The sequence below is a fragment of the Chryseobacterium sp. ZHDP1 genome, assembly GCF_018603435.1.
Taxonomy (GTDB): domain Bacteria; phylum Bacteroidota; class Bacteroidia; order Flavobacteriales; family Weeksellaceae; genus Chryseobacterium; species Chryseobacterium indicum.
The window spans coordinates 3,344,950-3,402,620 of sequence record NZ_CP075682.1 but is presented as its reverse complement, the minus strand read 5'-3'; the positions used below and the strand labels follow the sequence as shown (position 1 = coordinate 3,402,620).

Annotated in this window: 58 protein-coding genes and 1 pseudogene (2 of these 59 only partly in view); 38 read left to right on the top strand and 21 right to left on the bottom strand. The window is 35.3% G+C overall.

The window, feature by feature from the left end:
- The 4 genes in view from KKI44_RS15530 to KKI44_RS15515 are tightly spaced (at most 22 nt apart) and all read right to left on the bottom strand, a layout consistent with a single transcriptional unit that may run on beyond the window.
- A protein-coding gene (locus KKI44_RS15530) for an LptF/LptG family permease (RefSeq protein WP_214588198.1) crosses the window boundary here: on the bottom strand, positions 1-169 show its 5' portion. Its footprint begins 944 nt before the window's first position; only the first 169 of its 1,113 coding nucleotides appear in the window; it begins with the start codon at positions 167-169; the stop codon falls past the left edge of the window.
- Positions 170-191: 22 nt separating this feature from the next.
- Complete coding sequence (gene tgt / locus KKI44_RS15525; RefSeq protein ID WP_214588197.1) at positions 192-1,325, bottom strand: tRNA guanosine(34) transglycosylase Tgt; 1,134 nt, start codon at positions 1,323-1,325, stop codon at positions 192-194.
- A gap of 6 nt (positions 1,326-1,331) precedes the next feature.
- A complete protein-coding gene (locus tag KKI44_RS15520; protein ID WP_214588196.1) occupies positions 1,332-1,709 on the bottom strand; it encodes a DUF4296 domain-containing protein in 378 nt (125 codons plus the stop codon).
- Positions 1,706-2,422 carry a polyprenol monophosphomannose synthase gene (locus KKI44_RS15515; RefSeq protein WP_214588195.1) on the bottom strand — a complete coding sequence of 239 codons (717 nt, stop codon included), beginning with the start codon at positions 2,420-2,422 and terminating at the stop codon, positions 1,706-1,708. Before KKI44_RS15515 ends, KKI44_RS15520 begins: the two co-directional genes overlap by 4 nt.
- Positions 2,423-2,596: 174 nt before the next feature.
- On the opposite strand from KKI44_RS15515, the gene KKI44_RS15510 reads away from it, so the two are divergent.
- The 15 genes from KKI44_RS15510 to fabF all read left to right on the top strand — a co-directional run bounded on the left by KKI44_RS15510 (position 2,597) and on the right by fabF (position 18,092).
- Entirely contained in the window at positions 2,597-3,166 is a 570-nt protein-coding gene (locus KKI44_RS15510) for a DUF4271 domain-containing protein (RefSeq protein ID WP_250902078.1), read from the top strand.
- A 12-nt stretch (positions 3,167-3,178) separates the two neighbouring features.
- Positions 3,179-3,919, top strand: a complete 741-nt coding sequence (locus KKI44_RS15505; RefSeq protein WP_108411599.1) for a uroporphyrinogen-III synthase — start codon at positions 3,179-3,181, stop codon at positions 3,917-3,919.
- A gap of 88 nt (positions 3,920-4,007) precedes the next feature.
- A complete protein-coding gene (locus KKI44_RS15500; protein WP_214588193.1) occupies positions 4,008-6,053 on the top strand; it encodes a S9 family peptidase in 2,046 nt (681 codons plus the stop codon).
- Positions 6,054-6,110: 57 nt separating this feature from the next.
- A complete protein-coding gene (locus KKI44_RS15495) occupies positions 6,111-6,452 on the top strand; it encodes a hypothetical protein (protein WP_214588192.1) in 342 nt (113 codons plus the stop codon).
- A gap of 207 nt (positions 6,453-6,659) precedes the next feature.
- On the top strand, positions 6,660-8,207 hold the full coding sequence (locus tag KKI44_RS15490; RefSeq protein ID WP_214588191.1) for a sensor histidine kinase: 1,548 nt from the start codon (positions 6,660-6,662) through the stop codon (positions 8,205-8,207).
- Positions 8,208-8,293: 86 nt separating this feature from the next.
- Complete coding sequence (locus tag KKI44_RS15485) at positions 8,294-8,980, top strand: response regulator transcription factor (RefSeq protein WP_027380477.1); 687 nt, start codon at positions 8,294-8,296, stop codon at positions 8,978-8,980.
- A gap of 68 nt (positions 8,981-9,048) precedes the next feature.
- Entirely contained in the window at positions 9,049-9,696 is a 648-nt protein-coding gene (locus KKI44_RS15480) for a hypothetical protein (RefSeq protein WP_214588190.1), read from the top strand.
- Between the two features lie 5 nt (positions 9,697-9,701).
- The gene (locus KKI44_RS15475) at positions 9,702-10,370 is read left to right on the top strand and encodes a hypothetical protein (RefSeq protein WP_214588189.1); all 669 of its coding nucleotides are present in this window, start codon (positions 9,702-9,704) and stop codon (positions 10,368-10,370) included.
- Positions 10,371-10,430: 60 nt separating this feature from the next.
- Positions 10,431-10,802 (top strand): hypothetical protein, encoded by a 372-nt coding sequence (locus KKI44_RS15470; protein WP_214588188.1) that lies wholly within the window; start codon positions 10,431-10,433, stop codon positions 10,800-10,802.
- A gap of 108 nt (positions 10,803-10,910) precedes the next feature.
- Positions 10,911-13,589 (top strand): TonB-dependent receptor domain-containing protein, encoded by a 2,679-nt coding sequence (locus KKI44_RS15465; RefSeq protein ID WP_214588187.1) that lies wholly within the window; start codon positions 10,911-10,913, stop codon positions 13,587-13,589.
- Between the two features lie 323 nt (positions 13,590-13,912).
- A complete protein-coding gene (locus KKI44_RS15460) occupies positions 13,913-14,779 on the top strand; it encodes a helix-turn-helix domain-containing protein (protein ID WP_214588186.1) in 867 nt (288 codons plus the stop codon).
- 79 nt (positions 14,780-14,858) lie between these two features.
- Complete coding sequence (locus KKI44_RS15455) at positions 14,859-15,278, top strand: OsmC family protein (protein ID WP_076391534.1); 420 nt, start codon at positions 14,859-14,861, stop codon at positions 15,276-15,278.
- 535 nt (positions 15,279-15,813) lie between these two features.
- Positions 15,814-16,419: a TetR/AcrR family transcriptional regulator gene (locus tag KKI44_RS15450; RefSeq protein ID WP_214588185.1), complete on the top strand. Its 606-nt coding sequence runs from the start codon at positions 15,814-15,816 to the stop codon at positions 16,417-16,419.
- A gap of 5 nt (positions 16,420-16,424) precedes the next feature.
- Positions 16,425-16,850: a PaaI family thioesterase gene (locus KKI44_RS15445; protein WP_214588184.1), complete on the top strand. Its 426-nt coding sequence runs from the start codon at positions 16,425-16,427 to the stop codon at positions 16,848-16,850.
- Positions 16,851-18,092 (top strand): beta-ketoacyl-ACP synthase II, encoded by a 1,242-nt coding sequence (fabF, locus tag KKI44_RS15440; RefSeq protein WP_214588183.1) that lies wholly within the window; start codon positions 16,851-16,853, stop codon positions 18,090-18,092.
- A 171-nt stretch (positions 18,093-18,263) separates the two neighbouring features.
- Here fabF and KKI44_RS15435 read toward each other — a convergent pair whose 3' ends face one another.
- Complete coding sequence (locus KKI44_RS15435; RefSeq protein ID WP_214588182.1) at positions 18,264-19,022, bottom strand: murein L,D-transpeptidase catalytic domain family protein; 759 nt, start codon at positions 19,020-19,022, stop codon at positions 18,264-18,266.
- Between the two features lie 137 nt (positions 19,023-19,159).
- Positions 19,160-19,603 carry a peptide-methionine (R)-S-oxide reductase MsrB gene (gene msrB / locus KKI44_RS15430; protein ID WP_214588181.1) on the bottom strand — a complete coding sequence of 148 codons (444 nt, stop codon included), beginning with the start codon at positions 19,601-19,603 and terminating at the stop codon, positions 19,160-19,162.
- Positions 19,604-19,744: 141 nt separating this feature from the next.
- Between msrB and KKI44_RS15425 the strand changes: the two genes are divergently transcribed.
- Positions 19,745-20,989, top strand: a complete 1,245-nt coding sequence (locus KKI44_RS15425) for a DUF445 domain-containing protein (RefSeq protein WP_214588180.1) — start codon at positions 19,745-19,747, stop codon at positions 20,987-20,989.
- Between the two features lie 57 nt (positions 20,990-21,046).
- On the opposite strand, the gene KKI44_RS15420 is transcribed toward KKI44_RS15425, so the two are convergent.
- Positions 21,047-22,084, bottom strand: coding sequence for a quinone-dependent dihydroorotate dehydrogenase (locus KKI44_RS15420; protein ID WP_214588179.1), 1,038 nt, complete (start codon positions 22,082-22,084; stop codon positions 21,047-21,049).
- A 319-nt stretch (positions 22,085-22,403) separates the two neighbouring features.
- Positions 22,404-23,099, bottom strand: coding sequence for a pseudouridine synthase (locus KKI44_RS15415; protein ID WP_214588178.1), 696 nt, complete (start codon positions 23,097-23,099; stop codon positions 22,404-22,406).
- Positions 23,100-23,266: 167 nt separating this feature from the next.
- Here KKI44_RS15415 and KKI44_RS15410 point away from each other — a divergent pair, with 167 nt between their 5' ends.
- The 3 genes from KKI44_RS15410 (at position 23,267) to KKI44_RS15400 (ending at position 27,191) form a co-directional block, all read left to right on the top strand.
- Positions 23,267-23,779: a hypothetical protein gene (locus tag KKI44_RS15410; protein WP_214588177.1), complete on the top strand. Its 513-nt coding sequence runs from the start codon at positions 23,267-23,269 to the stop codon at positions 23,777-23,779.
- A gap of 268 nt (positions 23,780-24,047) precedes the next feature.
- Complete coding sequence (locus tag KKI44_RS15405) at positions 24,048-25,589, top strand: glycine--tRNA ligase (RefSeq protein ID WP_214588176.1); 1,542 nt, start codon at positions 24,048-24,050, stop codon at positions 25,587-25,589.
- An 84-nt stretch (positions 25,590-25,673) separates the two neighbouring features.
- Entirely contained in the window at positions 25,674-27,191 is a 1,518-nt protein-coding gene (locus KKI44_RS15400) for a hypothetical protein (RefSeq protein ID WP_214588175.1), read from the top strand.
- A 45-nt stretch (positions 27,192-27,236) separates the two neighbouring features.
- Here KKI44_RS15400 and KKI44_RS15395 read toward each other — a convergent pair whose 3' ends face one another.
- Positions 27,237-28,535, bottom strand: a complete 1,299-nt coding sequence (locus KKI44_RS15395) for a M48 family metalloprotease (RefSeq protein ID WP_214588174.1) — start codon at positions 28,533-28,535, stop codon at positions 27,237-27,239.
- A gap of 83 nt (positions 28,536-28,618) precedes the next feature.
- Between KKI44_RS15395 and KKI44_RS15390 the strand changes: the two genes are divergently transcribed.
- Positions 28,619-29,752: a serine hydrolase domain-containing protein gene (locus tag KKI44_RS15390; RefSeq protein ID WP_214588173.1), complete on the top strand. Its 1,134-nt coding sequence runs from the start codon at positions 28,619-28,621 to the stop codon at positions 29,750-29,752.
- Positions 29,753-29,756: 4 nt separating this feature from the next.
- Complete coding sequence (locus KKI44_RS15385; RefSeq protein WP_214588172.1) at positions 29,757-30,368, top strand: YdeI/OmpD-associated family protein; 612 nt, start codon at positions 29,757-29,759, stop codon at positions 30,366-30,368.
- An 8-nt stretch (positions 30,369-30,376) separates the two neighbouring features.
- Here the strand turns inward: KKI44_RS15385 and KKI44_RS15380 are convergent, their stop codons facing one another.
- The 7 genes and pseudogenes from KKI44_RS15380 to dinB form a co-directional block, all read right to left on the bottom strand.
- A complete protein-coding gene (locus KKI44_RS15380; protein ID WP_250902077.1) occupies positions 30,377-31,210 on the bottom strand; it encodes a DUF4113 domain-containing protein in 834 nt (277 codons plus the stop codon).
- Between the two features lie 51 nt (positions 31,211-31,261).
- Positions 31,262-31,306: pseudogene (locus tag KKI44_RS22725) on the bottom strand (hypothetical protein); the annotation flags it as partial.
- 173 nt (positions 31,307-31,479) lie between these two features.
- On the bottom strand, positions 31,480-32,496 hold the full coding sequence (locus KKI44_RS15375) for a site-specific integrase (protein WP_250902076.1): 1,017 nt from the start codon (positions 32,494-32,496) through the stop codon (positions 31,480-31,482).
- 2 nt (positions 32,497-32,498) lie between these two features.
- Complete coding sequence (locus KKI44_RS15370; RefSeq protein WP_214588171.1) at positions 32,499-33,509, bottom strand: tyrosine-type recombinase/integrase; 1,011 nt, start codon at positions 33,507-33,509, stop codon at positions 32,499-32,501.
- The gene (locus tag KKI44_RS15365) at positions 33,497-34,747 is read right to left on the bottom strand and encodes a site-specific integrase (RefSeq protein ID WP_214588170.1); all 1,251 of its coding nucleotides are present in this window, start codon (positions 34,745-34,747) and stop codon (positions 33,497-33,499) included. The genes KKI44_RS15370 and KKI44_RS15365 overlap by 13 nt, the downstream gene beginning before the upstream one ends.
- Before the next feature lie 836 nt (positions 34,748-35,583).
- Positions 35,584-38,634, bottom strand: coding sequence for a DNA polymerase III subunit alpha (locus KKI44_RS15360; RefSeq protein WP_214588169.1), 3,051 nt, complete (start codon positions 38,632-38,634; stop codon positions 35,584-35,586).
- 13 nt (positions 38,635-38,647) lie between these two features.
- Complete coding sequence (dinB, locus tag KKI44_RS15355) at positions 38,648-39,802, bottom strand: DNA polymerase IV (protein WP_214588168.1); 1,155 nt, start codon at positions 39,800-39,802, stop codon at positions 38,648-38,650.
- A gap of 61 nt (positions 39,803-39,863) precedes the next feature.
- Here dinB and KKI44_RS15350 point away from each other — a divergent pair, with 61 nt between their 5' ends.
- The 9 genes from KKI44_RS15350 to KKI44_RS15310 all read left to right on the top strand — a co-directional run bounded on the left by KKI44_RS15350 (position 39,864) and on the right by KKI44_RS15310 (position 46,266).
- On the top strand, positions 39,864-40,637 hold the full coding sequence (locus KKI44_RS15350; RefSeq protein ID WP_214588167.1) for an XRE family transcriptional regulator: 774 nt from the start codon (positions 39,864-39,866) through the stop codon (positions 40,635-40,637).
- A gap of 139 nt (positions 40,638-40,776) precedes the next feature.
- Positions 40,777-41,382 (top strand): recombinase family protein, encoded by a 606-nt coding sequence (locus KKI44_RS15345; protein ID WP_214588166.1) that lies wholly within the window; start codon positions 40,777-40,779, stop codon positions 41,380-41,382.
- Positions 41,383-41,840: 458 nt separating this feature from the next.
- Positions 41,841-42,203, top strand: coding sequence for a hypothetical protein (locus tag KKI44_RS15340; RefSeq protein WP_214588165.1), 363 nt, complete (start codon positions 41,841-41,843; stop codon positions 42,201-42,203).
- 195 nt (positions 42,204-42,398) lie between these two features.
- Positions 42,399-42,671 (top strand): hypothetical protein, encoded by a 273-nt coding sequence (locus tag KKI44_RS15335; protein ID WP_214588164.1) that lies wholly within the window; start codon positions 42,399-42,401, stop codon positions 42,669-42,671.
- Between the two features lie 372 nt (positions 42,672-43,043).
- Complete coding sequence (locus tag KKI44_RS15330) at positions 43,044-43,655, top strand: hypothetical protein (RefSeq protein WP_214588163.1); 612 nt, start codon at positions 43,044-43,046, stop codon at positions 43,653-43,655.
- Between the two features lie 255 nt (positions 43,656-43,910).
- On the top strand, positions 43,911-44,522 hold the full coding sequence (locus tag KKI44_RS15325) for a hypothetical protein (protein WP_214588163.1): 612 nt from the start codon (positions 43,911-43,913) through the stop codon (positions 44,520-44,522).
- A 255-nt stretch (positions 44,523-44,777) separates the two neighbouring features.
- Positions 44,778-45,389 (top strand): hypothetical protein, encoded by a 612-nt coding sequence (locus KKI44_RS15320; protein WP_214588163.1) that lies wholly within the window; start codon positions 44,778-44,780, stop codon positions 45,387-45,389.
- Positions 45,390-45,753: 364 nt separating this feature from the next.
- Positions 45,754-46,038, top strand: coding sequence for a hypothetical protein (locus KKI44_RS15315; RefSeq protein ID WP_214588162.1), 285 nt, complete (start codon positions 45,754-45,756; stop codon positions 46,036-46,038).
- A gap of 21 nt (positions 46,039-46,059) precedes the next feature.
- Positions 46,060-46,266, top strand: coding sequence for a hypothetical protein (locus KKI44_RS15310; RefSeq protein ID WP_214588161.1), 207 nt, complete (start codon positions 46,060-46,062; stop codon positions 46,264-46,266).
- Between the two features lie 1,313 nt (positions 46,267-47,579).
- Here KKI44_RS15310 and KKI44_RS15305 read toward each other — a convergent pair.
- Positions 47,580-48,293 (bottom strand): XRE family transcriptional regulator, encoded by a 714-nt coding sequence (locus KKI44_RS15305; RefSeq protein WP_250902075.1) that lies wholly within the window; start codon positions 48,291-48,293, stop codon positions 47,580-47,582.
- 79 nt (positions 48,294-48,372) lie between these two features.
- On the opposite strand from KKI44_RS15305, the gene KKI44_RS15300 reads away from it, so the two are divergent.
- The 7 genes from KKI44_RS15300 to KKI44_RS15270 are packed head-to-tail and all read left to right on the top strand — an operon-like array spanning position 48,373 to position 53,404.
- Positions 48,373-48,567, top strand: coding sequence for a hypothetical protein (locus KKI44_RS15300; RefSeq protein ID WP_108410298.1), 195 nt, complete (start codon positions 48,373-48,375; stop codon positions 48,565-48,567).
- 33 nt (positions 48,568-48,600) lie between these two features.
- Positions 48,601-50,652, top strand: a complete 2,052-nt coding sequence (locus KKI44_RS15295) for a hypothetical protein (RefSeq protein ID WP_214588160.1) — start codon at positions 48,601-48,603, stop codon at positions 50,650-50,652.
- A gap of 21 nt (positions 50,653-50,673) precedes the next feature.
- Positions 50,674-51,597, top strand: coding sequence for a hypothetical protein (locus tag KKI44_RS15290; protein WP_214588159.1), 924 nt, complete (start codon positions 50,674-50,676; stop codon positions 51,595-51,597).
- A complete protein-coding gene (locus KKI44_RS15285; RefSeq protein ID WP_108410301.1) occupies positions 51,597-52,211 on the top strand; it encodes an ATP-binding protein in 615 nt (204 codons plus the stop codon). The genes KKI44_RS15290 and KKI44_RS15285 overlap by 1 nt, the downstream gene beginning before the upstream one ends.
- A gap of 13 nt (positions 52,212-52,224) precedes the next feature.
- Positions 52,225-52,524, top strand: a complete 300-nt coding sequence (locus KKI44_RS15280; RefSeq protein WP_108410302.1) for a hypothetical protein — start codon at positions 52,225-52,227, stop codon at positions 52,522-52,524.
- Between the two features lie 3 nt (positions 52,525-52,527).
- Positions 52,528-52,725, top strand: a complete 198-nt coding sequence (locus KKI44_RS15275) for a hypothetical protein (RefSeq protein WP_214588158.1) — start codon at positions 52,528-52,530, stop codon at positions 52,723-52,725.
- 19 nt (positions 52,726-52,744) lie between these two features.
- Positions 52,745-53,404 (top strand): DUF3164 family protein, encoded by a 660-nt coding sequence (locus tag KKI44_RS15270; RefSeq protein WP_076396786.1) that lies wholly within the window; start codon positions 52,745-52,747, stop codon positions 53,402-53,404.
- A 149-nt stretch (positions 53,405-53,553) separates the two neighbouring features.
- Here the strand turns inward: KKI44_RS15270 and KKI44_RS15265 are convergent, their stop codons facing one another.
- A complete protein-coding gene (locus KKI44_RS15265) occupies positions 53,554-53,715 on the bottom strand; it encodes a hypothetical protein (RefSeq protein ID WP_214588157.1) in 162 nt (53 codons plus the stop codon).
- Positions 53,716-53,884: 169 nt separating this feature from the next.
- On the opposite strand from KKI44_RS15265, the gene KKI44_RS15260 reads away from it, so the two are divergent.
- Positions 53,885-54,094, top strand: coding sequence for a hypothetical protein (locus tag KKI44_RS15260; protein ID WP_076396776.1), 210 nt, complete (start codon positions 53,885-53,887; stop codon positions 54,092-54,094).
- Between the two features lie 167 nt (positions 54,095-54,261).
- On the opposite strand, the gene KKI44_RS15255 is transcribed toward KKI44_RS15260, so the two are convergent.
- The 3 genes in view from KKI44_RS15255 to KKI44_RS15245 are tightly spaced (at most 57 nt apart) and all read right to left on the bottom strand, a layout consistent with a single transcriptional unit that may run on beyond the window.
- On the bottom strand, positions 54,262-54,645 hold the full coding sequence (locus KKI44_RS15255; protein ID WP_214588156.1) for a DUF2750 domain-containing protein: 384 nt from the start codon (positions 54,643-54,645) through the stop codon (positions 54,262-54,264).
- Positions 54,646-54,702: 57 nt separating this feature from the next.
- Positions 54,703-55,284, bottom strand: a complete 582-nt coding sequence (locus KKI44_RS15250; RefSeq protein WP_214588155.1) for an SMI1/KNR4 family protein — start codon at positions 55,282-55,284, stop codon at positions 54,703-54,705.
- A 2-nt stretch (positions 55,285-55,286) separates the two neighbouring features.
- A protein-coding gene (locus KKI44_RS15245) for a DUF6443 domain-containing protein (protein ID WP_214588154.1) crosses the window boundary here: on the bottom strand, positions 55,287-57,671 show its 3' portion. 1,254 nt of this gene lie beyond the right edge of the window; only the last 2,385 of its 3,639 coding nucleotides appear in the window; its start codon lies beyond the right edge, outside the window — the gene reads right to left on this strand; it ends in the stop codon at positions 55,287-55,289.

Here is a 57,671-nt window from a genome sequence, read left to right as displayed (position 1 = left end):
TCAGAAAGTACGTAACATTAAGTTTTGGATCCAGCGCCGTTGCATTTTCAATTCTTGGAATTTTCTGCTGTACGTCGATCACCAAAACAACAATAGACAGCAATATCAGCATGAAACTGAATGTTCCAAGGTATTTTCTAACGATATATCGGTCTATTATTTTAAGCATTTTACTGCGTTTTTATTTTTAATTATAATCTCTGACGAAGAATTGGAACTACAGAGTTTTTCCACTGGTAGAAATCTCCTGCTATAATATGTTCCCTTGCCACTTTTACCAAATCCAGATAAAAAGCTAAATTATGAATGGAAGCAATTTGTTTTGCCAGATATTCTTTAGAAACAAACAAATGTCTTACATACGCTTTAGAATATTCTCTGTCTACGAAACTTGTTCCAAATTCATCAAGAGGCGAAAAATCTTTCTTCCACTTCTCGTTTTTCATATTCATTACGCCTTTCCATGTGAAAAGCATTGCGTTTCTGGCATTTCTTGTCGGCATTACACAATCCATCATATCAATACCTAGACCGATGGATTCCAGAATATTCCACGGAGTTCCCACTCCCATTAAATATCTCGGTTTTTCTTTTGGCAGAATATCGGTAACCTCATCAGTAATTCTGTACATTTCCTCTTCAGGTTCGCCTACCGAAAGACCACCGATTGCATTTCCTTCAGCTCCGGCTTCCGCAATGACTTCTGCGGAAATTTTTCTTAAATCGGAAAAAGTAGATCCCTGAACAATAGGGAAAAGTCTTTGCTTGTGACCGTACAATTCAGGATTGTTTTCCGTCCATTCAATACATCTTTTTAACCAACGGTGTGTAAGTTCCATGGATGTTTTTGCCTGATTGTATTCGCATGGATACGCCACACATTCATCAAAAGCCATAAAAATATCGGCCCCGATCTGTCTCTGGATCTCCATGGATTTTTCGGGAGAAAACATATGATAACTTCCGTCGATATGAGATTTGAATCGGGCTCCTTCTTCAGACATTTTTCTGCTGCTTGCCAGTGAAAACACCTGAAAACCTCCCGAATCCGTAAGAATCGGCAGATCCCAGTTCATGAATTTATGCAAACCTCCTGCTTCCTGCATGACTTCCATCCCCGGACGAAGGTATAAATGATAAGTATTTCCCAGAATAATCTGAGCTTTGATATCTTCTTTTAATTCTCTCTGGTGAACTGTTTTTACACTTGCAACCGTTCCTACAGGCATAAAAATAGGCGTCTGAATCTTACCGTGATCTGTGGTAAGTTCTCCCGCTCTTGCCTTTCCCTCAGAGGTTTTTTCTATATTAAAAAACTTTTGCATCTTAAATTATCTCGATAAAGCAGGAGGATTCTGAAGATTTCCTGATTTATTTTTTTTATCCTTTACATACTGATCCGCTTTGGGATCTTTCTTTAATACTATTTTCTGGGCATCATCTGCAATACCGCTCATCTCTTCCTTCACCACATAATATTTGAAGCTTTCCACAAAATCCTGAGATTTTACATTATGTGTTTTCAGGATATATCTTGTTCCTGCCTCCAGATTCGTGTTGGGATACATGAAAGTTGCCTGATCGTTAATGGAAAGATCAGCCAGAATTTCTGCCATCTGATCTTTCGGGATCAGATTTTTAGGCTTATCGATGTAGTCTCCGCATGAAAACAGACACATCAGAACGAAAATGAAGATCAGTTTTTTCATAATCTGTTGATGATGGATTTCCATTTTAAATTTAAAACTCCAAAAACCGCTTCATGAATGATCCCGCCATTCATTTTGCTTTCTCCCAGAATTCTGTTGGTAAAAATAATAGGAACTTCTACAATTTTAGATCCTTTTTTAAAAGCTCTGAATTTCATTTCGATCTGAAATCCATATCCTTTTAATTTTACGTTATCCAAACCGATTTCTTCCAGAACCTTTCTTGAAAAACAGACAAAGCCTGCCGTAGTATCATGAATCGGAAGTCCCAAAACAAAACGAACATATTTTGAAGCAAAATAAGACAGTAAAACTCTTCCCATAGGCCAGTTTACCACATTTACTCCTTTGGAATAACGGGAACCGATTGCCATGTCTGCTTTTAAACAGGCTTCATAAAGCTTAGGCAGATCATTCGGGTTGTGCGAAAAATCGGCATCCATTTCAAAAATATAATCATATTTATTTTCGATCGCCCATTTAAAACCATGAATGTATGCTTTTCCCAAACCATCTTTCACCTTTCGTACCGACAGATGAAGATAATGAGGATAATTCTTCTGCAACTCCTTCACCAAGTCCGCTGTTCCATCAGGAGACGAGTCATCCACTACCAAAATATGAAAGTCATCTTCCAATGCAAAAACTGCGGAAATAATATTTTCAATATTTTCCTTTTCGTTGTAAGTCGGAATTATGACCAGTTTTTTCATTTCAGTTTGCAAAGATAGTTTATTTAACCTTTTTATTTTATACAAAATAATCTATAATTTTGCAAAAAAATTCCGTTGCCTTTATCACAAACATTTATAAATCATGTAAGAATACCTGAACATAACGATTGGGTAATCTTTATATTGTTGGGCTGTATCTTTTTATACCTTTTTATGATGAACGTCGTAGAAAGAGAAGCCAACCTGAAAGATTTTCTGCTTCAAAAATATTTTGATGCCAGTAACAACCTTCCGAGCTGGGTAATCACTTCCTGCGTTATTACACTCACGCTTTCGGTTTTAATTTCCCAGTATATTCCCGTAGTTCCAAAATATGTTGCCGATCTTCAGATTTTGGGGTATCAGCTTAATAAATTTGGCTTTTGTTTAATTGCGATCATATTTTTTTATGCAATAAAATCAACTTTAGGATTTTTATTTTTCCAAAGCATTGGCGACGGAAAGAAATGGACTGTTTTTTATTTTACCTCTACAAAATTTTATTTTGTCCTGTCTTTTTTGTTAATAATTTTATGTGTAACCCACTATTATTTCCCGATCGACAGAAATAAAATGTTTTTATATTACATTTTCTTTTTCTCTTTTGTATTCATTTTCAAGGTGTTTTTCTATTTATTTCACAAGAACAACATCTTACCTGAGAAATGGTATTATAAATTTTTGTATATTTGCACGCTCCAAATCGCACCCATTTTGTTGCTTTGGAAACTATTGTTTTTTTAATAACTGTCAATGATGAGAATAAAGTCTATATTGGTTTCTCAACCAGCGCCAAGTGAGTCGTCTCCGTACCTGGAAATTGCAAAGAAGGAAAAGATAAAGATTGATTTCCGCCCTTTCATCCACGTCGAAGGAGTTGACAATAAAGAGCTTAGAACACAAAAGATCGATCTTACGCAATATACCGGAATTATTTTCACGAGTAAAAACGCGATCGACCATTACTTCAGATTAGCTGAAGAGCTTCGTTTTTCGGTTCCTGATACGATGAGATACATCTGTCAGTCCGAAGCCATTGCGAATTATCTTCAAAAGCATATTGTGTACAGAAAAAGAAAGATCAGCTTCGGGGAAAAGAATTTCTCGGATCTTCTTCCGCTGTTTAAAAAATTCCCGAGCGAAAAATATCTTTTGCCATCATCAGATGTTTTAAGTCCGGATATTACCAAAACAATGGAAGCTTCTAATGTAGACTGGAAAAGAGCAATCATGTACAGAACAGTTTGCAGCGATCTTACAGACATCAATGTAAAGGATTATGATATGCTGATTTTCTTCAGTCCGCAGGGAATTAAATCTCTACAGCAGAATTTTCCGGATTTCAAACAGGAAGAAACAAAAATCGGCGTTTTCGGTGCAACTACTTCAGCAGCTGCAGAAGAAGCAGGGCTAACAGTAGATTTAATGGCTCCTACAAAGGAAACTCCGTCCATGACTATGGCATTGGAAAAGTATATTAAAGCATTACATAAATAAGTTTTTAATATAAAATATAAAGCAACCGTCTTTTCTTACCGGAAAGATGGTTTTTTTTTAACTAAATTTGAACAAGAATTAATATTGAATGGAAGCTCCAAAGGCAAAAAAAATAGAAAAAATACTTGAAACACACGGTGATAAAAGGTTAGATCCCTATTTCTGGCTCAACGAAAGAGAAAATCCTGAAGTGATACAATATCTTGAAGAGGAAAATGCATATGCAGATTTCATCATGAAAGATACAGAGTCTTTTCAGGAAGAACTTTTTGAGGAAATGAAAGCCCGTTATAAAAAAGACGACGAGTCTTTACCTTATTTCTTTAACGAATACTGGTATATCGTTCGTTATGAAGAGGGAAAAGAATATCCTATTTTCTGCAGAAAATACCAAAGTCTCGAAAACGAAGAAGAAATTATTCTGGATGTAAATATTTTGGCAGAAGGCGAAAATTATTTTGAGGTCGGAAGTGTTGCTGTTTCTCCAAACAACCAATTGGCATCATTTTCAACAGATAATGTGAGCCGAAGAATTTACACCATTAAATTCAAAAATTTACAGACTGGCGAAACACTTCCTGATGAAATTGAAAACACCACAGGAAAAGCAGTCTGGGCAAATGATAACGAGCATATTTTCTACATCAGAAAAGATGAAAGTTTAAGAGCTTTTCAGGTGTACAGACACAAGCTGGGAACAGATTCTTCGGATGACGTTCTGATTTTCCATGAAAAAGATGATACATTCGACGTAAATGTTTTCAAAACCAAATCTCTGGAATATATTTTCATTGCCAGTTCGAGTACCATTTCGGATGAGCACAGATTTATTCCTTCGGATGATGTTTTCGCAGACTGGACGATTATTCAGCCCAGAATAGATGATCTGGAATATTCGGTTGAACATTACGAAGATGAATTCTACATCATTACCAACGCAGACGAGGCTTTCAACTTTAAAATTGTAAAGACAAAGATCAATAACTGCGGAATAGAAAACTGGGTAGATGTAATTCCTCACCGTCCGGAAGTTTTACTGGAAGGTTTTGAGATCTTTAAAAACTATCTGGTTCTCGAAGAAAGAGAAGAAGGTCTTTTACAAATCAAGATTATTGACGAAAAAACGCAGGAATCGCATTATCTGCCATTTTCAGATCCTACCTATACTGCTTACATCGGAGTAAATCTGGAATTTGATACGGAAGTTCTCCGCTACGGCTACACTTCTCTTACACAGCCAAGTTCCACTTACGAATATAATATGAAGGAAAAAACCACAAAGCTTCTGAAACAGCAGGAAGTTTTGGGTGGAAAATTCTTTGCCGAAAATTATATTTCTGAGAGAATCTGGGCAGATTCCAGAGACGGAAAAGCGAAAGTTCCCATTTCTCTGGTTTACCATAAAGATACCCCAAAATCTGCGGATACGCCTTTACTTTTATATGGTTATGGAAGTTACGGACACACTGTTGATGCAAGTTTTTCGAATGTAAGGCTTTCTATTTTAGACAGAGGTTTTATTTATGCAATTGCCCACATCCGGGGTGGAGAATACCTGGGAAGAGAATGGTATGAAGACGGAAAAATGCTGTTTAAGAAAAATACATTTTTCGATTTTATTGATGCCGGAAAATTCTTAATTAAAGAAAATTATACTTCCTCAAAACATTTGTACGCGATGGGCGGAAGCGCAGGAGGATTACTGGTGGGAGCGGTAATGAATTACGAACCTTCTCTCTTCAACGGAATTGTAGCACAAGTTCCTTTTGTGGACGTTGTAACGACTATGCTGGACGAAACCATCCCTTTAACAACCGGAGAATACGACGAATGGGGAAATCCGAATGATGAAGAATATTATCATTACATGAAGGAATATTCGCCGTATGATAACGTGGAAGCTAAAGATTACCCAAATCTATTAATTACCACAGGATTACACGATTCTCAGGTACAATACTGGGAACCTGCAAAATGGACCGCAAAACTGAGAGAACTGAAAACGGATAACAATATCCTGATTTTCAAAACAGACATGAGCGCAGGGCACGGCGGAGCGAGCGGAAGATTTGAATCTTTGAAAGAAGATGCTTTGGAATATGCTTTCCTGATGAAACTGGAAGGTAAAATATAGGGATTATGTTTATTTTCCCGAAAAAACAGAATAAACAATAAAAAGAATTGATATATAATGAACGAAGCGGAATTATGGCAAAAAATAGAGCAATTCTTTATTGAAAATTTCGATACAGAAAAAAATGCTCCGATAGAAACCTACCTTTTTCTGATCGGACTTCAGGAACTGGGAAGCGGACAGCAAAAATACACAAAAGACGATAAGGTAAATCTAATCCACATTGCAGTGTGCAGATTACTGGAACCTTTCGGATATTATAAATTTTCGCATTACGATGACGACGGATATCCGCATTTTGATAAGCTGGAAGATCTTCCGGAACTGAAACCGAACGAACAGCAGCTTTTAATGAAAAAAGCAATTATTCAGTATTTTCAGGATGAAGAAATACTTTAGAAATAAAAAAAGGAGAGTAAATTTTTACTTTCCTTTTTATTTTATACACGGTGTTTATTATAACAAAAATTAAAAATTTATAAAAAAACGTTAAATAACGCCTTTTTAAGAAAAATTACACAATTTATTGGCGCGTTTTTTGTTTATCAAGTCATAAAATAATTAATTTTAACACTCATTATTTCAAAAACGATTAAAATAAAGTAAATGAATAATAAGTTCATCCCAATAATTTCTGTGTTTATGACGATCTCTTTGATTGTATTCGTTACACTCCAGTTTTATTGGCTGAAAAATTATTACGGAGCACTGGAACAGGAGTTTTCCAATAAAGTGTATTCCGCACTGGAAAGTACTTCCAAAAACATGGAAGAAATTGAAGTAGACAAATATTTAAATATAGATAATAAGGATTTCAGAAACAATATTTTAGCAAACAGCGATCAGCCTACTTTAACCACGATTCAGCAGGTAGAAGATTCCGGAACGCAGAGACAGATTATTTACTCTAAAAATATTATCGAAAAAAGTCAGCTTCCGATTTCCAAACAGGGAGATTCAATCAAGCTTACAAAATTGTATTCTGACGAAGCCGCCTATAAAATAAAAAGAGACACCACGAAACGCGAAATCCTTACCGCAGATATTAATCAGGATCTGGAAAACGGAGATTATGCGATGAAGGAATATGCAAAGATTATTGGAAATAATTTACCGATTAGTAAAAGAGTTGACGCTAAAATTTTAGATTCTGTTATTTCCAAAGAATTAAAAATCAGAGGGATCAGCGCAAAATTCGGTTATGGAATTATTGATAAAAACAATAACCTAACTAAGGTTTTTAATAAAGATTATAAAGAAAAGAAAGACAACAATACATATAGTTATCCACTTTTTACAGACCAAAAAGAAAGGACGCTGTACAGTCTTGCTCTTGTTTTTCCGAAGAAAGATTATTCTCTTGCAATGAACAACTGGCCGATGCTTTTGGGAACATTTCTTTCGCTGCTTACCATTTTGGGAATTTATATTATTTCCATTAATTATATGATGAGACAGAAAAAACTGGCAGAAGTAAAGACAGATTTCATCAACAATATGTCTCACGAGTTCAAAACTCCTCTGGCAACGATTTCTGTAGCAACAGACTCTTTGGCGAATGATAAGATTGCAACCAATCCGGAAAAGGTAAAATACTATTCGGAACTGATTAAACAGGAAAATCTGAGGATGAAAAAGCAGGTGGAAAATGTTCTGAATATGTCTAAACTTGAGCGTAATGAGGTGAAATTATTCCTGAAGGAAACCAACGTAAGAGAACTGATCAGAAGAACGGCAGAATCTTTCAGCCTTATTGTAAAGCAGAGAAACGGTACGCTGAGAGAGGAATTTAATGCAACGAATTATAATTTTAAAATTGATGAATTCCACATCTCGAATATGCTGGTAAACCTTTTGGACAATGCCAACAAATATTCGCCGGAAACGCCGGAAATCTCTATTAAAACAAGAAATGAAGGTCATTTTTATGTAATAGAAGTTTCAGACAAAGGAATGGGGATGGAAACCCAGAATAAAACGAAAATTTTCGAAAAATTCTTCAGGGAAGAAACCGGAAATATTCATAATGTAAAAGGACAGGGTTTAGGATTGTCTTATGTAAAAAAGATTGTGGAACTCCATAAAGGACAGATTATTGTAGATTCCCAAAAAGGAAAAGGAAGCACATTTACAATAAAGCTTCCGATGGCATAGATAAAATTTTTATCCAATAAACAAATATTAGAAAAGAGGAGAATGACTTGTTCATTCAAAATTATTAACGATTAATAGTTACAACTATGAGCAACAGAATATTATTAGTAGAAGACGACCAGAGTTTTGGGGCAGTGCTGAAGGATTATTTAACGATAAATAACTTCGAAGTTACTCTTGCTACAGACGGAGAACAGGGGTTGAAAGAATTTACGGAAAACGAATTTGATATCTGTATTTTCGACGTGATGATGCCTAAAAAAGACGGTTTTTCATTAGCAGAAGACGTAAAAAAAATAGATAAAAATACACCGATCATTTTCTTAACTGCAAGAAATATGAGAGAAGACATCTTGAAAGGATATCAGTTGGGAGCAGATGATTACATCACAAAACCATTTGATACCGAGCTTCTTTTATATAAAATTAAAGCAATTCTTCAGAGAAGTTCCACCTTAGAAAATGAAGAGCAGGAACAGTTCAAGATCAGCAATATTTTCTTTGATTCTATGCTGAGACAACTGAGAGTTGGTGACAACGAATACAAGCTTTCTCCAAAAGAAAATGAACTATTGAAGCTTCTTTGCATCCATAGAAACGATTTCATGCCGAGAGACTTAGCACTGAGAAAGATCTGGAAAAAAGAAAACTATTTTACGGCAAGAAGTATGGACGTTTATATTGCTAAGCTTCGTAAGCTTCTGAAAGACGACGAAGGACTGGAAATCATCAACGTACACGGAGAAGGATTCAGGCTATTAGTTAAGAATTAATTCTAAAAAACGACTATTATTATAAAATTAGCAAAGCATTTAAAAATGTTTTGCTAATTTTGTTTTATATGAAAACTACATTGTTGGGCATACTTGCCATTTCTATATTTACTGTATCGTGTAAAAAGGATGAGAGAGCGACTTATATCAAAGAAGAAGCCGGAGTTCAACAGCCTGCTGTAGCTGTTAATCAGACTCCTAAAGCTTCTATTCTTGATCAGGCGGGAATTAAAACAACAACAGGATCGGGAACGTCCACCGTTACTTCTCCGGGAATGAATCCACCACACGGTCAACCCGGTCATAGATGCGATATTCCGGTAGGACAGCCATTAAATTCTGCTCCTGCACAACCTCAACAGGGAACTCAGAATGTTGCGGTAAATGCTCCGCAGGGACAGACCATTCAGATTGATCCGAATTCTTTACAACCCGGAAAATTTGCCGTAAACCAAAGCGGAAAAGCAAAAGCCGTTAAAACTCCGAAAGGGATGAATCCGCCTCACGGAGAACCAGGACACCGATGCGACATTCCGATAGGACAGCCTTTAAACAGTAAACCTGCTCCAATTCAACAGCCTGTACAGCAGAATATGGCACAAAACACTCCGACTCCGGCTCCGACACCTGCTCCAACAGGTCCGAAACCGGCGGTAAATCCTCCGCATGGAGAGCCTTGGCATGACTGTGCGAAGAAAGTTGGAGAAGCCCTGTAAGAATTATGCTTATTTACGACGTCAGCCAGAACATAGGTGAAACTATTCATGAAGATTTTCTGATGGATAGTCTTAATCGATGCATTAAGCCACATCATCATAACTTTTTTGGTCTTGAATATCATGTCTCCGTAACATTGCGGGACAAGACGTTTCTTCCCTGTGTGACTTTAAGACATCTGGGAAAAGCGATACAATTACAGTTTGAAAGACTGCACAAAACATATTATTCAGGAGTAACTAACACAAACCAATTACCTCAGGATTACGTTCAAAAAGGGATTATTGAAGGCTTGATAGTTCAAGACAATACAGTTTCTCTGTCAGATATTGAGAAGATCGAAAAGTGTAAATATTCTTTTCCCGAAGAATTTCAGAAAAAATTCAGTTTTTACCCCACCCATTACTTTCTTGCTCAATTTGGTGACGGAAGTTTTGAAAATTTTCGTGGCTCCGAAACAGGATTCTATGAGGTTCCCGCTAACAGAGATTTGGAAGATATTGTAGAAATATTTAATTCAACTTTAATACTCGAAAATGGAAATATTATTGAATTAAAAAAATATATGGATTGGAAAAAAAACGAGAAAGAGTTTAAAAGAATTCATTTGGGAAACCTTTTTTCGCCTGCTATTTTGGAGGATATGAAGAAAAAGATTTTGAAGATAAATTAGCCAAAATCCGAATTAATTTTAGAGAATAACCATCATCATTAACATTTTTCCTACCTTTGTATGGTGAAATTTATTCAGTTTATATTCGTTATCTTTTGTCTGGGAATCTTTCTGATTCCTAAAGATAATTTCTATGCACAGAATATGCAGGAAAACTGTTGCAAAAAAGATTCTGAAATGAGCTGCTGTAAAAAAGATCATTCTCAAAATTCCAAAAACAATCATCACGAAAAAGAGCAGAAATCAAATTGTAACGACGATTGCTGTTCAACGTGTTTAGCCTGTTATACTTTTATAGAAACTCCTTTTTCAAAGAGTTTACAGTTAGAATATTCGTATTACAAATCGAATAAAAATTCACAGTTCGAATATTCTGATCCTTATCTTTCAAGCCGTTTAAAAGAAATCTGGCAGCCCCCGAAAATAGCTTAATTCAAAGCGAAATACAATATCAGTTTACCAGCATAACAATGATTGCTTGTGTTATCTGATTATTACATGGCTATATTCAAGCTTCAGTTAATTTAAATTTTAAACAAAATGAAATTATATATTTCCAGGATTATTCTTGGTGTATTCTTATTATCCATACAATTTATTTTTGCCCAGAATCTTTCAAAAAACCAGTTCAAAGTAAAAGGAAACTGTGAAATGTGCAAAGAAAGAATCGAAAATACCGCTAAGAAAGCAGGCGCAAAAAAAGCAATCTATTCAATTGATTTACAGGCATTAACCATTGAAACAGACAACAATGCTTCTTCTGATGAAATCTTAAAAAAAATCGCCGAAGCAGGTCATGACAATGAAAAATTCAAAGCCTCTGCTGAAACGTATGAAGATCTTCCGGAATGCTGTCATTACACCAGAGATTTACAGCCACAAACCATTGAAAATCATGCTAAAAAAGAAAATGAGTTTTATGTGAAAGGCAATTGTGAATCCTGCAAAGCAAGAATTGAAAAAGCCGCAAAAGATGCAGGAGCAGATTCCGCAGAATGGGATGCCGAAAGACAAATTGTAACGCTGAATTTTGATTCGAATAAAACATCATCAGACAAAATTTTGAAGAAAATTGCGGAAGTTGGGCATGATAACGAGAAGTATAAATCCAGCGACAACACGTATAAAAATCTGCCTTCATGCTGTCTTTACGATAGAGAAATTCCTTTTGGAGAAGCAAATCCGAAAGTTCATGCGGAAGAAGGAAATCCTTCTGCTCACAGTGATCACGCTGATCATAATGCAGCCATTGAAAATCACGGCAGTCATGAAAAAAATATTGAAGGCATTACGGTAAACGGATCAAAAGCAGCAACGTCTTTAAACAAAAAAGAAGCAGGACTTATTTTTAATATTGATAAAAAAGAACTCCTGAAAGCAGCCTGCTGTAACCTTTCTGAAAGTTTTGAAACCAATGCAACGGTTGATGTTTCATTCAGCAATGCCGTTACAGGAACAAAGCAACTGAAAATGTTAGGTTTAGATCAAAAATATACGAGCTTAACAAAAGAATTACTGCCCGAAATCCGAGGATTGGCTTCCGCTTACGGGCTGAGTTTCATTCCCGGAAGATGGATTGAAAGCATTCAGCTTACCAAAGGCGGAAGTACCGTTACGAATGGTTATGAAAGCATTACAGGACAAATAAATACAGAACTTCTGAAGAATGCCGAAAAGCCGGAAACTTCACTGAATTTATTTTCAGATTTTAACGGAAGAGCAGAAGCCAATATCACCAGTGTTTCGCCCATAAATGAAAAATGGTCACAGACATTTTTACTGCACGGAAACGGAACTTTCGGAGATACAGATATGAATGATGACGGATTTCTGGACAGACCGAAAGGAACGCAGTTAAATGCAGCTTATTTACTGAATTACAATGATCTGCAAAAGTCAGGTTTCGGTTCACATTTTGGAATTAATTTCATCAAAGACGAAAGAACTTCGGGACAGACCGGATTCGATAAAAAAATGCCACAGGAAAAACAATCGCTGTACGGAGTCGGAATTGACATCTCCAGATTTCAGGTTTGGAATAAAACAGGGTATGTTTTTAAAGGAAAACCTTACCAGAGTCTTGGCTGGATGAACCAGTACACTTTTCATCAGCAGGACAGCTTTTTCGGACTGAGAAATTACTCCGGAAAACAGCAGACGTACTATTCCAATTTAATTTTTGAAAGTATCTTGGGAAATACCAATCATAAATACAAAGCCGGAGCAAGCTTCATGTATGATGGATATGACGAAAACTATTTAACCTCAGCCATCAAAAGAAACGAGATTGTTCCGGGAGCTTTTGCGGAATATACTTTAACAGGTTTAAAATACACTTTGGTTGCCGGAGCAAGAGTAGATTTCCATAATCTTGCCGGAACGCAGTTCACGCCGAGACTGAATTTTAAATATGATTTTACACCACAGACGATTTTGAGACTTTCCGTAGGAAGAGGTTTCAGAACGGCAAACATTTTTGCCGAAAGTCAGCAGTATTTCGCATCTAACCGATCCATTCAGGTTTTACAGAACGGAGGAAATATTTATGGTTTAAGACCTGAAATTGCATGGAATTACGGAGCGAGTTTACAGCAGGAATTTAAACTTTTCGGAAGAAAATCTACTGTGGTAGCGGATTTTTTCAGAACGGATTTTCAGGATCAGGTGATGGTGGATCTGGACCGGTCTCCTCAACAATTAACTTTCTATAATCTTGAGGGAAAGTCTTTTGCCAATTCTTTCCAGACTCAGTGGGATTTCGTTCCTTTCAGAAATTTTGAAGTGAGACTGGCTTACAAATATTACGATGTTCAGGCAGATTATCTGGATGGAAGACGTGAAGTTCCTTTCATGGCGAAACACAGAGGTTTTGTGAATCTTGCCTACTCTACCAACAAAAACAGCAAAGGTGGATTCTGGAGTTTCGACACCACACTGAATGCAGTCGGAAAACAGAGACTTCCCAATACTTCATCGAATCCTGCGGAATTTCAGCTTCCTTCCTATTCCGAATCTTATGTTGTTTTAAATGCGCAGATTTCAAGGAATTTCAATAAGAAAATCAGAGCCTATTTAGGTGGAGAAAATTTAACGTCCTATTATCAGAAAAATGCCATTGTTGATGTTAAAAATCCTTTCGGAAATTATTTTGACGGCGGAATGGTATATGCTCCCATCATGAAAGCTAATTTTTATGTGGGACTGGATGTTACTTTTTAAGTTTTAGGATTTGAGAGTTTGAGTGTTTTTGAGTTATTGAGTTATTGAGTTGGAGTTGTAAGCTGAAAATCAGAATTAATATTATTTGCGCTTAGTTTAAACCATCAAGATTTCTGTTAAGGAGTTTAGAATAGTAAGATGAGCTTCGCTTTTTAGATTTATGCTTATTAAAATCAATTTGATTTTCTAAACTAAACTTAACCTCTTAAATTCTCTTAATGGTTCAGAAAATTCAGCAATCAAGTTTATATTATTAAGCATGATTTCAATAATTAATAGGATTGGAATCATGCTTTTTTGTACATTTATAGGAAAGCAAAAGGATGTCGCAAACACTTATCTTTGAAGACCAGTACAAGAAACTGGGATTCGAAACTTTTTCCGAAAACAATCTGCTCAATTTTAAAGACCACAAATACAAATCTGAAATTAAAATTTTCTATATTCCTGCAGGATACGAACTGTCTGTGGATTTTAGATATTATAAAACCGAAAATCCGGCTTTATTTTTTCTGACGAATCAGCATCTGCAAATGGAAAATGGAAACGACGAATCGCATATGATCTATTACAACCGTGATTTTTACTGCATTCAGATTCATGATAAGGAAGTTGCCTGTGACGGACTGCTTTTTCATAACGTGTTTGAAATTCCTTTTGTTGAACTCGATGCCGAAGAAAATTCTGCAATTCAACATTTATTTCAAAACATTAAAAACGAACTGGAATGGAAAGATTCTTCCGCAGAAGAAATGATCCGAACCTACGTTAAACAAATTATCATCCGCGCCACCAGAAAATGGAAAAAACAGAATCTGAATAATGATGAAATAAAAATTCCGGCGCACGAACTGGATGTTTTCAGGGATTTCAGCCGTTTGCTTGAAGTTCACTTTCGCGAAAAACATAATGTGGCAGATTATGCAGAAATGCTTCACCTATCCCCAAAAACACTTACGCACAAATTTAAAAATCTGAATCTGGAATCTCCCAACCAATTTATCATCAACAGAATCTTACTGGAAGCCAAAAGACTATTATTCTATACCGACAAAACGGTAAAAGAAATTGCCTACGATCTCGGCTATGAAGATCCTGCCTATTTCAACCGGCTTTTCAGTCAGAAAACAGGAAGCACACCTGCAAGTTTCAAAAAAAATTATATCTCGGGAAAAAAGTACAATAGTTAGTTCTTTTTGTGTATTTATCTGGAACGAAATCTGCAATACCTTTGTCACATCAAAATAACAATATTAAAACAAAAATATTATGAGACGTAACGCAACAGCCGTTTGGAACGGAACCATTAAAGAAGGAAAAGGACATCTTACCACACAAAGCACCACTTTAAACCAGACTCAGTATTCATTTAACAGCCGATTTGAAGACGGTGTAGGAACAAATCCTGAAGAATTATTAGCAGCGGCTCACGCAGGATGTTTCACGATGAAATTAAGCGCAGAACTTTCTCAGGCAGGCTATACTCCGGAAGAATTAACTACAAAATCTGTTATTACTTTGGATCCAAGCGCAGGAAAAATTACAAAATCTGAATTGACATTAACAGCTAAAGTTCCCGGAATTTCAGAAGAAGAGTTCCAGAAATATGCAAAAATTGCGGAAGAAGGCTGTCCGGTAAGTGCAGCATTCAACTTCGAAATTACTTTGGAAGCGACTTTGGCTAACTAAGAGTTTGAACGATTAAGATTTTAGTTAAGAAGTTAAGACTATTAAGCTCTTCACGTAAATTATTTAAAATCTTAATATCAGCATGAATAGGAACGGGCTTCAGCCCGTTTTTTCATTAAAAGAACAAATCAAAAGGCTTTAGCCAAAACTTAAAAAACTGAAGATTCAACTTAATTAACCTCAGTTCAGGATAAGAAATAAATTTAAACAATTAATTTATCGCAAAGAAAAACAAAAGATTTTTTTTTACTTATTGAAAGTTTACAAGCTAAACAAAGGCACTTCGTTTATTTAAAAAAGACAAAAATGGTATTACTTTGATAAGTTTTACGCCTTTGTATATCTTAAAAGCTGTATTCTTGATAATTGAATCTCTTTGTTTAACCTTGCGGTTAAGAAGACTTATCCCGGACTCAGGTTAATCTAACCTTTTTATTGGAAATTTAATGGTTTGATATAGATGGATATATTTAATCTCATTACAAAATATACCAATCGGTATATTTTGTATATATTTGCATCAATTCAACAGAAAATGTCAAAAGCAGAAAAGACAAGACAATTCATCATCGAGAAAACCGCAGCTTTGTTTAATACCAAAGGGTATAATTCTACATCACTTTCCGACATTACACAAGCGACGGGTTTAACCAAAGGAAGTATTTACGGAAATTTCGAAAACAGGGATGAAGTAGCTCTAAAAGTATATCAGTTTAACGCAGGTCTTCTGAAGAAAAATCTGCAAAAGTCTTTTGGTGAAGAATATCCTACCATGACTTCAAAATTATATGCTTTCATCGCATTTTACAGAAAAAACTGGAAAGTTGTCTTTCAGCACGGGGGTTGTCCTTTAATGAATGCTGCCACAGAATGTAATGATTCCTTTCCGGAATTAAGAAAAAAGGTCCGTCATTCTTTTCAGGACTGGATAAAAATGATTTCAGATACTATAGGGGAAGGACAAAAAAACGGAGAATTTAAGCCTGAAATTAATGCGGAGGAATTTGCATCCTTATTCATCATGATGATTGAAGGCGGTATTCTTTTATCCAAAACCACAGAAGACGAAAAATATCTCAACATCGCCTTAGACAGGATCTTACAGGTTATCGACAAAGAAATTAAACAAAATATCTCATAATTCATATGGATAAATTACAAATATTAAAATCATTCATCGGAAAAGAGTTTACAGAATCTCCTTCTCCCTTTATGAAATGGCTGAATCCTGTCGTTCTTTCGGCAGAAGAAGGACAATTGGAATTTCAGTATACAGTACGGGAAGAATGGCTGAATCCCATGGGAAATCTTCACGGAGGAGTTACCGCAGCCATTTTTGACGATGTTATCGGAGCCACCATGTTCTCTTTGAATGAAAAAAACTTTATTGTCACCATAAATAACAGCATCGATTATTTTTCAACAGCAAAAGAAAATGATATTATTGTAGCTGAAACTAAAATCGTCAAAAGAGGAAAGCAGTTTGTAAACGCACAGTGCGAAATCTGGAATGCAGATAAAACGCGCCTTATTGCAAGAGGAACCTCTAATTTATTCAAAATCAATAATTAAATGAAAAGAGTTGTCATTACAGGACTTGGCGCAGTGACGCCTTTAGGAAATAATGTTGAAGAATTCTGGAACAACAGCATCAACGGTGTAAGCGGAGCCAACAAAATCACCCACTTCGATACAGAAAAATTTAAAGTTCATTTTGCCTGTGAGGTTAAAAATTTTGATCCGAAAGTTCATTTAACACATAACGAAATCAAAAGAAGCGATCTTTTTTCCCAATACGCGATGTATTCCACAGCAGAAGCATTAAAAGATTCCGGATTGGAGCTTGAAAAAATGGATCCGTTCGACACCGGAGTAATCTGGGGAACCGGACAGGGCGGAATGTGGACGTTCGAAAGTGAAGTAATGGAATTTACCAAAGGAGACGGAACCCCAAGATTCAATCCTTTCTTCGTTCCTAAATTTATCGCCAACATGGCTTCGGGAATGATTTCAATGAAATTCGGACTTCAGGGAATCAATTATACAACGATTTCAGCATGTGCAACCGGAAATACTGCGCTGATGGATGCCTTTAACTACATCAGATTAGGAAAAGCCAAAGTGATTGTGAGCGGTGGTTCTGAAGCTGCGATTACCCCTGCTTCCATTGGAGGTTTCTCTATTATGAAAGCGATGTCTACAAGAAACGATGATTTTACAACCGCCAGTCGACCTTATGATGCAGAACGAGACGGCTTTGTGATGGGAGAAGGAGCCGGAGCCTTAATTCTTGAGGAATACGAACACGCCAAAGCAAGAGGTGCAAAAATGTATGCAGAATTGGTGGGAGCAGCCATGACAGCCGACGCGTATCACATGACGGCACCTCATCCCGATGGAGTCGGAGCCATTAAAGCGATGCAGTTGGCTCTACATGAAGCAGGAATCAACACAGAAGATATTGATTATATTAATCCTCACGCTACTTCTACTCCAATGGGAGATTTGGTTGAATTAAACGGAATCAATAAATTATTTAAAGGAAGTAAAAATCTCGACATCAGTGCCACAAAATCCATGACGGGGCATTTGCTGGGAGCAGCCGGAGCTGCGGAAGCCATACTTTCAATCAAAGCGATAGAAAACGGAATTATTCCGCCAACGATCAATCTTCACAGGATTGATGAAAACATCCCAAAAGATCTGAATATTGTTTTTGGAGAAGCGAAAGAAAAGAATATCAATTATGCTTTAAGTAACGCTTTTGGATTCGGAGGACACAATGCCACGTTGATTTTTAAGAAGTTTTCTTAAGCTTTTTGAATAAATCTCTGGAAGATTGAGCAGATAAAACAATTCTGTATCATCCACTCTTAATCAACGAAAAATAGTAATTTAATAGATTCTTCCTTCGTCAGAATGACAAACGTGCAGGAAATTTTTAATTTAGAAATAAAAAAAGCAGTCAAACCGACTGCTTTTCTGTTATGCTTTTAACCACTCCGATTTGGAAAGGTAATTCTGATCAGGATAATAAATAAAAAGAAGATTTCTTCCTTTAATGGTATTAATGATCGGTTTTGTTAAATCTCTCGGAACAGCAGGACAACCCCAGCTTCTGCCAATTCTTTTGTGCATAGCGGCAAATTCTTCGCTTACGTAATCTGCACCGTGCATAACGATAGCTCTTCTGTAAGCAGCATCATTAAATCCTTTGTCCATTCCAAGTAGTCTAAGAGAATAACCGTTGTCTCCGTCATACGTTGCATCCGTGATATAAAATCCTAAGCTGCTCTGCAACGAACTTTCCGTGTTAGAAAAATTCGTAGCAAATTCTTCGCCTGTATTTTTTCCGTGTGCTACTAATGAATTAAACAATACTTTTTTCTCATTCATGTCAATTACCCAAAGTCTTTTTGTGTTCGAAGACATAGAAAAATCGCATACCGTAAGTAAATGCGAATCTTCGTTAAGCAAACCTGCTTTCTTCATATTTTCAAAACCTGTTACCGCTTTGAAAAAAACTTCCTCATTAAGTTCGTGTCCCTGCTCGAAAACAATAGATCTGTATAATTCTTCTGATGAACTTACTGCTTTTTCGGCAGATTTCTCAGATTTCGTGTCGGCTAATCTTACAATTTTTTTTGTACTGATTTCATTCTTTTCGATTGCCTTTTTTGGAGACAAATAGAATGAAGTAGTAACGATGTAAGCTGCACCTAATAAGCTATACAATGCTTTCATTCACTATTTCACTATTATGTTAAATCCAATTGAGTCAGCAAATGTATAAAACATAATTAGGGTAAGCGTAATAACTCCACGAAGTTTAACGCAATTTAAGAAACTTTAACTTACTGATTTCGTGGGTACAAATCGGATTATTTTTCAGAATCTGCAACAAATTCAAGACTTACAGAATTCATGCAGTAGCGCAATCCCGTTGGCTGAGGACCATCATCAAAAACATGTCCCAGATGAGAATCGCATCTTTTACAGAGCACTTCTACCCTTTCCATTCCATAGGTAGTATCTCTTTTGTAATACACTCCTTCTTTATCTGCTTCAAAAAAACTTGGCCAGCCACAACTGCTGGAAAATTTGGATGTAGAACGGAATAAATGGTTTCCGCACACGGCACAGTAATATTCTCCAAATTCATCAAATTCATTGTATTTTCCGGTAAAAGGTCTTTCCGTAGAAGCTTCTCTTGCAATGGTGTATAAATCCGGAGCAAGAATTTTTTTCCATTCATCATTGGAAATATCGAGTTTTGAAGTGTCTGTTCTGGAGTAGTATGGATTGTTTTTTGCTTGGTTTTCCATAGAATTTTAAATATTTTTTATCAAAGACAAAATGTAAGCATCAAAACCGATGCCTTTGAGAAATGAAAATAACGAATTAAAAATTTTCACAACAATATTAACAGGTGAAATTTCACAACCAAATTTACTAAATTTGAGGATATGAATGATGAAGCCAAAAGAAAACAGCTCAGAAAATACAAAGCTTTTGCCACAGGATTATTTGTGTTGATGGCCGTTCTGTTTATCGGGACAACGTTGTTGCAAAAAACCATAGATTCTCATTGGATAGGTTACGTTCGTGCCTTTTCCGAGGCTGCAATGGTAGGAGCTTTAGCAGACTGGTTTGCCGTAACAGCCCTTTTCCGTCATCCGCTTGGTTTACCGATTCCGCACACCAATCTTATTGAAAACAGTAAGCAAAAACTGGGAGACAATCTTGGAAATTTCGTCGTAACGAATTTTCTTTCTCCGGAAAACATCAGACCTTATATCCAGAAATTAAAAATCTCGAATTTTGTGGGAGAATGGCTCGGAAAAGAAAAGAATCAGGATGTTTTGCTTAAAAACCTTTCGGATATTGTTCTGGATATTTTAAATAAGCTCGACGATTCGGAAGTAAGCCGTTTTATCAGCAAAAAAGTGTCTGAAATGACGGATACTATCAAACTGAACGCCATTTTAGGCAGCGGAATCAACTATCTTTTAGACAAAAACGATCATCAGAGGATTATTACCAATCTTTCTTCTCAGATTAAAAATTACATCGCTGAAAATGATGAAATGATTAAAGACCGCGTGAAAAAAGGAAGCTATACTTTTATCCCTGCTTTTGTGGATAATAAAATTGCGGATAAAATTACCACCGGACTTTCTGACTTTTTCAAAGAGATTGAACAGGATCCGAACCACGAAATACGAAATCTGATCACCCAGAAAATCTATGATTTCTCCCATGAACTTAAACAGGATCCGAAATGGGAAGAGGAATTTAAAAACATTAAAAATGATCTCCTCAAAAATGAGAAGCTGAATGAATATTCCAACGACATCTGGATTTCCATTAAAAATACGTTAACGAAAGAACTTCAGGACGATGAATCTTCATTAAAAAAATATCTGTCTAAAAATCTGAATGAATTTTCACAGAATTTAAAAAATGACGAAAATTTTCAGAAAAAAATCGACGATTGGGTTCGTGTTACCGCTTACAAATATATTCTTAAAAACACCCATCAATTCGGAAACCTCATCAGTTCTACCGTCGGAAACTGGCAGGGAAAAGAATTAAGCGAAAAGCTGGAGCTGGAAGTAGGAAAAGATCTTCAGTTCATCCGTGTGAACGGAACGATCGTCGGTGGTTTGGTAGGGCTGATTATTTATACGATTGCGCATTTTTTTCTTTAAAATCATAAAAAAAGAGTTCAGGCGAACTCTTTTTTGTTTTTCAGAAATTTCAACAAATTATACAGAGAGGCGACTTGCTCTCGTCAAAATTTCCTTATTAATATCTTGAATCAATTCCGGACCTTCGTAGATGAAACCTGTGTACAACTGAACCAACGTTGCTCCTGCATCCAGCTTTTCAAGCGCATCTTTTGCAGAATGAATTCCGCCTACTCCGATGATCGGGAATGCTCTGTTGCTTTTATCAGAAAGATATTTGATCATTTTTGTGCTTCTTTCACGAATAGGTTTTCCACTTAATCCGCCGTTTCCGATTTCCGCTAAAACTTCAGGTGACGTTTTCAGACCTTCCCGGTTCACTGATGTATTGGAAACTACGATTCCGTCGATTTTTGTTTCTGCAATCAGTTCAATGATTTCATCTAATTGATTGTTATTCAGATCCGGAGCAATTTTCAGCAGAATTGGTTTCTGTACAGATTTCGACTGGTTGATTTTTTTCACTTCCGTAATCAGTTCACGAAGGTAATCTACATCTTCCAGTTTGGCGTGGCTTCCAACATTCGGACAGCTTACATTCAGCACAAAATAATCTACGTAAGGATGAAGCCCTTCAAAACATTCCAGATAATCCTGCGTGTAATTTTCGGGAGAAGTATTCGTATTTTTTCCGATGTTACCCCCGATGATAATTTTTCCTTTGTTGCCTTTCAGTTTTTCAATCGCTGCTTCCAGACCGTCGTTGTTGAAGCCCATTCGGTTGATAATTCCGCCATCTTCAATTAAACGGAACAGTCTTTTCTTAGGATTTCCCGCCTGAGCTTTCGGCGTTACGGTTCCGATTTCTACAAATCCAAAGCCTAAATCTCCCAATTCATTAAATAAAACTGCATTTTTATCGAAACCTGCCGCTAAACCAACAGGATTTTTAAATTTCAACCCAAAAACTTCTCTTTCCAGACGTTTATCCTGAATAGGTTTCGGAAAAAATAGTTTGGTAAGAAATCCAAAATTTTTAAGCATCGAAAAAGTAAAATGGTGTACTTCTTCAGGATCGAATTTAAAAAGAATCGGGCGAATAAGCGATTTGTACATTGAAAAAAAGTTTTACAAAAATACTCATTTTAAAATTAATGTTCGGTTAATGTATGATATTTTATGGAAAAAGGTATTATCAATGGTATCTATAAAAATAAATATCTCATTGGCAAATCAATGGATAATTTTTGACGTAAAGTTTCAATTTTCTATGTTCTTGTATAAGAGCAAAGAGGAATCAACGAGTTGATTTGATGAAGCAATTTAGTTATTCGGTAAAATATAAACCTCATAGGTTTTTAAAAACCTATGAGGTTTGAATGAGTTCTAATAGATTTACAACAACAAGAAAGAGCCAGAATAATAGCTGTAAAAGTTAAGAATATGTACTCAAATCAAAATTCAAAATATCCCCTACTTTTTTGAAATCATCATCTATCGTGGCATTTACAGTAATTCTTTCGTTAGAAACCGGATGATTAAATGTCAGTTGATGCGCATGAAGTGTCATTTTGTTGATCTCAAATGTCTGAAGCCACAATTTATTCTGTTTATTGCAGCCATGTTTTCGGCATCCTAAAATCGGGTGTAAAATGTGTTTAAAATGTTTTCTCAGCTGATGAAATCGTCCCGTTTCAGGGATGGCTTCCACCAAACAATATCTGGAAGTCTGATGTTTTAAAAAGGGTAAATCGATCTCTGAAGTCTGCAGACGGCGATATCGAGTGACTGCATTTTGTTTGACTTCATTTTCGTTAACCAGATCATAATCAATTGTTTCCTCTTCCTTTGTCCAGCCTCGAAGAATGGCAATGTATTTCTTTTCAACCTGTTTTTCTTCAAACTGAGTGCTCATCATTCTTAGTGTATCTTTATCTAAAGTAAACAGCAAAACGCCCGAAGTTTTCCGGTCTAAACGATGGACAGGATACACTTTTTGTCCGATCTGCTTTCTCAGTTCCTGAATCGCATACGTATCGGCTTCTCCCGAATAAAAAGATTTATGAACCAACAATCCGCTGGGTTTGTTGATGGCAATAAGATGTTCGTCGCGATAAAGAATTTCTAACATCAGGCAAAAGTAGAAGATTTATATTTATTCTTCAAACATATGACCAGATCATTAAGAGAATGTTTTGAATGATTGATTCATGGTATACTCTGCCAAATACTGAAATTTTAACATTTAAAATGTTTTTTTGAAAAATATAATTTCTATTTTCGCGCAAATTTTTAACCATGAAAAAGCTATTATTTACTTTACTGCTGAGTATTTTTCCATTAATTTCTTTCGCCCAGAACTCAGATTCACTGAGGTTGGGAAAATCCAACAGAGAGTTTTTTATCAAAGGAAATCAGAAATTTAAATTTTCCGAATATAAAAAGGTATTTACCAATCCTGAAGCGCTGAACTATATGAAGAAAGCGAACACCAACAGTACGGTTTCTCAGATTTTCGGAGCGATTGGCGGTGGTTTTATCGGTTTCGGATTAGCAAAACAGATATTACGCACCAAAACAGCTTATCACAATGGCGTAGCTTACGAAGTAAAAGATAAAAGCGGCTGGGGATTGGTAGGAATTGGAGCAGGATTTGTGGGAATCGGGATTCCTTTCGCGATCAGTTCCGGAAAAAATCTGAAGAAAGCTGTGGATACGCAAAACCAGAATCCGGAAGGCGGAGAGGCAAAAACTGCTTCTTACAGGTTAGACATCACAGGAAACAGCATCGGATTATCCTACAATTTCTAAAATATACAGGAGCAGTTTTTACAACTGCTTTTTTTATGCTGTTCTTAGTAGTCCTGATTGAACGGCATGTCTGAGCTCTTTTTCTTTATTCAGCGTGGCGGCTCCGCCGCCACGCTGAATAAAGAAAAAAGCGAGTAGTGAAAGCAGGTTCCCGACTCCTGAAAATTAAAAATGTAAATATTTGCTGTCTATTGACGGCTTTTTTTATTGAATTTCATGGAATTGGGATTCAAATTCATATTTTTGCACTTTCAGACGTTAAAAAATTATGGCAAAGCAAGAAGATGTTTTCAAGAAAGTGATTTCTCACGCTAAAGAATATGGTTTTATTTTCCCTTCGAGTGAGATCTACGATGGTTTATCCGCAGTTTATGATTATGGACAGAACGGAGCCGAGTTAAAAAATAATATCAAGCAATACTGGTGGAAAGCGATGGTACAGCTTAACGAAAATATTGTGGGTATTGATTCGGCGATCCTTATGCACCCAACAACATGGAAGGCTTCGGGGCACGTAGACGCTTTCAACGATCCATTGATTGATAATAAGGATTCTAAGAAACGTTTCAGAGCAGACGTTTTGGTGGAAGATTACTGTGCTAAAATTGAAGATAAGGAGAATAAGGAGATTGAAAAAGCAGCAAAAAGATTCGGTGAGGCTTTTGATAAAGAACAGTTTGTGGCAACTAATCCAAAAGTATTGGAATACAGAGCCAAAAGAGAAGCGATTCTTTCCAGACTGGCAAAATCTTTAGAAAATGAAGATCTTGCTGATGTAAAAGCGTTAATTGAAGAGCTGGAAATTGCTGATCCTGACACGGGTTCTAAAAACTGGACGGAGGTAAGACAGTTCAACCTGATGTTCGGGACTAAATTAGGTGCTTCTGCAGATTCTGCAATGGATCTTTATTTAAGACCGGAAACTGCGCAGGGAATTTTCGTTAATTTCCTGAATGTACAGAAAACCTCACGTCATAAACTGCCTTTCGGTATTGCACAGATCGGAAAAGCGTTCAGAAACGAGATTGTTGCAAGACAGTTTATCTTCAGAATGCGTGAATTCGAACAGATGGAAATGCAGTTTTTCGTAGCTCCGGGAACAGAACTTGAATTCTACGAGCAATGGAAGCAAAAGCGTCTGAACTGGCATTTAGCTTTAGGTTTGGGTGACGAAAATTACAGATTCCATGATCATGAAAAACTGGCTCACTACGCGAATGCTGCAGCAGATATTGAATTTAATTTCCCTTTCGGTTTCAAAGAACTGGAAGGTATTCACTCAAGAACGGATTTCGATTTAAAAGCGCATGAAGAATTCTCAGGCAGAAAACTTCAGTTCTTCGATCCGGAAAGAAACGAAAACTATGTTCCGTATGTGGTGGAAACTTCGGTTGGTTTAGACCGATTGTTCTTGGCTTTATTCTCTCATTGTTTAAGAGACGAAGTTTTGGAAGATGGCTCAGAAAGAACGGTTTTATCTTTACCTCCGGCTTTAGCGCCCATTAAAGCAGCGATTCTTCCGTTAATGAAGAAAGACGGATTGGCAGAATATGCAGAACAGATTTTCAACGATCTGAAATATGATTTCAACTTATTCTACGAAGAAAAAGATGCGATCGGAAAACGTTACAGAAGACAGGATGCGATCGGAACACCTTACTGTATCACGATCGACCACGATTCTTTAACGGATCACACGGTGACGATAAGAGACAGAGACACAATGCAGCAGGAAAGAGTTTCGGTTTCAGAGTTGAGAAGAATTATCGACGAAAAGACAAGTTTCAGAAATTTACTTTCTAAAATATAGACCGAAAGCCTTGAGAAATCAGGGCTTTTATTTTTTTAAGAACATATCCCCGAATTTGCTATTTTTGAAATTCAAATTTTAACCATGAAAAAATTAATACTTTTAGGGTTGGGTCTTATTCAGACAATTGCATATTCTCAGACTCAGGATCTGGCTTCTTTAGCCTCAGGTAAAAATGTAGGGATGAATGCGCTGTTTGATACCAAAGACAATCTTTACGGCTATGTTTCTATTTATTCCTACGGGAAAACAGACAATAAAAAACAGAAATTCGAATACGTTATTTTAGATAAAAACCTGAATCCGGTTGCGAATAAGGAATTTGAAGCGGGACTTCTGGTTTCCAATTATTTCGGATATGTGGATTTTAAAGGGCAGATTATTCTTCAGCCTTCGGACATCAATTATCTTCAGGCTTTTTCCAAAGATGCAGCGGCTCCCGTTTCTATGGTCATAGATCCTAAGACCAATACAGTAAAGCCTAAAGTGTATTACGATTATCAGGAGGACGGAACGTTTAAAGAAATCTCACAGCCCAAAACTTTTAAAGAGGAAAGAAAAGAAAACCGCGCCGAGAAGAAAGAGAAAGGCTACAATTATGTTTCTGCGGTAGGAGAAATTAAGGAGGGAGGTTATCTGGCTTTGGAATACAACGATTACGGAAAATACATCAATAAAAACAGCCTGATTAAATTCGACGATAACAAGAAAGAGATCTGGCGATACAGCTACAATACAAACGGAGATAAAAAAGTTTTTTCGGATCTTACCATTTTGGAAAAGGACGAAAACCGCATCTACGGAATCCTGAGAAAGGTGAATGATGACGACAAAACTTTTTCTCTTCTGGTGATTGATATGAAAACCGGAAAAGAGCTTTCTAACAAACCGATAACGGGACTTTCGCCGGAAACCATTTATAATATTGATGCTTTAAGCGGAATTGATAATGACAAAACTTTTGACGATAAAGTGGTTTTGCTGGGAAGAAATTATATTTCCAAAGAGAACAGAGGCTTTGCAAGATTTATTCTTGATAAAAACAATTATAATGTAGATCTGAAAACCATCAGCTACAAACCGGATCTTTCCAACTACATTCCAAAACTGAGCGCAGACGGAGGCGTAGAAAACGGCTATTATCTTCAGACAAAGGATGCATATTTTATGAGCGATGGCAGTGTGGGAATTCTTTCAGAGAAATTCAAACCTGCAGGACAGTACAATGCTCCGAAAACGACCGATCTGGTTTACATCAACACCGATAAAGATTTTAAGGTAAAAGACGTACAGGTCTTTGAAAAAGAAAAATCGAAGTGGGTAAACAGCGATTATCTTTTTTCTCAGTATCTGAATGACGGTAAAGATGTTGTCTTTTTCTTCCGCGATTATCAGAAAGATCAGGTGACCAAAGAAAAGAAGTGGAATCTTTTTATCAATACGATTATTGACGGGAAATTCAAGCAGGAAGTTGTTCCTATTTCAGAAAAAGATAATTATGTGGTAACACCGTATGTAGCAAAAGAAGGTTATATTCTGCTGCGTGAATTCAATGAAAAAGAAAAATTCAATAAAATCCGTCTGGAAAGGCTGAATTATTAAGAGCTGATTTAAATTTTATACTAAATTAAGAATCCTGACCTTCGGTCAGGATTCTGTCGTTTGATAATAATCTGCAATATTTTTAATTTCATCGAGACTCAGGTTCCACATAAAGTTCAGGAACTGCTGATAGCTTTCACTTTGATTTTTGGGATCTACCCGATCTAAATATCGATTTAAATTGTAGTTTTTTCTCGCTTCATAAATCTTGGCAAAACATTTCCCGAGCCAGCTTTTATAATACTTTTCCTCTTCGTTATCCTGCAAAAACTGAAGACTTGCATAAATTCCGACTCCGTAATCTTCAGAGTGATAAAAATTGGGCAAAGTTTCCATTCTTGCGATTTTTTCTACCGTAGAATAAGAATCGGAAGGTTTTTCATCCGGAACATCATTTTTAAGTTCAGGAAACAATTTTTTGAGGTTATTGATTCTTAAAACCATTTCAGGATGAGATTTCAGAGAATCTTTATTCAGTTTTTCCTTGAAATGATTGTAATTATACAGAGAAAAATCTTCTTTTTTCAGCCATTTGTCTTTAAATTCCTGCTTCGGAAGATTGAAATATTTTTTGTAAGTTTCCAATTTCAGCTCTCTTGGCGAAATGGTATCAAAATCTTCCAGTTTTTTCAGAGCATTTACATATTCTGCTTTTTTAAAATCACTGTTTTTAAAAACCACATACCCTAAAGAATCAGCCTGCATTTCCTGCTTTCTGTTTTCAGCCCCTTTTCTGTAGATTCTGTTTTTCATCACATCAAAAGCCCTCTGATTACGGTTTTCCTTCGTCGATTTTATATCCTGAACAACCATTCTGTCCATTTTATCCTGTTCGATCATGCTCAGAAAAGTTTTCAGCGTATGCTCGGAAATTTTATGTCCTAATTCATGGGAAATTACGGCAGCAAGCTGATCGTCATTATTCAGCCAGTTGAAAAGCCCCATATTGATCACAAAAGTGCCGTCTGCAAAACAGTATGCATTCGGAGTGTTGTCTTTGGCGATAAGGATTTTTAAATTTTGAGGAATCTGGGAATTGTTTTTTCTTAACCGTTCAATAAGATTTTTAACCTTTGCATCAAACACAGAATTGAAAGCAAAATCTTTTTCCTTCACTTTTTTTTCAAATTCTTTATCGAATTCTTTATAAATTTTAGAAAGCTCATTTCCTGTCTTTCCCGGATAATCGGATCTGCTTTTTTTGCTTAAACTTTCAGTATTCGCCGTAAAATTTTTCAGAAATTCTTTTCTCTGGACGTAATCTGCCGTATCGAGCGGTTTATACATCTGTCCGAAAATGGTGATAATGAAATGGATAAGAAATAGGGAAATTAGTTTTTTCATCATTTTAGTTCAATAATCACAAAAATAAATCATTTCGTTTCATGTTTTCAAATTTATTTTAAATTTGTTTAAGATCAATTGCTATGACAATTCTTATTTATTTTGTGACATTTATTGTCATTGCCGTACTTCTCTTTTATGTTTTGGGATATGGTTATATTTTCAACGGAATATCCAAAACCTATTTAAGGGGAAAACTCAGCGCCAATATTGATGACGGAACCTTGTTTTCCGGCAACCTCATCGCTACAGAATCTCCTGAACTTTGGGAAGAATCTCCCGAATACAACAAAAAACAATTACCGAAAAATATCGTTGAAGATTTAACAAAATCCAATACCGCATCTTTTATTGTGGTGAAAAACGGAAAACTGCTTCACGAACAGTATTGGAACGGCTATAATCAGCTGTCGAAAACCAATTCTTTCTCCATGGCAAAAGCGGTTACGGTAATGCTTTTGGGCAAAGCGCTGGAAGAGGGAAAAATTAAAAGTCTTGATGATAAGTTTTCGGATTATTTTGAGGAATTTAAAAATAAAGATTTTGCTAAAAATTTAACTTTAAAACATCTGGCTCAGATGGAATCGGGACTGAACTGGGATGAAAATTACAAGAATCCTTTTCTGCCCAATGCGAAAGCTTATTACGGAAAAAATTTAATGAACGCTACTTTTTCGAGGAAATTTAAAGAAAATCCGGGGGAAAGATTTGAATATCAGAGCGGTTCTACGCAGCTTTTAGGTTTTGCCATTAAAAAAGCTGTCGGACAGTCTTTGGCAAGTTATTTATCCGAAAAATTCTGGATTCCGATGGGAATGGAGCAAAATGCAACATGGAGCACGGATGAAAACGGAATGGAAAAAACGTATTGTTGCATTCATTCCAACTCCAGAGATTTTGCAAAACTGGGACAGTTATTTCTTAACGACGGAAAAGTTGAAAATAAGCAAATTTTAAATCCGGATTTCATCAAGAAAATGCGTACTCCGACTAAAAATTCTGAGGAAATTTACGGAATGGGATTTTGGATCAATCATGACAATCCTATAAAGCATTATTACTTTTTAGGGCTTCAGGGACAATACATCATTATGATTCCTGAACATGATATGGTGATTGTAAGAACCGGAAGCTATAATAATCTTCCGAAAAACGACAGAGGAAGGCCGGATCAGGTGAGATTTCTGGTGAATGAAACGGTAAAAGTATTTCAATAAAAACATGGAAAAATACAGCCCGAAAGTTGATGAATACATTGAAAAATCGCAGGATTTTGCAAAACCTATTCTGAATTATATCCGAGAAACCGTTCACGAATTCTGTCCTGATGCAGAAGAAGCGATTAAGTGGAAGTTTCCCACGTTCCTGTATAAAGGGAAGATACTTTGTTCAATGGTTGCTTTTAAACAGTATTGCAGTATGGGATTCTGGCTTCATGATGAGATGTCATCGCTGAAAGAGTTTGAAACAGATACCGAAAAAACGAATATGTTCAGTTTGGGTAAAATTACAGAAACAGAAAATCTTCCTTCAAAACCTCAGCTTAAAAAGATGATTACTGAAGCAATGGAACTGACGGATATGGGCGTTACTTTGAAAAAAGCAGCTCCATCGAAAACAGAAACAGAGGTTCCTGATTATTTTCAAAATGCTTTGAATGAAAATGAAAAAGCTCTGGAAATCTTTAAAAAAGCTTCGCCCTCTTTCCGTAAAGATTATATCAACTGGATCACGGAAGCTAAAACGGAATCAACCAGAAACAAAAGAATGGAACAGGCTTTAGAGTGGATCTCTGAAGGAAAAGGCAGAAACTGGAAGTATGAAAAAAGATAGTTTTAAATTTAATGAAATCTAAAATTTGCCTCTTTAAGCGTATTATTTTTTAGAAAAGCCTCATATTCGGGAGACAGCTGTTTTCGTCCGAAAGTATTTTCGCCGCTCATGCTTCCGAGACGTACTTTATCTTTTCCGTATTTTCTGTTCATCGCATCCATTGCTTTCATCACCGGCAAATGCAGATTCTGTGTATCTTCTTCAAAAAGATTGATGAGCCTTTGATCTTCCGGTACAAAATCGTTCACAATAACGCCTGCTTTTTTATAGTGAAACCCTTCTTTAAAGATATCTTCAAACAGTTCATTTACGACTCTGCCAATTAAAATCGATGAATTGGTGGGATTGGGAAGAATTCTGGTTACCGCATTCCGGTACTCCGGAAGATCCTTCCTGAAACGGTTGGTCTGTACAAAAACCGTTACCATTTTGCAGCAGGTATTCTGTTTTCTCAGGCGTTCCGAACAGTACATCCCGAAGGTTTCCACACGTTCGCGAACATCTTCTTTTCTGGTAAGCATTTCCATGAAGCTTCTGGTTACAGCAATGGATTTTTTCGGAGACGGAGCATCCAACTCCAACTGACGGATTCCTTTCAGTTCGTTCACCATTCTTACTCCGTGAATTCCCATGATCTTCCGAACCCACATTTCAGGCTTTTGAAGAAGATCCCACGCTTTATGCACTCCATTATCATGCATTTTTACGGCAAGACGTCTTCCGATTCCCCAAACGTCACCAATTTTTAACCATTTTAAGGCTTTTTCAATTTTTTCAGGGGCATCTAAAATATAAATTCCGTTAAACTTTTCGGGAAATTGCTTTACAATCCGGTTTGCCACTTTACATAGAGTTTTTGTAGGCGCAACTCCTATACTTACCGGAATTTTTTCCTGCTCATCAATCTCATTTTTGATTCTGAGACAGTAGTCGTAAATATCGATATATTTGAAACTTTTCAGATCCAGAAAAAGCTCATCAATTTTATCGAAAGCTTTTGATAATGTGGATTATCGAAACTTAAAAAAAATCAAAAGCCCAAAGAATAAAAACATAATTATCAAACATTTAAACAATTAGCTTAGGACTTAGGCTTTTGATTTTAATATTTTTAGCCTAAACTTTTAAGAAAATCTTTAAGTTTAGGATTCTTTTCCCAAGATCTTTCTGTATTGCTTTCAGGAAGAACATTTACATAGACAGACTCCAAAGCCTCTCTTTTTTGTTTTGAATCAGCACGCGCATATATTTCAGTAGTCTGTATACTTTTATGACCTAAGAAATCTCTGATATAAACTATATTAACACCACCTTGTAACAAATGCATTGCTTTTGAGTGTCTTATAATATGAGGACTAATTGTTGCTGGTATTAGATTTTCATTTTGTAATCTGGCTATCGTGGCATATTTTTTTAAAATATATGTTATTCCAGCGGTTGTCAACTTTTCTCCTATTCTATTAAAAAATAATGGGCTCTTTTCTTTTCCAAACCTGTTCAATCCGAAATCTTCAATATATCTTTGTAAGAGATCTATCTGTTTTTTTTGTAATGGAATAATCCTTTGCTTATTTCCTTTACCAATTAATCTAATGGTACTAGGATTGTCAAATCTAATTGAATCCGGTGTTAGATCAGCGATTTCTTGAACACGAGCACCACTGTCATATAAAAGTGCAATTAAAGCTAAATCTCTTCTGGAACTTCTTGAGTCTAACGGAATCTGATCTAAAAGTAATTTTATCGCATCTATAGACAAGTAAGTAAGTTTTTCAGTTGTGTACTTCTTTAATTTTATAGAACGTATATTCTGCCATTCCGAAATTCTCATAGGTTCCTCATACTGCAGATATTTACAAAAAGATTTAATCGCTGCACATCTTTGATTTCTAGTTGAAATTTCATTTTCATGTTCTACCTCAAGCCATTTTAAAAAATCTAAAACTGCATTTTTATTTAAATGTTTGAGCTCTAAATTATCTGCATTTATATTTTTTACATTCTTCATAAATACTAGTAAAAGCGTGAAAGAATCTCTGTAAGCTCTTATAGTATGCTTTGACGAATTACATTCTCCTATAAGGTATCTTATAAAAAAGTTTTCCAAATGTTTAGCAAAATCTGTCATAGCTATTCGTATTTATTATATTTCATATCTGGAAAAACAAAGGATGTTATACTTCCTTTCTGTATTAAATCCGGGAACATTTCATCTGTTAGCCTAACATATGCTTCTGTGGATTTGATATTTTTATGTCCTAAAAAAACAGATATCATAGGTAAAGCACAATAAATATCTTCTCCACTTTTTACAAGTTTTTCCAAAGCATGTACCGCTGCAGTATGTCTAATATCATGTATTCTTGGCCTATTAAAGCATGGTTGTTTAGGAACATCACTATGTAATAATAATTGTTCAAACCATTTATAAATACGATTTGATAAACAGGGTTTTCCATTCTGAGTTACAAAAAAACTCTTGTCTGCGTCACATATTCCTCTAATAGGCATTGACTCTTTAAATTTTTGATATTGCAAAAGAACTTCATACAGCGAATCATTTATCGCAACTATTCTTTGTCTATCATTTTTAGAATCATTAATTTCAATAACTTTCTCTTTGAATTTTACATCTTCATTAGTGATACTTAATGCTTCACCAATTCTTATTCCTGTACTATAAAGTAGACGAAGGAAAGCTGGCAGAATGAACATTTGAGTTTTATGCTTATAATTATTAATTCTTAACTTATCAACGTTGGAAAAAAGCAAATTTATTTCCTCATGAGTATATATATATGGAATATAATCGTTTTGTCTACCCTCTTTTGGAGTATGTGGAATATAACATTCAATACCCATACGACACATATACTTGCAAAAACTTACCCATGTAGTATATTTTTTGTACAGATTAGTTGCTTTGTCGTTAAGACGTGTATCTTTCCATTGCAAAATCACCTCTCTTGTTATATGTAAGTTAGTTATATTATACTCAATAAAGAATCTGTCAAATTCAAGCATATAACATTTTAACATTAACCCTCTTAAAAGTCCTTTTTGTTCCTTTTCCCGTAAAAACCCTTCAATATACGAGGAAAAAGAACTTTTGTAAGTAAAATATTCATTTATCTTATCCATGACAAACCTTTTCCTTTTTGTGTATAAAAATTAATATCTACACTAGGCACATCCAATGTGCATCTCAACAAAACCGAGATATTAATATGCAAATATTGCATTGTGCTTTGTGAGCTTTGATGCCCCAGAGTCTCTGCAATAATTGGTAGTGGTGTTCCGTTATTCAACAGATTTGTTGCAAGACTATGTCTCAAGGAATGTGGTCCGTGCTTTTTTCTACTAAAATCTATATTCGCTTTTCTGAAATATTTATTAACTATAACATTTAGTCCTCCCTCTGTCATAGGAATATAGGGTGCATTACACCTTAAAAATATATATTTAGAATCTGACTTCGCTCTACCATTTTTTATGTAATCTACTATAGCTTCACCTACATCTATGGATAATGGCAGCTCTATTCTATCCTTTGTTTTGTATTGTTCAAATATTACCAAATTATTATCCCAATCAATGTTAGAAAACTTTAAAAATCTTATATCCGCTGATCTTAGTCCTAATCTGGTAGCTAATAGAATCATTGCATAGTCTCTCTTACCAGTTGCATACCTCCGGTCAACGGAAGATTCTATACATAAAATTTCCTCCAAAGAGTAATGCGATGTTAATTTTGTTGTTTTCTTAACTTTTATACCATCAAGAATATGTGCAGTATCATAACTAATAAGTTTCTGACTACACAAATCCTTTAATAAAGCTCTTAAAATAATTGCTGCATGATCTTTCCCTCCTGTCACAGAACTGATAAATGCTAAAATAAATTCTGATGAGATCTTAGAGAGAGAAAATAAACTTTCCTCCTCCATTCTGTGACAAAGCTTCTCCAAGGCAATGTAATAGTTTTCGCGCGTTTTTGAATTTAATCTTCTTTCAGTGGAGTATTTGTTTAAAAAGTCAAAAAGAGTAGGACCTATTTTTGTAGGTAAAACTATATAATAATCTTTTTTACTTTTTTTAACAATCCATTTTTCTTGAAGCATTCCATTTAGTAAATCAACATATCTACTATCAACTCTAAATTTGCATTCTTTTGTTATTTTGCTATTGCTTGGTTCTTCTCTGTATTCTAAATACTTCGCTCCTACATCTTTACTATATAAACTAATTGAAGAGTCTTGCATAAATTTTTGAAGTTTTAGAAATTGAGTAGAAAATTTCTTCTGAAGGGGACTTGAATTGACATACTTATTCATATACGTTTCAAGTTTTGAATGTAGTTCGTGAATATTTTTTTCCATAAATATTGATATAAAGTTTAACAAATTGTCATTTTGCTTTTGAAAAAAGTAATTTTGTCTATATATCAATATTATATACTAATCCAAATTTCATTTTTAAAAATCCACTTAGATATTTTTTTATTCAGTAATATTTTTTATATTTGCTATAATAAAATAAGATATAAGGGACAAAAGAATTCTCTTTTTTCCATATGATTTTTTATCGAACAATAAAAATCTGTTAGTGGTCGCATACTAGGCAGATTTTTTTTGCTTATACAAACTTAAAAAAAATTCGCATAAAATTTTATATTTTTTTGAAAAATACATAAAAAAATATAAAAATTAACAAAAAATCAACACCAAAAAAACTAAATTCATATTAATTATATTAGTTATTTAACTAATATAATTAATTTTGATAACAACAGCTAAAACCTGTAATAAAATACATTAAAGAAATTCAATATTTTATTTAGCCAACCTGAAAGTAGGATTAATCCTTTCTTTCATCGGAGTTAAAAATTTCACAATCCAATATCCCGATGTTCCTGTAGACTAGCTTTCATAATAAGTAATGATCCGTTAGAAAGGGGCAGGCTTTATTTGCTCTGGTGATGATCTTTTTCTGAAATCAAAGTTTCACGTTTATCTCATGCTAACCGAAGTAATTACAGGTCTTTTCTCGTATCTCGCTTTCAAAAGATCCCCTTGAGAACATAAGCTTCCTCCTGACTAAAAAAATTTTCTTTATATTCTAAAAAGATCTTCAGGAGATGCATAAAAATTTCTCTGCATTAAAAGACTTAACTGCTTCAGTTTAATTAATTTTAAATTATCATCTCTATTCTCATTTATATTTTATGTCTGGGTAATGCAATCTCATGCGTCTGCGGATAAGGCTTTCGAGAGGTCATGCTTACATCTTCCTTAATCTGGCGATGGATATCATATTGTTTTTCTTTATCATAAGAATACCGGGGATCGGGGATCATCGGCATCTTTGCCATTTTATGAATAGTAATGGTAGGAAAGTGAAAATCAACTTCAACCGTCCCGAGTAATAAATAACAACCACCTCCCTGAAAATCATATTCCTTTAAACTATTGGGAAAATGTGCGGTATCAAAATAATCACCGTTGATATCGATCCAAGTACCAAAATACATCGTCCCTTTTTTAGTGGGAACGTGTTTTCTGGAAATAAGATATGCTAACATTTTTACCTGTCTTTTATGAAATTTCAACAAGTCTTTTACAAATACTGATCCTCTGTATTTTGTCTTTAATAAATCAAAAGGACTACATGAAACCGGAAATCCAATTAATTCAATTTCATCAAATGCATCCTCGAAATTTTCTCTTTTCAGTTGTGGAAGTTTAAATTCCTGAACAGGTTCTTCAATTAACATTAACCCTCTATTCTCAGGTTTAAAATTTATTAATAGTAATCTTGCTTCAACAAGCAATTCATTTTTTGGTTTACAAGTAAACCGGAATGCTCCAATAAAAATTAGAATCTGTATCGTTTCAATCCCAATATTAATTCGTCTGATAAAGTCTTCTAATGATAAGTAATCTCCATTGATTTCACGTTCATTCACAATATCATGTGATACTTTTGTTTCCAATCCTTCTAATAGCATTAATCCCAAATAAATATCTGTTCCTTTTAATGTAGTTTGAATCTCACTTGAATTAACACATGGAACCTGAATATTTCCTCCTGACATTTTTGCTTCATGAATATAAACTTCTGTTCGATAAAACCCGCCTTGATTATTGATCACCGAAACCATAAATTCCAAAGGATAATATACTTTTAAATAAAGACTTTGATAGCTTTCTACGGCATACGATGCTGAATGTGCCTTACAGAAAGAATAGCCTGCAAAAGATTCGATCTGTCTAAAAGCTTCGGCAGTTAATTGTTCCGAATGTCCTTTTCTCTTACAGGAATTAAAGAAATTATCTTTCACCTGTTGAAGTTTTTTCAGTGATCTTCCTTTTCCACTCATCGCCCGTCTCAAGATATCACCGTCAGCTAACGATAATCCCCCAAAATACTGTGCAATCTTAATTACATCCTCTTGGTAAACCATAATCCCGTAAGTCTCCTTTAAATTTTCCTCGAATACGGGATGGAAATATTCAAATTTATCCGGATTGTTGTGTCGGAAAATGTATTCTCTCATCATTCCGCTTTGGGCAACCCCCGGTCTGATAATCGATGAAGCAGCAACAAGCGTACGGTAATTATCACATTTTAATCGTCTTAACAATCCGCGCATTGCCGGAGATTCAATATAGAAACAGCCGATCGTTCTTCCTATTGCTAAATACTCATTGCACTTTACTTCATCTTTTGACAATGCTGTATCACGAATATCCACCTTAATTCCTCTTGTCTTTTTAATGAGATTAACAGTATCATTAATGGTTCCTAAACCTCTTTGGGAAAGAATGTCGAATTTTTCAAGTCCAATATCTTCTGCCACATTCATATCAAACTGAACGATAGGGAATCCTTTTGGTGGCATTTCAAGTGCTGTATAATTGGTAATTGGTTCTTCGGAGATTAAGATCCCACAGGAATGCATACTCCTTTGATTAGGGTACTTTTCTAGTAATCTACCATATTTCTGAACCATTTGTACCACAGAATTTCGGTCATGAATTTCCATCGGTTTTGTAGCCAGGTCATCCAATTCTTCCTTGGGCAAACCAAATACTTTTCCTACCTCTCTAAAAATTGATTTGTATTTAAACTCAACATTAGTTCCACAAAACGCAACATGATCTCTTCCATATCGATCAAAAATATACTCCAATATTGTATCCCTGTTCTGCCAAGACCAATCGATATCAAAATCCGGTGGTGTTTTTCGGTTAAGGTTGAGAAACCTCTCAAAATAAAGATCCAGTTCCAAAGGACAGATGTCAGTAATTCCTAAACAGTAACTTACAATAGAATTCGCACCACTCCCTCTACCCACATGCATAAATCCCATACTATTACTGTAACAGATAATATCCCACGTAATTAAAAAGTATGAACAGAAATTAAGTTCATCTATTACTTTTAATTCCTTTTCAATTCTTTTCTTTGCGATTTCATGATTTAATCCATATCTTTTTTCCAGACCCGAATATGCTAATCGGCTGAGAAGTTTCAAATCTTCTTCTTTAGATTTGGTATAAAACTTTTTATTTTTAACTTGTTTAAAATTAAACTCAAAACTGCATGCATCAAGAATTTTTTTCGTACTGCTGATAATCTCAGGATATCTTTCAAAGATTTTAAGAAGTTCTTTGACAGAAATAAAATATTCAGATTGCCTACAAATTTCTTTCTTCGTTAATTTTGAAAGTAATGTATTATTATCGATTGCTCGTAAAATTTTATGTAATTCATATTCTTCATCAGTCCCGAAAGTAACAGAATGGAGAACCACCATTTTAGAAATATGTTTTTTATATTCAGGTCTGATTAAAAAATTCAATTCATCGATCCGTACACCTATAAATTCATCTTCTTTCAATATAGGTGGAATATTACTCATAGGATATATCACAAAAACATTTTTAAATTGAGGTGCAACCTCTGAAAGTTCTTTATTTTCACAATTATACTCTGTGATCATTTTATTCACTTCAGCGATGCCTGAAAACTCTTTTGAGATGGTTAGATAAAGAAGTTTACCATCTTTTCTTACTTCCATTCCTACAATAGGTTTAATTCCTACTGCTTCACATTCTTTCTTAAAATCATAAATCCCTGTGACCGTATTAATATCGGTTAATACCAATTGTTTGATCTCTAATTCATCTGCCTGTTTTACCAATTCTTCGATTGATAAAGTACCGTAACGCAGACTATGGTAGGAATGACAATTCAAAAACATAACTGAAAGATTTTTAGCGTTTATTTTCCAAATCAAAACCCGAAGCACGACCAACTGCATTAATTCCGAATCGGTTTTTTAGATAATCCATTGTTTGATATAAACTCATTTGTTCTTCGGTATCTTCAAATAGATCAATTTGATGATTACCATGCACAAGTCCTGTAAACCTTATTCCTATTAATCTAAGTCTCATTCTTCTAGTGTAAACCTTATTGAAAAGTTCCAGGGCAACTCTTGACAAAGTATGATCAGCGGATGTATATGGTACTTTGCACTGTTTAGTTTCAGTATCGAAATTGGCATACCGTATTTTAACTGTCACTGTTGAAGTCAGCCATTTTTCCTGTCTTAATTGATAGGTTAATTTTTCGACCATCCCGGATATAAGTCTTTTTAATTCGATAATATCCATTGTATCATTAGTAAATGTGGTCTCTGTTGAAATTGATTTTCTTTCAGAATAAGGTACAACGGGATTTTCATCGATACCGTTCGCCTTCTTCCAAAGTTCTTTCCCATTTACACCAATCATTTGTTGAAGAACCAATACCGGCATTTCTGATAATGTATGAATAGTACGAATTCCAATTCGTGACAATAACTGAAATGTTTTATCTCCAACCATTGGAATCTTTTTAATGGATAATGGATTTAGAAAAGGTTTTATTTCCGTTTCTTGAATTTCCAATCTTCCAACCGGTTTTGCTTCGCCTGTACCTATTTTTGAAACTGTTTTATTGGTTGATAAAGCAAAACTTATTGGAAGTCCGGTTTCTTTAGTGACAGCCGATGCTATTTCTTTTGTCCACTGATAACATCCGAAAAACTTATCCATTCCTGACAGATCCAGATAAAATTTATCAATACTCGCTTTCTCCATCACCGGAACTTTCTGTTGGATAATTTCTGTTACGGTATGGGATAAGTTAGAATACATTTCATAATCACCACGAATTACCTTTGCATCTGGACATAGTCGAAGTGCCATCCTTATCGGCATGGCTGAACGCACACCAAATTTCCTTGCTTCATAGGAACATGATGCAACAACTCCACGGTCTCCACCTCCTATAATTAGAGGAATACCGTTAAGTTGAGAGTTGTTAAGCCTCTCGCATGATACAAAAAAAGTATCCATGTCCATATGTACAATCGCACGATTCACTTTACAAAATTAGATACTATTTGTATCATTTTTTATATATTTGCAGATACAATTTGTATCAATGTCGATTTTTTCAGATAACATAAGGTTTTTAAGGACTCAGAAAAATTTATCACAGCAGGAACTTGCGGATCAAATTTTAATGAGCCGGGTGCGTTATTCTAAATATGAGGACGGACGTTCGGAAGCTCCTTATGAGCTGCTCATCAGAATTTCGAAATATTTTAATTTAAGTATTGATCTGCTTCTTACTGTGGATATTAGGAAATATCCGCTAGAAGATGTATTGAAACTACCGGACAACAGGATTGTCCTGCCAGTGGTCGTAGATCAATTGGGAAACAACAGCATTGAAATTGTCCCTCAGAAGGCATCTATGGGATATTTGTCAGGTTATAGTGATCCAGAATATATTGAAAGTTTACAAAGGATTTCATTACCCTTCCTTACAAATGGAAAATACAGAGCTTTTCCAGCTCAGGGAGATTCGATGCCACCATTTAAAGATGGCTCTTATATTATCGGAAAATATGTTGAAAATATTGATGACCTGAAACCAAACAAAAGTTATGTTTTTGTGACTTTGAATGATGGTATTTCTTATAAAAGATTTAAAGCTAAAAAGGAAAAATCAATAACTGTTGCTGCCGATAATTCATTCTACCAGCCTTATGATATATCTTTAAGCGAAATTGTAGAGATATGGCAATATGCTTCAGGAATCTTCCCTAACGATTTTGAACCTGATAACTTTGAAAACTATAACTTGAAGGATATGTTTTTAGTTTTAAGGAAGGATATTGAGCTGTTAAATCACAAACTATCAAAAAACTAATTATATTTTAACAGTAGATTATGAGATTTTATAATTTATAAGAGTTTGATCACTTAATTTTTATTTTTATTTCTCAAAATCTCATATTATAAAACAAAGTTTCATAAATTTATCGAGTATGAGTTTAATGTAACAAAATATGAAAATAGGATATGCAAGGGTTTCTACCAAGGATCAAAATCTAGATTTGCAAATTGAAGCTTTAGAAAAAGCTGGCTGCGAAAAAATTTATCAGGAGAAAATTTCCGGGACAACAAAAAATCGTCCGGAACTTGATAAAATGATTGATCAGTTCAGAGAAGGTGATGAACTTTATGTTTGGCGATTGGACAGATTAGGTAGAAGCTTAAAAAATATTATTGATCTCGTTCTAAGTTTAAGTGATAAAGGAATAATAATAAAAGGTCTTGTGGATGGGGTAGATACTTCTACTATTAATGGTCGTCTATTTTTAAACTTGATGGCATCTTTATCTGAATATGAGCGTGAGCTGATCCGGGAGAGAACAAATGCTGGATTACAATCTGCTAGGGCACGAGGTAGATTAGGGGGAAGACCAAAGGGCTATACTAAAGAAACAATTTCTAAATTAATAATTATGCGATCTGTGTATAAAGATCCAACCAAGGCTCCTGAGGAGATTTACAAGCCACTTGGTTTGACTAGAGCAACATTTTATCGTTATGCTAAAATTCTTGATAATCATACGAATGAAGAAATAAAGAAAATGGTAATTAAAAAATAATATTTGATTCGATGAAAAATAAAAATTTACTCTATATGACATCTCTTCTATTCTTAATAGTGTTTCTTTTGAGTTTTATTTTAATACAGATAGAAGTGAGAAATACATATATTGATATTATTTACTCAGCGGTTATCTTATCAACTATGGTCACTAGTGTAGCTTTATTTTTTAATCTAATACTAAATCTAAAAAACAAATATTCGGAAAGTAGAAGAGAGTACTTTTGACGGTATAATAACTTTAATTACAGGAGAAAAAATTGAAAGCGAATTTTTTCATAGGCTCTCAGATGATGTCTTTATTGACCGAAGAAATAAAACTGAATTTATTAGAGATAAAATTGTGAGTATAAAATATATTGAAGACCGAAGAAAGCAATAATATTAATAAATCTCAAAAACGATTCAAAAATTAACAAAAGAATAAGAACTATTTTGGAGCAATAACTACAAATTATGAATTTTACAAAATTAGTAGCCAGTGTATTTTATACAGACATTTCAGACGGCCTTAAATTATTTGTTGACTGTCTGCAATTTTCCATCGAACATAAAGATTTAAATATATCGCAACCTTATTGTGTATTAGGAAAAGACGGAATAAGAATTATGGTGTTTCAAGACGAGCAATTAGCCAAAGAGCATTATCCAGAGATTAGACTTGAAACGAATAATATTGAGGAGGTTTTTGCACAAATATCCGTATCTCATCCTAATTTGCTCCACCCAAACCTTAACAAAGTTACAGTCAGACCTTGGGGGGCAAAGGAATTTGCAATAAAAGACAATCAAATAGGTATAAGATTTCAACAATGGTAATGTTGAAATAAAAAATAAACAGCAAACCACAAACTACCATTGGTTTACTTATTCCGATACTAAGTAATCATTCGGCTATAATAAGATTAAATTGTTTTTCTTTTTATTGCTGAATGTTTGATGTGTTCTATATAGATGAGATACTTATTTTTGTCTCCAGACTTTTTGCAATTACCATAAACATTTAACTTATTAATGGAGAACAAAAATTCTAAAATTGATTTTGCTGATTACCTAAAAGCGTTGCAAACCGTAGGAGCAGAAGAGTTCATTATACCGACGAATTTAACCAAAAAAAGAGCATTATATTTACTCACCATAATGGAAAAAGTCGGAAAAGAATTAGAATGGTTTATGGATGTTAATGAAAATGATTCTGAATCATACGACACCTATCAAAGTGGAATTCAATGGGTAAAGAATCAAATTTTTAAGCGCTACTCTAGAGCTGAATTAAGTTTACAATAAAATCTAAAAAAACGATTATTATGGTTACTTTCAATAAGTATAATTATTTTTGTAGGAGCAGCCGGAGCCTCTGTAAGTGCTACAATCGGTCACCTGTTCTACTCGCATTATAATTAAGAGTTAGGTATAGATCTTCAGGTTTTATAAAGTTACAACCGCCTTTATGGCGGTTGTTCTTTTGGTATGGGGGAGCTTTCAAACGACAATTTTTTTTTCATTTTTTTTTTTAATAAAATATAATACGACGAGTTTTGACGCCACGTGAGGCTATCTTTGTTTCAGTAAGTAAGGGGGATAATCCTAGGCACTTTACGCTCTTATTTACTACAAATCGTAAAAATTAATATTAAAAAACAAGTAAAAAAAAAGATTATGGAAAATTATGGTCAGATTCACAACGAGATGATTGGAGGTATTATGAAAAACGTTAGGCTTTCTGCAGAGATGACTGCCGATCAGAAGAAAGAGATCGTTCTTCAGGGCTTTGTGGATACTTATGGAAAGGACAATGCGGATCTTTTTGCTCAGGGCTTGAATTTTAATAGTCCTTTTGAAATTGTCGATTCGATTAAAGGCAGGATATCCGGAGAGTTTGATACTGTTCTAAGAGAGGATATCGATTACCTTTTGAAAAATGACAATGTTGATTATAAGGAATTCCTAAACAAGAGGTTCGAAGAAGTAAAGCTTGATGAGAAAGAAATGCAGTTGTACAAAGATACTTCTTCTATCCTGCTAAGCTCAGTGGAGCTTTGGTCTTCTGAGGAAGGTTCGGGATATCTTGATCTTCTTGACAGCACAACAGAGAGTGTGACGAGAAGACCTCCGACAAGAGAACAGGTTGTTGGATACATCGGAGTCCAGGACTGGGTAGGCGGAGTCTTCGGAGGAATTTTAGGAGGTCCTCTGGGAGTAGCTGTAGGAGCAGCCGGAGCTTCTGTAAGCGCTACAATCGGTCACCTGTTCTACTCGCATTATAATTAAGAGTTAGGTATAGATCTTCAGGTTTTATAAAGTTACAACCGCCTTTATGGCGGTTGTTCTTTTGGTATGGGGGAGCTTTCAAACGACAATTTTTTTTTCATTTTTTTTTTTAATAAAATATAATACGACGAGTTTTGACGCCACGTGAGGCTATCTTTGTTTCAGTAAGTAAGGGGGATAATCCTAGGCACTTTACGCTCTTATTTACTACAAATCGTAAAAATTAATATTAAAAAACAAGTAAAAAAAAAGATTATGGAAAATTATGGTCAGATTCACAACGAGATGATTGGAGGTATTATGAAAAACGTTAGGCTTTCTGCAGAGATGACTGCCGATCAGAAGAAAGAGATCGTTCTTCAGGGCTTTGTGGATACTTATGGAAAGGACAATGCGGATCTTTTTGCTCAGGGCTTGAATTTTAATAGTCCTTTTGAAATTGTCGATTCGATTAAAGGCAGGATATCCGGAGAGTTTGATACTGTTCTAAGAGAGGATATCGATTACCTTTTGAAAAATGACAATGTTGATTATAAGGAATTCCTAAACAAGAGGTTCGAAGAAGTAAAGCTTGATGAGAAAGAAATGCAGTTGTACAAAGATACTTCTTCTATCCTGCTAAGCTCAGTGGAGCTTTGGTCTTCTGAGGAAGGTTCGGGATATCTTGATCTTCTTGACAGCACAACAGAGAGTGTGACGAGAAGACCTCCGACAAGAGAACAGGTTGTTGGATACATCGGAGTCCAGGACTGGGTAGGCGGAGTCTTCGGAGGAATTTTAGGAGGTCCTCTGGGAGTAGCTGTAGGAGCAGCCGGAGCTTCTGTAAGCGCTACAATCGGTCACCTGTTCTACTCGCATTATAATTAAGAGTTAGGTATAGATCTTCAGGTTTTATAAAGTTACAACCGCCTTTATGGCGGTTGTTCTTTTGGTATGGGGGAGCTTTCAAACGACAATTTTTTTTTCATTTTTTTTTTTAATAAAATATAATACGACGAGTTTTGACGCCACGTGAGGCTATCTTTGTTTCAGTAAGTAAGGGGGATAATCCTAGGCACTTTACGCTCTTATTTACTACAAATCGTAAAAATTAATATTAAAAAACAAGTAAAAAAAAAGATTATGGAAAATTATGGTCAGATTCACAACGAGATGATTGGAGGTATTATGAAAAACGTTAGGCTTTCTGCAGAGATGACTGCCGATCAGAAGAAAGAGATCGTTCTTCAGGGCTTTGTGGATACTTATGGAAAGGACAATGCGGATCTTTTTGCTCAGGGCTTGAATTTTAATAGTCCTTTTGAAATTGTCGATTCGATTAAAGGCAGGATATCCGGAGAGTTTGATACTGTTCTAAGAGAGGATATCGATTACCTTTTGAAAAATGACAATGTTGATTATAAGGAATTCCTAAACAAGAGGTTCGAAGAAGTAAAGCTTGATGAGAAAGAAATGCAGTTGTACAAAGATACTTCTTCTATCCTGCTAAGCTCAGTGGAGCTTTGGTCTTCTGAGGAAGGTTCGGGATATCTTGATCTTCTTGACAGCACAACAGAGAGTGTGACGAGAAGACCTCCGACAAGAGAACAGGTTGTTGGATACATCGGAGTCCAGGACTGGGTAGGCGGAGTCTTCGGAGGAATTTTAGGAGGTCCTCTGGGAGTAGCTGTAGGAGCAGCCGGAGCTTCTGTAAGCGCTACAATCGGTCACCTGTTCTACTCGCATTATAATTAAGAGTTAGGTATAGATCTTCAGGTTTTATAAAGTTACAACCGCCTTTATGGCGGTTGTTTTTTTGGTATGGGGGAGCTTTCAAACGACAATTTTTTTTTCATTTTAATATTGTGATCCGAATTAAAGAGGAGTTTCAATAGAAAGTAATTTTTCATCAGTGTCAAAAAAAAATTATTAAGACCTACTTTTAAGAGATATAATTACTTTTTTCCTCAAAGAACATCAATAGGTGCTTAAGCTGTGAACGCTAAGATTGGCAACCTGTTCTACTTATCTATTATTTTTTAAATAGATAAGATTTTGTTTGGGGTTTATATGAAAACTTTCTATATTGCATTAGTACTAATTTAAATTTAATATTATTATGAAAAATTTTGAATATTATACCAGTCCTAAATCAAATATTAAAGAGATAATTCCAATTGCATTAGAAAAGCTTAATTGGAATTATGACAGAAATGAATCTCATTATACCGTAAAATTTCCAATTAATCTTTATACTTGGGGATCCATCATGGATATTAAAATTATTAATGATTCTCAATTTAATGTAGAAGTACATCCAAAACTTCCCACTCAAATTTTCGATTGGGGTGATGGAAAAAGAAAAATTGATAAATTAATGTCGACTATTAAGGAAATACAATAAAATCAAAGATAAGCCATAGATATGAATTTAAAGAGAATTGGAACCATTTTATTAGGAGCTTTGGTTCTGACAATTATTATATTTATTATTGATATTTATTTTTATAATGATAATGAGTATAATAAAGGTAATATAAAAGAAATATTACTTTTATCATTTTTAAAAGGACTTGCAATTTCTGTAATAGTTAACGTTGTAAATTATTATAGAGCAAGGAAAGATAATTAAAATAATTGTAAAAGTTAAAAAAGCTGTCTGAAAAATATGAGGTCAATGGAAAACTAACCAAAAATCAAAAGGCTTAAACGGATTTTACGTTTAAGCCTTTCTGTTTGTTATATTCTGAATTTAAAACTTTTGAAATTCATTAAAATTCTCACAGCCTTTTTCGACTATTTTGAGCATTAATTTCAGCCTCATTGTTTGGATGTGACTTTTTTCAGTAACTTCGAAAATATAGGCAGCTTTTTTTATTAATTTACTTCTTTACTGTAGTCAATAATTCAATAAATTATTGTTGATTACTTTAAAGATATTGATAATCTACAGAATGTTAACAAAAGAGTTTTTTTAATAGCTCTTTATCTTTAATCGTTATTAATTTTAACTTCAAATGCTCTAATAGAATTTTCTGACAAATTAGAAAGAATATTTGTGAATTAAAAACATTCTTTCGTTAATTTTAAATCTCAAAAAACGATTCATATTATTTCACTTCAAAAAAAATTGCTGAAGATTTTCCCAGTAAAAACAAGAAGTGTAATTTTATTTTTGCAATTTACGGTAACCGCTATTGATAACAGATTATAATAATTATCTTTGATTAGGTCATATAAAACCGAAAAAATAATCTCGTGTGTTTTATCGCATATCCAATCAAATTTGAGTGGATATGCGATATTCTATATACATTAAGTTATGTGACAAATTTTCCACACCTCATATAAAAGAGAATGAAATATAAAATAGAAGATATAAATTTTGCGAAAATTTCTCCAAAAGCATTTGAAAATTTGTGCTATGTACTCCCCTTAAAACGAAAAAGCGAAATTGATTAATACGCAAAAAAAGCTAAAAAAGCCCATTAATAAAAGGATTTTGGATATATTTAACCCTCGGATTGAGAAAAAACGAAACGCCGAAAAATTACTATTTGCTACCATTTTATTACTATTAAAAAGAGATTTCCGCCATCATACAGCCCCTTTTCGGGGCTTTTTATTTTCTCAAAGGTACAAATTTACTATTCTACATAAAAACCTTGTAATAAGGCGTTTTCGTATGTTGGAATAAAATTATCTGATCATATTGATGAGAAAAATAATACTAGATTTTCTGTATTTGTAGATTTGCCCTTAAAATGATGCTTTTTGAGTTGGGGTTACAGTTGGGGTTACAGTTGGGGTTACAAAACCCGTTTTTTTTAACCGGATTCAGATGTATATAAGGGTTAAAAAAGATCAAAAAAAGCATCATTTTGAATTATTCAAGGGGGTATAGGGACATCGGGTTTTAAGTTTCTTATACTGATTATCAGCAATTTAAAACATTGTATTGAATCGAACACTTGCTTTTACCAATGCAATGGCAGTAATGTCTTTTATTTTAAAGTCTTTTGGTTGATGATGTGGATTTTGGCTCACCAGTTTCACCCATTCATTTCCGAGTTCTGATTTCTGTACATATTTGACTGTAACATATTCCTCCTGCCCCTTAGTAAGGATACTTAACAAGTACATTTCACCGAAAAATATATCATCCACCGTAATTTGCTTATATAGAATAATATCACCGGATTTTAAAAGCGGGTACATACTGTCACCGGTTACATTAATAGCCCCGTCACATTTTGGAAGATTGGGAATTTTAATGGTTTGCAGTGCTTTGTGAGGAGCTCCGCTGTCGAACAATGCCTGAAGCCCTGCCACAGCAGAAAAATCATAAAAGGGTACTTCCTGATTTTCAATAATTCCATCTTTTGTCTTTCTATTGATACTCAAAGGCGTTATAATAGGTTCTTCTTTGATCATATCACCTTTTCCATCAACAAACCATTTGAAATCAAATAAATCAGAATATTCTGAATTTGCAAGCTTATGAAAGAAGTCAAAACTCGGTTTTGCTTTACCGCTTAGGATATCATAAATAGTCTGCGGTCTATTGTAATCTAATTTCTTAGCAAATTCAGGAGCGTTAAGTCCGATAAAATCAAGCATTTTCTGCAGCCTTGAAGAAACTTCTGTATTTTCTTTCATTTTAATTTTGTTATTAAGAAAGTTCTGTATATCTTTGTCAGGACATTTGAACAAATTTATAACAAAAATTTGATTTATCATGGAAAATAAGCAAAAAGAAAAAATTTATTATGGCGACTATCAGCTGCTTGGAGAATTATTATGTGTCTCTTCAGACGCAGCCCGTAAGAGATTCAAGCGGAACGAAAAAGCCGCAGTAAAAGCAATGGGTATGATACAAGAAAACCGGAAGAAATTTGTATTAGACTACAGAAAAAACTTACAAATAGATTAGAATAGATTTATTAACACGTTAAAAAAAGAGATTATGCCACACAATTGGGGAAATATATTAGTTGTTACAAAGGACGAATTAATACCAAAATATTACAATACCCTTAGCGCGCTTAAAGTTGAAATTCACCGATACAAAGATTTACCTTACGGAATTAAAAAAGTTCAGAAGGGGGGCAATGGCAGACAGATGTATATTGACTTTGACAGCCTTTCGAAAGATGTACAGGAAAGCATGGGCGATCCGCGCAAAATGAGACACCCTTTACTTTCATTTTTTGAATTTGATGCCACAGCAGTACGTTACTATACCGATTTCAGATTTGAGGACGGCACACCGTTAAAAGAAAGTTTCAAAGAGGAATATATCACCAACGCCAGTGTGCTTATTGCAGCCGAAAGATTGAGACAGGCACGTTTAACCGAGTGGAAAAAATTAAGAAAAACATCCGGGCGCGGGTTAATGCCCTCTATCATTACCGATGTTACGACATTTAATGAGTTTCTGCCAAAGGTATACAACACTACCCACACCATCCCTTCATCCCATAGAGGCTTTGACCGGGTGTGGAAACCTTTCTTTCATTCTTTTGACGAAGGGCTCAATTTTGAAAGCCTGATTTCCGGCAAACTGAAAAACCAGAACCGAAAATTAATGACGGACGAAATGATGGCTTTACTTAATGATATGTTTGCAGGACAGGATTATAAACCTTCCCGGACTCAGGTCGCCGATCAGTATCAGGCTTTTTTAAATGGCGAACTGGATATTATCAGTAAAGAAACCGGAGAGCAGTACGACCGTACCAACCCGAATTTCAGGGAAATGTCCGATAATTCAATTATTGCATGGCTTGGAAAATGGGAAAACAAGATCGGAACCTTTGCCAAGCGTTCCGGTGACCGTCAGAAATTGATGCAGGAGTTCACTCCTCCACATAAGCTGACGAAAATTAAAGAAGCGGGAACGCTGATTTCCATAGATGACAGGCAGCCTCCATTCATGTATAATGAAAACAGGAAACGTCCCTGGTTCTATATGGGTATTGATGTGGGAAGCGAAGCATGGACGTGTTGGGTTTGGGGGAAGGATAAAAAAGGGATCATTATAGAGTTTTACCGCCAAATGGTCAGAAACTACTCAGAATGGAGCTTTAACCTTCCGCTTGGGTTGGAATGCGAAAGTTCACTAAACAGCGGATTTAAGGACACTTTCTTACGTAACGGGGCAATGTTTGACAGGGTGAACATCTATAAGAACCGTGCAAGGTCAAAAGTTGTGGAGCGAAAATTTGAGGAATTAAGATACCGCCACGAAAAAAGCCGATTAGGCTGGATGGCAAGACCACACGCCCTGAAAGAAGAAAATCAGAAAAGCGGAGAAGAAGAAATCATCATCCCTTTTGATACGATTGTAGACCAATCGCTCAGCGATATTGAAACATGGAACAATATGCCTCATTCCGTTTATACCGATAAAACAAGGTGGGAAGTATTTTGTGAAATGCAGAACAAAAATACACAGCCTACCAATTGGACGGCAATCCTTCCCCACATTGGTAAAACAGAAAAATCAAGCTGTAACGCCGGAATTATCAAATTCAGAAATACAACGTTTGTTTTAGGGCTGGATGGTGAAATTGCGCTGGGTGATGATTTAATAAGGCTCCTGAAGTATGTAAATGGCAAAGAGTTTACGATTTACTGGCTTGACGGGAACGATGGGAATGTTTTAAAAGCGATGATCTATTACGATGATTTGATGCTTTGTGATTTGGTTCCACAGCCGGAATATTCAAGATCAATCCATGAAAGAGATGAGCAGGGCGAGTTGAATCGCAGATTAATGAGTGCATACGAGAACACTGTTAACAAATTCATGGCTCAGCGTAAACGTGAAATTGATCAGGTCTTAATCATCGACCACCGTAAAAAAACACTGAACAATAAATTTCAGATTGCAGGTCGAAAAAAATATACGCCTAACAACAGTACCCCGGAGGAGGTGTTCTCAGACGCTGAGGAAAGCAGCTACAACCACAACTCGAATACATCAACCGTGAGAAGTTGGGCAGCCAATTTTTAATAAATCAAAAATAAAATAGATATGATAACATTAGAACAAAAACAGAACATCCGTACTGCAGTACTTAACGGCAGGGAAAAATTCAAAGGCACAGATACCGCTTACGCAAAATCATTGGGTATCGACAGCATGGCTTACGGTCAGATAAAAGATGGAATGATTGAGAATATTTTGTCATTGGGACAATGGCTGAATATAGGCAGTAAATTCCAAACGGCAAAGAATGACTACGAAATGAAATTGGTGAAAACAGAGGTTTACCTTGCGATGGAAGACAACTTCAATTTTTGCCAGGCTACTAAAACATCAATGATTTTGGTTGATGACTGCGGCATCGGAAAAACACGTTGTGCAATGGATATTGTCTCCAAAATGAAAAATGCGTTTTATATTGATTGTTCCCAGTCGCAGACTAAAATACGCTTTGTAAAACAACTGGCTGCAGCATTAGGCTGCGATACCACCGGAAAATATTATGACATTCTGGAAACGGTAAAATATGCCTTGAATATTATTGAAAATCCGTTTGTCTGCGTGGATGAGTTCGGAGATTTAGAATACAATGCCTATTTGGAATTAAAAGGGATCATGAACGCCACCAAGCATAATTGCACTTGGTACGCAATGGGAGCTGACGGGTTACGTGCAAAAATTACCAAAGGAATCAACAATCATAAAGTGGGCTTTGCAGAAATATTCAGCCGCCTTTCCGATGACTTCGTAACACTGGTTCCGAAAAATCCTGAGGAACGAAAAGAATTTTATTTAAAGTTGTTCGGGGATGTAGCCTATGTCAACCTGAAAAATAAAAATGAGGTTAACGAAGTGGTTAAAAAATGTATGGTCAAAGTCGCCAATCCATTTGAAGGAAAGCAAAAAGGGGAACAGGGCGGGCGTATCAAATCACTCAGATATTTAGAAACACTCTTAAAGGTCAGGGAATAATGAAGGCACTATCAGTAAAACAAGCGTTTTCCATTGTGTTTAAACTGTTTGAATTTACTGGACTTTGGCTTCAAGCTTTTGGAAAACCGGAAACCACCGGTTTTTGGTACTTGGGTGGAGGAGAAAAGAACGGAAAATCAACTTTCGCCATGATGCTGGCTAAATACCTTACCACATTTGGAAAAGTGCTTTATGTATCCGCAGAAGAAGGATTATCGAAGGACATTATCGCCGCCATGAAATTTGCGGGACTATCAGACAAAGACAAAAAATTTCACATTATAGATTACGAGCCGTGGGCAGAGCTTCAGGCTCGTTTTAGCTCCCGGAAATGCGCTAAAATTATTTTTATAGATAATTCAACCATTTACAGGGACGAGATCACAAGGAAGATGGTATCAGAATTGAAAAAGAACCATTCCAATAAATTAATAATAATGGTTTGCCACGAAGTGAAAGGACTGCCGGACAATGCTCTGGCAACAACATGGAGAAAGCTCGCTAAAATCATTATTCAGGCAGAGGGGTTGAAAGCCATTATTTCCGGCAGATGTCCGGGAGGGACATTAATGATCAATGAAGAAAAAGCAAACCTGTACTGGGGGACAAAATAAAATAAGAAAGACAATGAACAAAGACATATTATTAAAAATTCTACAACTGGACAGCCTTGTCAGGTTTTTAGACTGGAGCGAAAGGGTAAGGATCCATTTGTACAGAGGAGAGAAATTTAACTCTACAACGCCCAAAATTCTGGCAGCGTATGAGTGGATCATCAACGAAAACTGGGAGCCACCGGTGATGCATTACGGGGAAGACCGCTTTCAGTATTTCCATGATCCGGAGTTAGACCTGTGGGTTGAAGCTGAAAATTATTTAAACTATTTTCCGGAATACAAGCCGGATTTAACCAAACTTATATTTTAGGACATGGAAGCCACAGAATTATTGGACGAGATTTTGAAAAATTACACTTTGGCAACAACCGTCTCGCAGCAAATACAGGCTCATCAAAAGAATATAGCCCTTTTAAACGGCGAATCAAAGAAAGCCTACGATAAGGGGTATAAAGATGGAAAACGCGACGGAAAAAAGGAGAAAATCGACAACTTAATACAAAAGAACTAACTATCAAAAATAACAAATTATGAATATTAATGAACTTTTAGAAAGACCAATTAACGAATTGTCTGCAGAAGAAATGGAAGCGGTGCTGAACCATAAAAGAAAAATGGAGACGGAACAACAGGAAAACGAAAAACGCGCCTATGAAGCCGAAAGAGACAGTGATATGGGAGAATTGATTGCCTTAGCCCTTGAAGTTGAAAGCAAATCGTGTTTATTGAAAAAGCTTACTCATGCCAAGATGGAAAAACACCAGGAGAAATTAAATGAATACGGAAAAATCCGTAGCAATTCTAAAGGCGGCTTTACCTTAATGCACAGCGACAAAACCATAAGAATTAAACGCCGCCGCGATACACAACCCACTTGGGATGAAAGAAGCACCAAGGCTCTGGAACTGATCCACGCTTTCCTCTATGATACCGTTAAAAAGAGGGACAAGGATTTATTTGAAATGCTGATCGGATTTTTAGTAAAAAACAAAAAAGGTGATCTGGACTATGCAAGTGTAATGAATTTACTAAGCCATGAAACGCGTTTTGATGATCCAAGGTGGAAAGAAGGTTTAAGGCTTTTAAAACAGAGTTACAGCAATTTTCTGAAAGGTTACCAATATGATTTCGAGAAACAGAATGAAGAGGGTAAATTTGAAAGGATAGAACTCAACTTTTCGGCTCTGTAATAATTACAATTTCAACGTTTAAAATTATCGGGAAAATCCCGAATTTATCAAAATTAGAATACCATAAATACAATAATAATGGTTGATTTAAAATAAACTCCCTTATTGGCAAAGCTAATAAGGGAGTATTTTATTTATGTGGAGTATTCCTACTTCAATTTTACTATAACATCATTGGTAAACATTGTCGGGTTCCAGTTGTTTCTACTGCAAACAAATTTATATAGATCGTACGCTTGCTGCATATTTGCAATTCCACCCAATTCATAGGTTTCATTTTTAGCCTGATTGAAATAAACCGCTGTTCTCATAATTTCCTTTCTTGTTTAATAAAAATAAATCCCTCATATTGAGGTGTTTATTAAAGCAAATATAACTTGAAGCTTTTATATAAAGCAAGTAGATTCTGCTATAAATTGCTCCTTACTGCATAATAAAGAAGTGATTTTTTATCTATCTTAGCCGTAACTTAAAATTACAATGATGAAATTATATCTTTTACTATTTCTTTCTGTAGTTTCTTTTTCCTGTATGGAACAAAAGAAAACAGAGGAAACCCTGCAAGCTAAAAACAAAACAATTGACAGCTTAAAAGCCGAATTAAAAGACTGTACTGCACAAGCCAAAATAATGGCGGAAGTTCTGGAAAAAGAAAGAATTGAGCTGCAAAATAACAAAGCCACCAAATAGGTGGCTTTGAAGTTTACATACTTAAGTTTTGTTAATAATGAATGCTGGACAAAGCATAATCTCCATTCTCATAAACAATCGTCCATAATTCTTCAAAATCTACTACTTTCCTAATAAATATTCATATCTTTTTTTGAACTTAGCGTATCCGAGGATACGCTAAGTTTTTATGAATAATTTTTCAATTCTTCACTCAAATCCCTTGTAAATTCCTGTAAATTGACAACAAAACCTGTATTCTCATACACTGGGAAAACATTAATTAGACAATTATTATCTACAATAAAATCAATTACTTCATTTTCTAAATCATCGAGATTTAATTCTTTTATTGTAAATTCTTCCCAGCCATTAATTTTGCACAGCTCTGCGTACTCTTTTGCACTCCACAATGGTAATAATTTCTCATTTTCCAATTCTGAAACAACAAAATCTCCATTATCATTAACTAAAGTGAAAAAAAATTCCCAATCTGCTACCTTTTTTATAAAGTATTTATATCTTTCTAATGGTTCTAATTTTAAGATATTTTCTTTTTCTTTAAGATGCATTGTTTAATGTAATTTAAAGACTAGTGCATTTTAAAAATGCACTAATCAAAATTTATCTTAATAGGGAAGAGTCGAAACATCTTCATTAATCGGTTTTCCATCCGCATCAAATAAAGTATATAAACGTATCAATTCAGATGATAACATCTCTTGAAAAGACTTCCACTGAGTTTTAGAAGTTGCATCATCTGGTGAACCGCAGTGAACAATATTTGTATCTTTATCTATATATAATAGTGAACCATCCCATTGATATCCACCAATAAAAAAATAACTTTCTTTTGCGTTTGTAGGTCTTTCGTATATATTTGGAGTAATAATAGAAAACGGTTGCCTTGAATTTGCTTTTGGATCTCTAGTCAATTGCCTTCTCAACCCGTCTAAACTTAGTGTTGATGACAAAAAATTACCCCCGTTACTATAATTCGTAAGAAAATCTTTGTAATCTTTCGGAATACTTGTACCTAATTCTTTTTCAAGTACAACAATTTCTTCTTCTTGAATCTTTGGATATATAATATTTAACCAAGCCTTTGGTCCATTAAATGGCGCCATCCCTATCATCATAGCTCCATCACTCGAGCTTTCCAATCCTAAATTTGAAAATTTATATATAAGCTCATTAATTTTATTGTACATAACTAATTTGTTTTACGATTTTTTAATTCTCCCGTAGTTTTATTTCTAAAATTTCCGTTGTGCCTTTGTAAATGCTCTGTTTGGGTAACAAATTCAATATTGTTCGGATCACCTGCCTGACCTGGATGATGTTTAACGTTATTGATATGATGACCTTTCATTCCTTTTACTTTACCTGTTTCTTTCAGTTCTTTTAATTGAGCAGCTGTCCATCTCCTAGTACCTTCTGCACCACTTTCAACCAAGGCTTTTTCTTCTTTCCAAGCCTTTCTCACAGCACTTTGACGTTGACTACCAATACTTGATGCTTTTTTTACTGCACTTTTTATTTCCTCTACACCTTTCAAAGCTGGAGCTTTTCCTCCCTGAGACATCAACATTCCTTCAGGTCCTCCGGCGGCAGCTAACGCAATTGTTCCTAAGTCGAGCGCTCCGTTTACAGCCTTCTCCTTAAGACTTTCTTTAGGAACTCCTGTAACAAGTGTTAAAGAACCATCGGTATCAACCTCATACTTATTCCTTACCTTATCTCCGGAAACTAAATTATAGACTCTTACATAATTATTAGAAACAGAGGCACGAACACTATTTATTCCTCCCGCAATCATTTCTCCAAATTCCCAAGGATCGTCTGGTAAGCTAACCTGATTTACTTTCTTAGCTTCCAGCCCTTCAAGCTCTCTTGCGTCAATAACCCTGTTTTCAGAGAAATTGTAGTGTGACTGGTAAACATATTTCTCACTTAATGGGTCAACATTAAAGAATCTGCCGACATCCGGCATATAGTTTCTCCATTTGTAAGCATAAAATCCAGTTTCCTGCAATTCCTGCCCCTGCATTTTGAAGTTTTTGTAGGATCCCCCTCCAAAATAGGCATTCCCCGTTTTCAAATGATTCATCCCGAATGGGTAGAAGTCATTATTGTCAACAATCTCAAGAGCTCCTGCGCTGTTTCTTGCGTAAGAAAGTCTTACATTTCCCTGTAAATCTTTATACTGGTAAATATATTGATTTTTTACATAATCATAAAACCCTTCTGCCGTTGGGAAGAATTGTAAGTCGGGAGTCTTTATGGTAAGCAGTGTACTGGTACCTGTAGGATCAACCAAGCTAAAAGCCTGCGGCTCAAAAGCTCTTGAAGCCATCATCATTTCCGTGCTTCCGCCACCGCCTGTATTTCCGCCTGTTGTACTGAAATACTGGAAACCATCCAGATAATCCGTTGTTTCCTTAGTGGTAGTCGTCCCTATAATTCCTATCGAAGTTTTCGTAGTTTCTTTTCTTACTTTGCTTCCGTCTGCTCTATATTTTGTGGCAATATCAGTGGTAAGCTGTCCCAGATTTATCGTTAACGAGTTGGGCAGATTCATGTAATTATAACCGATGGCTGTAATGCTTTTATCGATCATATTTTTCATGTTTCCGTTTACATCATACCCAATCGTATTTCCCGCTGTTCCTTCATATCCGGTAGAGTTTCCGCTGATGTCTTTAATTTTCGTTGCCCTGTTTCCGGTGTAGTCGTAGGTAAGGTTATCAATTACCGTTGCCGTACTGCTTCCGTTTTCCATCACCGAAGTCCTGTAAAGATTGGAAATATTCCCATTCAGATCATACGTCAGAGACTCCATATTTTCCTTGCTGTAAGGATTCTGCGGATTCTGGTAAAAGCCTGCTGTTAATCTGTCTAACCTGTCATACGCGTACCCGTATCTTTTCGGTGTTGTTGATGGATTTGCACCAATAGATTCTATGGCTCTCCAGTCTACTTCGGCAATATTTCCGTTGTATTTCGGAACTACATTTTTCCCGGGGAACTGTGAAGAATCCGGATTCTGGATTCCCTCACGATTGGTGTATTTTATTTTGTAAGAAAATAATTTCCCGCCAAGATCGGCAGCTGCCATTTGGTTTTTATTGATATCGGTAAGCCAGCCACGGATATTGTAATTATAATCAATACTCTGTAGAGGCGCAGAACCCGAAGTAGAACCTACTTTTTTATTTACAATCTGCGAGAGGTCGTTATAGGTGTTTTCGGCAAGCAGTTCCTCCGGATTACTGTCTACCTGATGAAAATGTTTCAGAAGCCTGTTCTGGTCATCATATACAAATCTTTCCATAACCGTTACTCCGGTTTCGCCCTGCTTTCTGAGGTGGAAGGTATATTTTTTTAAAGGAACGCCTGTAAAATCCAGTTCAGTTTCGGTGTTGGTGTATCCTCCGAGATGGTTGGTGCTTTTGGTGGCAATTACCCTTCCAAAAGAATCGTAATAACTGTAGGTTTTCGTCCAGTTGTTGTCTTCAATATTTTTCACATAAGAAGCCGTGAGAACTCCATTGGTAGAAGCATCATTATTGGCATCCAATGTCTGGGGCAGGGTATA

Excerpts from the sequence above, each read along its gene's own strand:
- KKI44_RS15295 (WP_214588160.1), top strand. The coding sequence starts at position 48,601 with ATGCCACACAATTGGGGAAATATATTAGTTGTTACAAAGGACGAATTA.
- KKI44_RS15265 (WP_214588157.1), bottom strand. The coding sequence starts at position 53,715 with ATGAGAACAGCGGTTTATTTCAATCAGGCTAAAAATGAAACCTATGAA.
- KKI44_RS15250 (WP_214588155.1), bottom strand. The coding sequence starts at position 55,284 with ATGTACAATAAAATTAATGAGCTTATATATAAATTTTCAAATTTAGGA.
- KKI44_RS15315 (WP_214588162.1), top strand. The coding sequence starts at position 45,754 with ATGAAAAATTTTGAATATTATACCAGTCCTAAATCAAATATTAAAGAG.
- KKI44_RS15370 (WP_214588171.1), bottom strand. The coding sequence starts at position 33,509 with ATGGATAAGATAAATGAATATTTTACTTACAAAAGTTCTTTTTCCTCG.
- KKI44_RS15270 (WP_076396786.1), top strand. The coding sequence starts at position 52,745 with ATGAATATTAATGAACTTTTAGAAAGACCAATTAACGAATTGTCTGCA.
- KKI44_RS15405 (WP_214588176.1), top strand. The coding sequence starts at position 24,048 with ATGGCAAAGCAAGAAGATGTTTTCAAGAAAGTGATTTCTCACGCTAAA.
- KKI44_RS15305 (WP_250902075.1), bottom strand. The coding sequence starts at position 48,293 with ATGAAAGAAAATACAGAAGTTTCTTCAAGGCTGCAGAAAATGCTTGAT.
- KKI44_RS15385 (WP_214588172.1), top strand. The coding sequence starts at position 29,757 with ATGGAAAAATACAGCCCGAAAGTTGATGAATACATTGAAAAATCGCAG.
- KKI44_RS15520 (WP_214588196.1), bottom strand. The coding sequence starts at position 1,709 with ATGAAAAAACTGATCTTCATTTTCGTTCTGATGTGTCTGTTTTCATGC.
- KKI44_RS15505 (WP_108411599.1), top strand. The coding sequence starts at position 3,179 with ATGAGAATAAAGTCTATATTGGTTTCTCAACCAGCGCCAAGTGAGTCG.
- KKI44_RS15465 (WP_214588187.1), top strand. The coding sequence starts at position 10,911 with ATGAAATTATATATTTCCAGGATTATTCTTGGTGTATTCTTATTATCC.
- KKI44_RS15455 (WP_076391534.1), top strand. The coding sequence starts at position 14,859 with ATGAGACGTAACGCAACAGCCGTTTGGAACGGAACCATTAAAGAAGGA.
- KKI44_RS15360 (WP_214588169.1), bottom strand. The coding sequence starts at position 38,634 with ATGTTTTTGAATTGTCATTCCTACCATAGTCTGCGTTACGGTACTTTA.
- KKI44_RS15325 (WP_214588163.1), top strand. The coding sequence starts at position 43,911 with ATGGAAAATTATGGTCAGATTCACAACGAGATGATTGGAGGTATTATG.
- KKI44_RS15490 (WP_214588191.1), top strand. The coding sequence starts at position 6,660 with ATGAATAATAAGTTCATCCCAATAATTTCTGTGTTTATGACGATCTCT.
- tgt (WP_214588197.1), bottom strand. The coding sequence starts at position 1,325 with ATGCAAAAGTTTTTTAATATAGAAAAAACCTCTGAGGGAAAGGCAAGA.
- KKI44_RS15425 (WP_214588180.1), top strand. The coding sequence starts at position 19,745 with ATGAATGATGAAGCCAAAAGAAAACAGCTCAGAAAATACAAAGCTTTT.
- KKI44_RS15280 (WP_108410302.1), top strand. The coding sequence starts at position 52,225 with ATGAACAAAGACATATTATTAAAAATTCTACAACTGGACAGCCTTGTC.
- KKI44_RS15330 (WP_214588163.1), top strand. The coding sequence starts at position 43,044 with ATGGAAAATTATGGTCAGATTCACAACGAGATGATTGGAGGTATTATG.
- KKI44_RS15275 (WP_214588158.1), top strand. The coding sequence starts at position 52,528 with ATGGAAGCCACAGAATTATTGGACGAGATTTTGAAAAATTACACTTTG.
- KKI44_RS15500 (WP_214588193.1), top strand. The coding sequence starts at position 4,008 with ATGGAAGCTCCAAAGGCAAAAAAAATAGAAAAAATACTTGAAACACAC.
- KKI44_RS15320 (WP_214588163.1), top strand. The coding sequence starts at position 44,778 with ATGGAAAATTATGGTCAGATTCACAACGAGATGATTGGAGGTATTATG.
- KKI44_RS15415 (WP_214588178.1), bottom strand. The coding sequence starts at position 23,099 with ATGTTAGAAATTCTTTATCGCGACGAACATCTTATTGCCATCAACAAA.
- KKI44_RS15340 (WP_214588165.1), top strand. The coding sequence starts at position 41,841 with ATGAATTTTACAAAATTAGTAGCCAGTGTATTTTATACAGACATTTCA.
- KKI44_RS15395 (WP_214588174.1), bottom strand. The coding sequence starts at position 28,535 with ATGAAAAAACTAATTTCCCTATTTCTTATCCATTTCATTATCACCATT.
- KKI44_RS15350 (WP_214588167.1), top strand. The coding sequence starts at position 39,864 with ATGTCGATTTTTTCAGATAACATAAGGTTTTTAAGGACTCAGAAAAAT.
- KKI44_RS15400 (WP_214588175.1), top strand. The coding sequence starts at position 25,674 with ATGAAAAAATTAATACTTTTAGGGTTGGGTCTTATTCAGACAATTGCA.
- KKI44_RS15485 (WP_027380477.1), top strand. The coding sequence starts at position 8,294 with ATGAGCAACAGAATATTATTAGTAGAAGACGACCAGAGTTTTGGGGCA.
- KKI44_RS15390 (WP_214588173.1), top strand. The coding sequence starts at position 28,619 with ATGACAATTCTTATTTATTTTGTGACATTTATTGTCATTGCCGTACTT.
- KKI44_RS15285 (WP_108410301.1), top strand. The coding sequence starts at position 51,597 with ATGAAGGCACTATCAGTAAAACAAGCGTTTTCCATTGTGTTTAAACTG.
- KKI44_RS15300 (WP_108410298.1), top strand. The coding sequence starts at position 48,373 with ATGGAAAATAAGCAAAAAGAAAAAATTTATTATGGCGACTATCAGCTG.
- msrB (WP_214588181.1), bottom strand. The coding sequence starts at position 19,603 with ATGGAAAACCAAGCAAAAAACAATCCATACTACTCCAGAACAGACACT.
- KKI44_RS15435 (WP_214588182.1), bottom strand. The coding sequence starts at position 19,022 with ATGAAAGCATTGTATAGCTTATTAGGTGCAGCTTACATCGTTACTACT.
- KKI44_RS15510 (WP_250902078.1), top strand. The coding sequence starts at position 2,597 with ATGATGAACGTCGTAGAAAGAGAAGCCAACCTGAAAGATTTTCTGCTT.
- KKI44_RS15470 (WP_214588188.1), top strand. The coding sequence starts at position 10,431 with ATGGTGAAATTTATTCAGTTTATATTCGTTATCTTTTGTCTGGGAATC.
- KKI44_RS15450 (WP_214588185.1), top strand. The coding sequence starts at position 15,814 with ATGTCAAAAGCAGAAAAGACAAGACAATTCATCATCGAGAAAACCGCA.
- KKI44_RS15255 (WP_214588156.1), bottom strand. The coding sequence starts at position 54,645 with ATGCATCTTAAAGAAAAAGAAAATATCTTAAAATTAGAACCATTAGAA.
- KKI44_RS15310 (WP_214588161.1), top strand. The coding sequence starts at position 46,060 with ATGAATTTAAAGAGAATTGGAACCATTTTATTAGGAGCTTTGGTTCTG.
- KKI44_RS15375 (WP_250902076.1), bottom strand. The coding sequence starts at position 32,496 with ATGACAGATTTTGCTAAACATTTGGAAAACTTTTTTATAAGATACCTT.
- KKI44_RS15475 (WP_214588189.1), top strand. The coding sequence starts at position 9,702 with ATGCTTATTTACGACGTCAGCCAGAACATAGGTGAAACTATTCATGAA.
- KKI44_RS15410 (WP_214588177.1), top strand. The coding sequence starts at position 23,267 with ATGAAAAAGCTATTATTTACTTTACTGCTGAGTATTTTTCCATTAATT.
- KKI44_RS15460 (WP_214588186.1), top strand. The coding sequence starts at position 13,913 with ATGTCGCAAACACTTATCTTTGAAGACCAGTACAAGAAACTGGGATTC.
- fabF (WP_214588183.1), top strand. The coding sequence starts at position 16,851 with ATGAAAAGAGTTGTCATTACAGGACTTGGCGCAGTGACGCCTTTAGGA.
- KKI44_RS15480 (WP_214588190.1), top strand. The coding sequence starts at position 9,049 with ATGAAAACTACATTGTTGGGCATACTTGCCATTTCTATATTTACTGTA.
- KKI44_RS15260 (WP_076396776.1), top strand. The coding sequence starts at position 53,885 with ATGATGAAATTATATCTTTTACTATTTCTTTCTGTAGTTTCTTTTTCC.
- KKI44_RS15420 (WP_214588179.1), bottom strand. The coding sequence starts at position 22,084 with ATGTACAAATCGCTTATTCGCCCGATTCTTTTTAAATTCGATCCTGAA.
- KKI44_RS15365 (WP_214588170.1), bottom strand. The coding sequence starts at position 34,747 with ATGGAAAAAAATATTCACGAACTACATTCAAAACTTGAAACGTATATG.
- KKI44_RS15495 (WP_214588192.1), top strand. The coding sequence starts at position 6,111 with ATGAACGAAGCGGAATTATGGCAAAAAATAGAGCAATTCTTTATTGAA.
- KKI44_RS15515 (WP_214588195.1), bottom strand. The coding sequence starts at position 2,422 with ATGAAAAAACTGGTCATAATTCCGACTTACAACGAAAAGGAAAATATT.
- KKI44_RS15335 (WP_214588164.1), top strand. The coding sequence starts at position 42,399 with ATGGAGAACAAAAATTCTAAAATTGATTTTGCTGATTACCTAAAAGCG.
- KKI44_RS15445 (WP_214588184.1), top strand. The coding sequence starts at position 16,425 with ATGGATAAATTACAAATATTAAAATCATTCATCGGAAAAGAGTTTACA.
- KKI44_RS15345 (WP_214588166.1), top strand. The coding sequence starts at position 40,777 with ATGAAAATAGGATATGCAAGGGTTTCTACCAAGGATCAAAATCTAGAT.
- KKI44_RS15290 (WP_214588159.1), top strand. The coding sequence starts at position 50,674 with ATGATAACATTAGAACAAAAACAGAACATCCGTACTGCAGTACTTAAC.